The 51,268-nt window shown below is 72.6% G+C and carries 52 protein-coding genes (1 of these 52 cut by a window edge); 22 read left to right on the top strand and 30 right to left on the bottom strand.

Annotated elements, in window-relative coordinates; all coding sequences use genetic code 11:
• Positions 1–155 precede the first annotated feature (155 nt).
• The gene (locus ACFWZ2_RS02960) at positions 156–1,343 is read right to left on the bottom strand and encodes an aminoglycoside phosphotransferase family protein (protein WP_384540878.1); all 1,188 of its coding nucleotides are present in this window, start codon (positions 1,341–1,343) and stop codon (positions 156–158) included.
• 233 nt (positions 1,344–1,576) lie between these two features.
• On the opposite strand from ACFWZ2_RS02960, the gene ACFWZ2_RS02955 reads away from it, so the two are divergent.
• Positions 1,577–3,070 carry a hypothetical protein gene (locus ACFWZ2_RS02955; RefSeq protein WP_384540875.1) on the top strand — a complete coding sequence of 498 codons (1,494 nt, stop codon included), beginning with the start codon at positions 1,577–1,579 and terminating at the stop codon, positions 3,068–3,070.
• Between the two features lie 44 nt (positions 3,071–3,114).
• Here ACFWZ2_RS02955 and ACFWZ2_RS02950 read toward each other — a convergent pair whose 3' ends face one another.
• Positions 3,115–4,533, bottom strand: coding sequence for a PP2C family protein-serine/threonine phosphatase (locus tag ACFWZ2_RS02950; protein WP_384540872.1), 1,419 nt, complete (start codon positions 4,531–4,533; stop codon positions 3,115–3,117).
• Positions 4,534–4,952: 419 nt separating this feature from the next.
• On the opposite strand from ACFWZ2_RS02950, the gene ACFWZ2_RS02945 reads away from it, so the two are divergent.
• The 4 genes from ACFWZ2_RS02945 to ACFWZ2_RS02930 all read left to right on the top strand — a co-directional run bounded on the left by ACFWZ2_RS02945 (position 4,953) and on the right by ACFWZ2_RS02930 (position 10,185).
• Positions 4,953–5,660: a Crp/Fnr family transcriptional regulator gene (locus tag ACFWZ2_RS02945; RefSeq protein ID WP_384540869.1), complete on the top strand. Its 708-nt coding sequence runs from the start codon at positions 4,953–4,955 to the stop codon at positions 5,658–5,660.
• An 85-nt stretch (positions 5,661–5,745) separates the two neighbouring features.
• Positions 5,746–6,591 carry a hypothetical protein gene (locus tag ACFWZ2_RS02940; RefSeq protein WP_384540866.1) on the top strand — a complete coding sequence of 282 codons (846 nt, stop codon included), beginning with the start codon at positions 5,746–5,748 and terminating at the stop codon, positions 6,589–6,591.
• The gene (locus tag ACFWZ2_RS02935; RefSeq protein ID WP_384540863.1) at positions 6,581–9,028 is read left to right on the top strand and encodes a hypothetical protein; all 2,448 of its coding nucleotides are present in this window, start codon (positions 6,581–6,583) and stop codon (positions 9,026–9,028) included. The genes ACFWZ2_RS02940 and ACFWZ2_RS02935 overlap by 11 nt, the downstream gene beginning before the upstream one ends.
• 2 nt (positions 9,029–9,030) lie before the next feature.
• Complete coding sequence (locus ACFWZ2_RS02930; protein WP_384540860.1) at positions 9,031–10,185, top strand: hypothetical protein; 1,155 nt, start codon at positions 9,031–9,033, stop codon at positions 10,183–10,185.
• A gap of 39 nt (positions 10,186–10,224) precedes the next feature.
• Here the strand turns inward: ACFWZ2_RS02930 and ACFWZ2_RS02925 are convergent, their stop codons facing one another.
• The 6 genes from ACFWZ2_RS02925 to hemC all read right to left on the bottom strand — a co-directional run bounded on the left by ACFWZ2_RS02925 (position 10,225) and on the right by hemC (position 15,577).
• Complete coding sequence (locus ACFWZ2_RS02925; RefSeq protein WP_384540857.1) at positions 10,225–10,797, bottom strand: dihydrofolate reductase family protein; 573 nt, start codon at positions 10,795–10,797, stop codon at positions 10,225–10,227.
• Positions 10,798–10,974: 177 nt separating this feature from the next.
• On the bottom strand, positions 10,975–11,619 hold the full coding sequence (locus ACFWZ2_RS02920) for a LuxR C-terminal-related transcriptional regulator (protein WP_384540854.1): 645 nt from the start codon (positions 11,617–11,619) through the stop codon (positions 10,975–10,977).
• A gap of 25 nt (positions 11,620–11,644) precedes the next feature.
• Positions 11,645–12,961 carry a sensor histidine kinase gene (locus ACFWZ2_RS02915; protein ID WP_384540851.1) on the bottom strand — a complete coding sequence of 439 codons (1,317 nt, stop codon included), beginning with the start codon at positions 12,959–12,961 and terminating at the stop codon, positions 11,645–11,647.
• Positions 12,962–12,976: 15 nt separating this feature from the next.
• A complete protein-coding gene (locus ACFWZ2_RS02910) occupies positions 12,977–13,786 on the bottom strand; it encodes an ABC transporter permease subunit (protein ID WP_384540849.1) in 810 nt (269 codons plus the stop codon).
• A complete protein-coding gene (locus ACFWZ2_RS02905) occupies positions 13,783–14,493 on the bottom strand; it encodes an ABC transporter ATP-binding protein (RefSeq protein WP_384540847.1) in 711 nt (236 codons plus the stop codon). The genes ACFWZ2_RS02910 and ACFWZ2_RS02905 overlap by 4 nt, the downstream gene beginning before the upstream one ends.
• 148 nt (positions 14,494–14,641) lie before the next feature.
• Positions 14,642–15,577: a hydroxymethylbilane synthase gene (gene hemC, locus ACFWZ2_RS02900; RefSeq protein WP_384540844.1), complete on the bottom strand. Its 936-nt coding sequence runs from the start codon at positions 15,575–15,577 to the stop codon at positions 14,642–14,644.
• A gap of 331 nt (positions 15,578–15,908) precedes the next feature.
• Between hemC and ACFWZ2_RS02895 the strand changes: the two genes are divergently transcribed.
• The gene (locus ACFWZ2_RS02895; protein WP_384540841.1) at positions 15,909–16,382 is read left to right on the top strand and encodes a GNAT family N-acetyltransferase; all 474 of its coding nucleotides are present in this window, start codon (positions 15,909–15,911) and stop codon (positions 16,380–16,382) included.
• A gap of 107 nt (positions 16,383–16,489) precedes the next feature.
• Here ACFWZ2_RS02895 and ACFWZ2_RS02890 read toward each other — a convergent pair whose 3' ends face one another.
• The 6 genes from ACFWZ2_RS02890 to ACFWZ2_RS02865 form a co-directional block, all read right to left on the bottom strand.
• Positions 16,490–18,025: an MFS transporter gene (locus ACFWZ2_RS02890; RefSeq protein ID WP_384540838.1), complete on the bottom strand. Its 1,536-nt coding sequence runs from the start codon at positions 18,023–18,025 to the stop codon at positions 16,490–16,492.
• Between the two features lie 14 nt (positions 18,026–18,039).
• Positions 18,040–19,560 carry an MFS transporter gene (locus ACFWZ2_RS02885; protein WP_384540836.1) on the bottom strand — a complete coding sequence of 507 codons (1,521 nt, stop codon included), beginning with the start codon at positions 19,558–19,560 and terminating at the stop codon, positions 18,040–18,042.
• 202 nt (positions 19,561–19,762) lie between these two features.
• The gene (locus ACFWZ2_RS02880) at positions 19,763–20,356 is read right to left on the bottom strand and encodes a sigma-70 family RNA polymerase sigma factor (RefSeq protein ID WP_384540834.1); all 594 of its coding nucleotides are present in this window, start codon (positions 20,354–20,356) and stop codon (positions 19,763–19,765) included.
• A 119-nt stretch (positions 20,357–20,475) separates the two neighbouring features.
• Positions 20,476–21,180, bottom strand: a complete 705-nt coding sequence (locus ACFWZ2_RS02875) for a hypothetical protein (RefSeq protein ID WP_384540832.1) — start codon at positions 21,178–21,180, stop codon at positions 20,476–20,478.
• Positions 21,181–21,303: 123 nt separating this feature from the next.
• Complete coding sequence (locus tag ACFWZ2_RS02870) at positions 21,304–22,596, bottom strand: cation:proton antiporter (RefSeq protein ID WP_384540829.1); 1,293 nt, start codon at positions 22,594–22,596, stop codon at positions 21,304–21,306.
• A gap of 4 nt (positions 22,597–22,600) precedes the next feature.
• Positions 22,601–23,086, bottom strand: a complete 486-nt coding sequence (locus ACFWZ2_RS02865; RefSeq protein WP_384540826.1) for a cation:proton antiporter regulatory subunit — start codon at positions 23,084–23,086, stop codon at positions 22,601–22,603.
• A 163-nt stretch (positions 23,087–23,249) separates the two neighbouring features.
• Between ACFWZ2_RS02865 and ACFWZ2_RS02860 the strand changes: the two genes are divergently transcribed.
• The gene (locus tag ACFWZ2_RS02860) at positions 23,250–23,684 is read left to right on the top strand and encodes a nuclear transport factor 2 family protein (RefSeq protein WP_384540824.1); all 435 of its coding nucleotides are present in this window, start codon (positions 23,250–23,252) and stop codon (positions 23,682–23,684) included.
• 82 nt (positions 23,685–23,766) lie between these two features.
• Positions 23,767–24,396 carry a DinB family protein gene (locus tag ACFWZ2_RS02855; RefSeq protein WP_384540822.1) on the top strand — a complete coding sequence of 210 codons (630 nt, stop codon included), beginning with the start codon at positions 23,767–23,769 and terminating at the stop codon, positions 24,394–24,396.
• Here the strand turns inward: ACFWZ2_RS02855 and ACFWZ2_RS02850 are convergent.
• Positions 24,393–26,009: a sigma factor gene (locus ACFWZ2_RS02850; RefSeq protein WP_384540820.1), complete on the bottom strand. Its 1,617-nt coding sequence runs from the start codon at positions 26,007–26,009 to the stop codon at positions 24,393–24,395. The genes ACFWZ2_RS02855 and ACFWZ2_RS02850 overlap by 4 nt on opposite strands.
• Before the next feature lie 215 nt (positions 26,010–26,224).
• On the opposite strand from ACFWZ2_RS02850, the gene ACFWZ2_RS02845 reads away from it, so the two are divergent.
• Positions 26,225–26,638, top strand: a complete 414-nt coding sequence (locus tag ACFWZ2_RS02845; RefSeq protein WP_384540818.1) for an SsgA family sporulation/cell division regulator — start codon at positions 26,225–26,227, stop codon at positions 26,636–26,638.
• Between the two features lie 80 nt (positions 26,639–26,718).
• On the top strand, positions 26,719–27,441 hold the full coding sequence (locus tag ACFWZ2_RS02840; protein WP_384540815.1) for a siderophore-interacting protein: 723 nt from the start codon (positions 26,719–26,721) through the stop codon (positions 27,439–27,441).
• A 19-nt stretch (positions 27,442–27,460) separates the two neighbouring features.
• On the opposite strand, the gene ACFWZ2_RS02835 is transcribed toward ACFWZ2_RS02840, so the two are convergent.
• The 5 genes from ACFWZ2_RS02835 to ACFWZ2_RS02815 form a co-directional block, all read right to left on the bottom strand.
• Entirely contained in the window at positions 27,461–28,474 is a 1,014-nt protein-coding gene (locus ACFWZ2_RS02835) for a Gfo/Idh/MocA family protein (protein ID WP_384540813.1), read from the bottom strand.
• A gap of 44 nt (positions 28,475–28,518) precedes the next feature.
• On the bottom strand, positions 28,519–29,721 hold the full coding sequence (locus ACFWZ2_RS02830) for a D-alanyl-D-alanine carboxypeptidase family protein (protein WP_384540811.1): 1,203 nt from the start codon (positions 29,719–29,721) through the stop codon (positions 28,519–28,521).
• Positions 29,722–29,824: 103 nt separating this feature from the next.
• On the bottom strand, positions 29,825–30,904 hold the full coding sequence (locus ACFWZ2_RS02825) for a DUF998 domain-containing protein (RefSeq protein ID WP_384540808.1): 1,080 nt from the start codon (positions 30,902–30,904) through the stop codon (positions 29,825–29,827).
• Between the two features lie 104 nt (positions 30,905–31,008).
• On the bottom strand, positions 31,009–31,497 hold the full coding sequence (locus ACFWZ2_RS02820; protein WP_384540805.1) for a glutathione peroxidase: 489 nt from the start codon (positions 31,495–31,497) through the stop codon (positions 31,009–31,011).
• Positions 31,498–31,951: 454 nt separating this feature from the next.
• On the bottom strand, positions 31,952–32,755 hold the full coding sequence (locus ACFWZ2_RS02815; protein WP_384540803.1) for an ABC transporter permease: 804 nt from the start codon (positions 32,753–32,755) through the stop codon (positions 31,952–31,954).
• Positions 32,756–32,880: 125 nt separating this feature from the next.
• Here ACFWZ2_RS02815 and ACFWZ2_RS02810 point away from each other — a divergent pair, with 125 nt between their 5' ends.
• The 3 genes from ACFWZ2_RS02810 to ACFWZ2_RS02800 all read left to right on the top strand — a co-directional run bounded on the left by ACFWZ2_RS02810 (position 32,881) and on the right by ACFWZ2_RS02800 (position 35,502).
• The gene (locus ACFWZ2_RS02810) at positions 32,881–33,966 is read left to right on the top strand and encodes an S-(hydroxymethyl)mycothiol dehydrogenase (RefSeq protein WP_384540800.1); all 1,086 of its coding nucleotides are present in this window, start codon (positions 32,881–32,883) and stop codon (positions 33,964–33,966) included.
• The gene (locus ACFWZ2_RS02805; protein ID WP_384540797.1) at positions 33,966–34,622 is read left to right on the top strand and encodes an MBL fold metallo-hydrolase; all 657 of its coding nucleotides are present in this window, start codon (positions 33,966–33,968) and stop codon (positions 34,620–34,622) included. The genes ACFWZ2_RS02810 and ACFWZ2_RS02805 overlap by 1 nt, the downstream gene beginning before the upstream one ends.
• A 169-nt stretch (positions 34,623–34,791) precedes the next feature.
• A complete protein-coding gene (locus ACFWZ2_RS02800; protein WP_384540794.1) occupies positions 34,792–35,502 on the top strand; it encodes a DUF2470 domain-containing protein in 711 nt (236 codons plus the stop codon).
• On the opposite strand, the gene ACFWZ2_RS02795 is transcribed toward ACFWZ2_RS02800, so the two are convergent.
• The gene (locus ACFWZ2_RS02795) at positions 35,467–35,754 is read right to left on the bottom strand and encodes a DUF1232 domain-containing protein (RefSeq protein WP_384540792.1); all 288 of its coding nucleotides are present in this window, start codon (positions 35,752–35,754) and stop codon (positions 35,467–35,469) included. The genes ACFWZ2_RS02800 and ACFWZ2_RS02795 overlap by 36 nt on opposite strands.
• A gap of 71 nt (positions 35,755–35,825) precedes the next feature.
• Positions 35,826–37,052, bottom strand: coding sequence for a lactonase family protein (locus tag ACFWZ2_RS02790; protein ID WP_384540789.1), 1,227 nt, complete (start codon positions 37,050–37,052; stop codon positions 35,826–35,828).
• Positions 37,053–37,250: 198 nt separating this feature from the next.
• Here ACFWZ2_RS02790 and ACFWZ2_RS02785 point away from each other — a divergent pair, with 198 nt between their 5' ends.
• Both ACFWZ2_RS02785 and ACFWZ2_RS02780 read left to right on the top strand, forming a co-directional pair.
• Positions 37,251–38,456: a hypothetical protein gene (locus tag ACFWZ2_RS02785; protein WP_384540786.1), complete on the top strand. Its 1,206-nt coding sequence runs from the start codon at positions 37,251–37,253 to the stop codon at positions 38,454–38,456.
• A 222-nt stretch (positions 38,457–38,678) separates the two neighbouring features.
• Positions 38,679–39,347: a TNT domain-containing protein gene (locus tag ACFWZ2_RS02780; protein WP_384541256.1), complete on the top strand. Its 669-nt coding sequence runs from the start codon at positions 38,679–38,681 to the stop codon at positions 39,345–39,347.
• 63 nt (positions 39,348–39,410) lie between these two features.
• Here ACFWZ2_RS02780 and ACFWZ2_RS02775 read toward each other — a convergent pair whose 3' ends face one another.
• A complete protein-coding gene (locus ACFWZ2_RS02775; protein WP_384540784.1) occupies positions 39,411–40,070 on the bottom strand; it encodes a TetR/AcrR family transcriptional regulator in 660 nt (219 codons plus the stop codon).
• 138 nt (positions 40,071–40,208) lie between these two features.
• Here ACFWZ2_RS02775 and ACFWZ2_RS02770 point away from each other — a divergent pair, with 138 nt between their 5' ends.
• Positions 40,209–41,687 (top strand): DHA2 family efflux MFS transporter permease subunit, encoded by a 1,479-nt coding sequence (locus ACFWZ2_RS02770; protein ID WP_384540782.1) that lies wholly within the window; start codon positions 40,209–40,211, stop codon positions 41,685–41,687.
• Here ACFWZ2_RS02770 and rpmF read toward each other — a convergent pair.
• Both rpmF and ACFWZ2_RS02760 read right to left on the bottom strand, forming a co-directional pair.
• Positions 41,647–41,817 carry a 50S ribosomal protein L32 gene (rpmF, locus tag ACFWZ2_RS02765; protein WP_384540780.1) on the bottom strand — a complete coding sequence of 57 codons (171 nt, stop codon included), beginning with the start codon at positions 41,815–41,817 and terminating at the stop codon, positions 41,647–41,649. The genes ACFWZ2_RS02770 and rpmF overlap by 41 nt on opposite strands.
• A 59-nt stretch (positions 41,818–41,876) precedes the next feature.
• Entirely contained in the window at positions 41,877–42,239 is a 363-nt protein-coding gene (locus ACFWZ2_RS02760; RefSeq protein WP_384540777.1) for a hypothetical protein, read from the bottom strand.
• Between the two features lie 6 nt (positions 42,240–42,245).
• Here ACFWZ2_RS02760 and ACFWZ2_RS02755 point away from each other — a divergent pair, with 6 nt between their 5' ends.
• The 4 genes from ACFWZ2_RS02755 (at position 42,246) to ACFWZ2_RS02740 (ending at position 45,582) form a co-directional block, all read left to right on the top strand.
• Positions 42,246–42,977 (top strand): helix-turn-helix domain-containing protein, encoded by a 732-nt coding sequence (locus tag ACFWZ2_RS02755; RefSeq protein WP_384540775.1) that lies wholly within the window; start codon positions 42,246–42,248, stop codon positions 42,975–42,977.
• 56 nt (positions 42,978–43,033) lie between these two features.
• Entirely contained in the window at positions 43,034–43,921 is an 888-nt protein-coding gene (locus ACFWZ2_RS02750; protein ID WP_384540773.1) for a MerR family transcriptional regulator, read from the top strand.
• Positions 43,918–45,138 carry a glycosyltransferase gene (locus ACFWZ2_RS02745; RefSeq protein WP_384540770.1) on the top strand — a complete coding sequence of 407 codons (1,221 nt, stop codon included), beginning with the start codon at positions 43,918–43,920 and terminating at the stop codon, positions 45,136–45,138. The genes ACFWZ2_RS02750 and ACFWZ2_RS02745 overlap by 4 nt, the downstream gene beginning before the upstream one ends.
• A gap of 189 nt (positions 45,139–45,327) precedes the next feature.
• Entirely contained in the window at positions 45,328–45,582 is a 255-nt protein-coding gene (locus tag ACFWZ2_RS02740) for a hypothetical protein (RefSeq protein ID WP_384540768.1), read from the top strand.
• Here the strand turns inward: ACFWZ2_RS02740 and ACFWZ2_RS02735 are convergent.
• The 3 genes from ACFWZ2_RS02735 to ACFWZ2_RS02725 all read right to left on the bottom strand — a co-directional run bounded on the left by ACFWZ2_RS02735 (position 45,579) and on the right by ACFWZ2_RS02725 (position 48,473).
• A complete protein-coding gene (locus tag ACFWZ2_RS02735) occupies positions 45,579–46,598 on the bottom strand; it encodes a glutathione S-transferase family protein (protein ID WP_384540765.1) in 1,020 nt (339 codons plus the stop codon). The two genes, ACFWZ2_RS02740 and ACFWZ2_RS02735, sit on opposite strands and share 4 nt — an antisense overlap.
• A complete protein-coding gene (locus ACFWZ2_RS02730) occupies positions 46,595–46,894 on the bottom strand; it encodes a hypothetical protein (RefSeq protein WP_384540763.1) in 300 nt (99 codons plus the stop codon). The genes ACFWZ2_RS02735 and ACFWZ2_RS02730 overlap by 4 nt, the downstream gene beginning before the upstream one ends.
• Positions 46,895–46,982: 88 nt before the next feature.
• On the bottom strand, positions 46,983–48,473 hold the full coding sequence (locus tag ACFWZ2_RS02725) for a cytochrome P450 (protein ID WP_384540761.1): 1,491 nt from the start codon (positions 48,471–48,473) through the stop codon (positions 46,983–46,985).
• Between the two features lie 108 nt (positions 48,474–48,581).
• On the opposite strand from ACFWZ2_RS02725, the gene ACFWZ2_RS02720 reads away from it, so the two are divergent.
• Positions 48,582–49,190 (top strand): TetR/AcrR family transcriptional regulator, encoded by a 609-nt coding sequence (locus tag ACFWZ2_RS02720; protein WP_384540758.1) that lies wholly within the window; start codon positions 48,582–48,584, stop codon positions 49,188–49,190.
• Here the strand turns inward: ACFWZ2_RS02720 and ACFWZ2_RS02715 are convergent.
• Positions 49,180–49,815: an HAD family hydrolase gene (locus tag ACFWZ2_RS02715; protein WP_384540755.1), complete on the bottom strand. Its 636-nt coding sequence runs from the start codon at positions 49,813–49,815 to the stop codon at positions 49,180–49,182. The two genes, ACFWZ2_RS02720 and ACFWZ2_RS02715, sit on opposite strands and share 11 nt — an antisense overlap.
• An 11-nt stretch (positions 49,816–49,826) precedes the next feature.
• Positions 49,827–50,585 (bottom strand): DeoR/GlpR family DNA-binding transcription regulator, encoded by a 759-nt coding sequence (locus ACFWZ2_RS02710; protein WP_384540754.1) that lies wholly within the window; start codon positions 50,583–50,585, stop codon positions 49,827–49,829.
• 228 nt (positions 50,586–50,813) lie between these two features.
• Between ACFWZ2_RS02710 and ACFWZ2_RS02705 the strand changes: the two genes are divergently transcribed.
• Positions 50,814–51,268, top strand: partial view of an MFS transporter gene (locus ACFWZ2_RS02705; protein WP_384541254.1) — the 5' end (the start) only. Its footprint extends 667 nt past the window's final position; the window shows 455 of its 1,122 coding nt (coding positions 1–455); it begins with the start codon at positions 50,814–50,816; the stop codon falls past the right edge of the window.

Genomic DNA, 51,268 nt, shown 5'->3' with positions numbered 1-51,268 from the left:
CTCATCGGCAACGTCGGCGAGAACGGCGACCCGACGACGCGCGAGGCGGGGGTGGGCCTCCGCGGGGGCCGCGGCGCCCGCCACCGCGACGAGGGGGGGGGGGTGAGAGCCAAACCCCCCCCCGCCCCCCGCCCCCCCGCGGACCTGCGTCCCCGTCAGCGAGTGCCGACCGCCGCACGCACGGCCCGGCGGGCCAGCTGGCAGTCGTCGTGCAGCCGCCGCAGCAGCAGCCGCTGTTCCTCGCCGGACGGCGCGGCACCGGGATGGGCCGGGCCCGATGCCGTCGGGGCCGATTCGTGCATCGAACGCTGCACGGCCGTTTCGTACGTGCGGATCTCTCGGGTCAGCACGAGCATCAGGTTGACCAGGAAGGCGTCGCGCGCCGCCGGACCCGGGTTCTGCGCCAGCTGACTGATCTCGCGCCGCGCCACCGGGGCGTCACCGAGCACCGTCCACAGCGTCGCCAGGTCGTACCCCGGCAGATACCACCCCGCGTGCTCCCAGTCGACCAGGACGGGCCCGGCGGGCGAGAGCAGCACGTTCGACAGGAGGGCGTCGCCGTGGTTGAACTGCCACATGGATTGATGGCCGTTCACCTGATGCGCCACCGAGTGCGCGATGCCGTGCAGCAGCTTCTGCAGGTCGCCCATGTCCCGGTCGGTGAGCAGGCCCAGCTCATGGAAGCGGGAGATCCGCCTGCCGTACTCCAGCGGCCTGCCGAACATCTCCGCCGGCGGACGCCAGCTGTTCAGCCGGACGACCGACCCGAGCGCCGCCCTGATGTCCGCCCGTGGCGGGGCCTCCAACGGATGCCGCTGCAGTGCCGCCACTCGTCCGGGCATCCGCTCGATCACCAGCGTGCAGTCATCGGGGTCGGCGGCGATGAGCCGCGGCGCCCGGACCGGTGGGCGATGCCGGACGAACGAGCGGTAGGCCGCTATTTCGTGCCGGATCCGCTCGGCCCAGACCGGCGAGTGATCGAGTAAACACTTGGCGACGGCGGTGCTGCGTCCCGCTGTGCCGACAAGGAGCACGGTGCGGCCGCTTCTGCGGAGCACCTGCACCGGATTGAACTCGGGGCAGATGCGATGCACCGAAGCAATCGCGGTGCGCAGTTGCGCCCCCTGCGGGCCGGACAAGTCGACTCTCCCGCTGAGCGGTTGGGTGCCGGGCCCCGGCACGCGGCGCGTCCGGCCGACGCCGAGCTGCGCGGCTCCGGGGCGCGCGGGCTCCAGATACGGGCCGCTTCCCTGGGCGGGAGGCACCTCACGGCCCCGGGGAACCGGGGGGCGCGGGTGCAGCGGCCGAGGCGGGGCGGACACGGAGGACGATGCTGCGTACATGGGCGAACAGATCCCTTCGTGTGCCTGTGAGTTGCGTGCGCCTCCCGGCCCGGCCGCTTCGGGTGCACCCTGGGGAGTGCCTTGCGGCGACCGGGTCGGGGTGGCGCACTCCTACCTGACACCCGCCGTCCCGTGGCACACCATGTGGCGCACCCTGGCGAACCCTGGCGAATAGTCGCCCAGCAACTGACAGAGGGTTACTGTCAACTCAGCCGAGAACCTGGGGGCTTGACGTGAACGGACAACCCAATACTCGCCTTTCGGACCTTTTCGGCCTGGCCGGCTGGTCCAAGGGGGAGCTCGCGAGACTGGTGAACCGGCAGGCGGCGGCCATGGGCCACCCCCAACTGGCCACCGACACCTCGCGGGTGAGGCGGTGGATCGACATGGGAGAGATCCCGCGCGATCCGGTGCCACGGGTACTGGCTGTTCTGTTCACCGAGCGTCTCGGCCGTGTCGTGACCACTGAGGATCTAGGTCTGGTCCGGCACGGGCGCGTTGGGAAGCGGCGTGGCGACGGGAGTGTGGAGCACCCCGACGGCGTGCCGTGGGCGCCCGAGCGGACAGCTGCGGTTCTCACCGAATTCACGGGAATGGACCTCATGCTCAACCGACGCGGCTTGGTGGGCGCGGGCGCTGCGCTTGCCGCAGGCTCCGCACTCAGCAGCGCCATGCACGACTGGCTGCACACCGATCCGGCCTTCGCGGCCGACGCCCCCCGCATCGACGATCCCCTGCACGCCGACCCCGCTGGACTCGACCGTTACGAGGCCGCCCCCATCGGGTCGCAGGAGATCGAGGAACTGGAGCGTTCGGTCGAAGTATTCCGCGCCTGGGACGCGGCCCGCGGAGGCGGGCTGCAGCGCAAGGCCGTGGTGGGCCAGCTCAACGAAGTGGGCGGCATGCTCGCCTACCGACACCCTGAACACCTCCAGCGGCGCCTGTGGGGCGTCGCTGCCAACCTCGCCGTGCTCGCGGGCTGGATGTCGCACGACGTCGGCCTCGAGCCCACGGCACAGAAGTACTTCGTCATCGCGGCGCACGCGGCCCGCGAAGGAGGGGACAGGCCGCGTGCCGGTGAGGCGCTGTCGCGGGCGGCGCGCCAGATGGTGCACCTCGGCAAGCCCGACGACGCCCTGGACCTGATGAAGCTCGCCAAGTCCGGGGCGGGCGAGGAGGCGCTGCCGCGCACCCAGGCCATGCTGTACACCATCGAGGCCTGGGCACAGGCGTCGATGGGGCGCGGCCAGGCGATGCGGCGCACCCTCGGCATGGCCGAGGACCTCTTCGTCTCGGACAAGGGGGACGTGCCGCCGCCGAGCTGGATGCAGATGTTCGACGAGGCGGACCTGCACGGCATGCAGGCCCTGGCGTACCGCACCCTGGCCGACCACGAGGCGTCCGCTGCGACCATCGCCCAGCGGCACGCCAAGCAGGCGATCGAGCTGCGCGCGAAGAACCGGAACCGCTCGCAGATCTTCGACTACATCTCCCTGGCATCGGCGTGCTTCATCGCCGACGACCCCGAACAGGCCGACAGGTACGCGCGGTTGGCGCTGGTGTCGATGCGGGCCAACTCCTCGCACCGCACCTGGGACCGGCTGCGCGAGATGTACCGGCTGACCGCGCAGTACGCCGGATACCCGAAGATCCAGGACCTGCGCGAGGAGATCAAGCTCGCGCTGCCCAAGGGGGCCAAGAGGGCAGGGGGGACGGCCAGGGCCTGACGGGTCGGGTCCGCACGGTCAGATCAGATACGCATACGCGCGGGTCAGATCCGCGCGATCAACAGGCAGGCGTCGTCCTCACGCGGTGCCTCGCCGAATTCCTCGACGACGGTCCGTACGCACTCCTGTGCCGTACGCGCCCCGGTGAAACGGGACGCGAGGGAGAGCAGCAGACCCGTCGCCGCGTCCCTGTCGCGCCGCGGCACCAGGCCGTCGGTGTGCAGCAACAACAGGTCACCGGGCCGCAGTTGCTCATCGGCCTGCCCGTACGTCGCCCCGGACGTGGCTCCCAGGAGCACGCCGTCCGGGGGGGTGAGGGTGCGTCCCGTCCCGTCGCGGAACAGCAGCGGGGCGGGGTGGCCTGCCTGCGCCCAGGTGATCCGGCGCGCGGCCGGGTCGTAGCGGCAGCAGATGGCGCTGCCGAGCGCGGGCTGGGCCGTGGCGTCGAGCAACTGGTTGAGCCAGCCCATGAGTTGGCCCGGCTCGGCCCCGGCGACCGCCATGCCGCGCAGCGCGCCGAGCAGCATCGCCATGCCGGAGGTGACGGTGACGCCGTGCCCGGTGAGGTCGCCGACGCTCAACAGCGCGCGTCCGTCCGGGAGTTGAAGCGCGTCGTACCAGTCGCCGCCGATCAGTGCGCTGCTGGAGGAAGGGAGGTAGTGCGCGGCCAGGTCGAGTGCGCCGGGGCCGCCCTGGGGGAAGCGCAGGGCGCCGCGCCACGGCGGCAGGACCGCCTCCTGCAGCTCGACCGCCAGCCGGTGCTCGGTGTGCGCCCGGTCGCGGTGGCGCTGCAGGGTGTCCCGCGTCTCGCGCACCACGCGCTGACTCCGGCGCAGTTCGCTCACATCGCGCAGCACTGCCCACATGGAGGCGGTGGAGCCGTCGGCGGCGAGCACCGGCTCGCCCATCATGTGCACTTGGCGTACGCCCCCGTCGGGCCGCACGATGCGGAACTCTCCGTCGATCGGCTTTCCGTCGATGAGGCAGTCCGTGACCATCGCGGTCAGTAAGGGCTGGTCGTCGGCGGGCACCAGGGAGGGGAGTTCGTCGAGGGAGAGCGGGGGAGCGGCCGGGTCGCGGCCGAGGATCTGATAGAGCTCGCCGGACCAGCTGGCCTCGTCGTTGAGGAGGTTCCACTCGGCGCTGCCGACCCGGCTCAGGAGCGAGCCGCGCCGGGGCTCGTCGGAGGCGGGCTCGGCGGGCGCGTCCGCCACCGGATCCGGCTGCGCCGGTCCGTCCCGCAGCTGGGCCAAGTGGTCGTCCAGATCGTTGAGTTGATGCACCGCCAGATCGCACAGCGCCCGCTGCCAGCGGCCCGTGGGGTCCCCGTGGTCCGCCACGGCCTCGCGGCGCACGGCGTCGACCTCGCCGCGCAGGCGGCGCGTCTGCGAGATCAGCGCATCGACCGCGCCGCGCTCGGGCGGCTGGGCGGCTGCGTGGTCCGCGAAGACATGGGACGGCATGAGGTGCTCCGTTGAAGATGCGGTGCGACCAGCTTGACGGGTGGTGGACCGCTAATGACTTTCGCACAGCGGCAGGTGGCCTGTAAGGGATTTGGCAACACACGATGCGGTGGTGCTTCTGGCATATGTCTCTGGCGTGCAGATATGCGAAGGCCGGAGCGGAAGTCTACGGCGAAACGGTGAAGAATGCGTAGGGCCCTGGCGCGGAATAGGGGGCTCCAGCGGGGGAGTTGGGAACAGTGGGCGCCGGAGCGTGAACCTCCGGCCGCACGGCGCACGGGAGTTCGGGCGCGCCGCTCCCGAAGGATGAACCCCAGAAACGCACGGCCGCGGTACGGACCGATCCCACGCATTGACGTGCGCTTGCCAGCTCCTTAGCGTGCTGTCGCCAAGTCGGTGCCGGTCCAGGAGCGGTCAGCTTGAGTCTCATCGCACAGGAACAACCCCTGCTCGACGCGTTACGACCGCAGGACCGGGCTGCCCTCCTCGCCCTCGGCGTCGCACGGGACTACGCGGCGGGGGACGTGCTCCTGCCCGAGCGCGCCACCACCTCGTACGTCGTCGCGATCCTCAGCGGCTGGGCAATGGTCTCCGTGGAGACCGAACGCGGCCACCGGCTCATCCTCGCGCTGCGCGGCGCGGGCGAGTTGGTCGGTGAGCTGGCGGCCGTGGACCGCCGGCCGCGCAGCGCCACCGTCGCCGCCCTGGGCGATGTGGGCAGCGTGGTGATCCCCGGCGACCGGTTCCGCGGCTTCCTCGGTGCGAGCCCCGCGGCCAGCGCCCTGGTCCTCAAGCAGCTCAGCTCCCGGCTGCGCAGCTCCGACGGCGAACGCCGGTCGCTGGCATCGGAGAACGTGCTGCAGCGCCTCGCCGCGCGCCTCGTCGAACTGGCCCACCGCACCGGGCGCCGCAACCCCGACGGCAGCGTCACCATCGACCTGCCGCTGCCCCAGCACGACCTCGCCGCCTCCGTCGGATCGACCCGCGAGGCCGTCGCCAAGGCGCTGCGGCTCCTGCGCGAGCAGGGCATCGTCCGCACCGCCACCAGGCGTCTCGTCGTCACCGACGTCGAACCGCTGCGGCTGCTCGCGGGAGACGGCGGCCCGGCCGCCGACCGGGTTGTGTAAACGGCTACATACGCCGGGGCCGTCCGGGGCCATCCTGGGCGGGCCGCACCGTTGTTCAGGGGGTCGCGTTCTCCAGGGGGTCGCAGTGAACAGACAGGAAGCCGTCCACCGGCTCGTGGTGAACGTGGACATCAAGGGGTCGGGACGCCTCGGGCACCAGGCCAAGATCCGGTCCCGCACCGGCATGTACGACATCCTGGAGTCCGCCTTCCGCGCGGTGGGGATCCAGGGCGGCGACCAACTGCACCTGGAGGACCGGGGCGACGGGGTGCTCGCCGCACCGGCTCCCGATGTGCCGCCTTCGGCACTGGTGGGGCTGTGGCTCGAGGAGGTCCACCAAGGGCTGCGCGAGCACAACGCGGGCCTCGCCGAACCGCTGCGCCTGCGGATCGCGATGCACGGCGGACCCGTCAGCGACGACGGCAAAGGCCTGGTCGGCAGGGCCGTCGACCTGACGTGCCGACTGTGCGACAGCGAACCGGCGAAGGGCATCCTCGCGGCGGACGACGGCATCGACCTGGTCTTCGTGGTCTCCGACGTCCTCTACCACTCGGTGGTCGCCGAGGGCGGCAGGTTCGTGGAGCCCGAGCACTACCGCCCCCATCCGGTGCGGGCCAAGGAGACCGACGAAGTGGCGTGGTTCCACGTGCCGCGCCGCACCGAACCACCCCTGCCCGCGCCCGGTCCGGTCCCTGCGGCGCGTCCCACAGGGGTGGACACGCCGGAGGGACCGGACCGGGCCCAGGCGTCGGCCGACGCGAACGGCGGGACCGGGGCGGAGCCCGGCGGGCCGTGGCCGACCAAGTACTGGATCAACGTCAACGGATCGAACCAGATCGTGGACGGCGCGGAGGTGCACGGCGACATCGTCGGCGTCCGCGTCACGCCCGACGACGACAGCGCGGAAGGAGCCGGTCGAGGTGGCTGCTGACGGAGGGGGCCAGGGCGGCTCGCAGGGCGGCGGTGGCGGCGCGGGCAAGGGCCCGCAGGGCGGCGGCAGCGGCGGCAAGGCCGGTGGCGGAGCCAAGGGCGGCGCGGGGGAGAAGGGCGGCGGCGCACCGAAGGGGGCAGGCGGCGACAAGAAGGGCGGCGGCGCAGGTGCCGCCGCATCCGACGAAGGCCGTCGGCACGGCGCCGCGCGGGCCGGCCGGCTCGGCGACCGGACGGCGGTCGGCGCGCACGAGGCCGTACAGCAGGCGCGCGCCAACTTCATCGACGTCAACGGCCGCAACGCCATCCTCGACGGAACCCAGGGCGATGTGCACCTGGGCGACCATCACCACTACGACGGCGGCAGGACCGGCGTGCCCCGCCTGGTGTCCGGCGCCGTGCCCCGCGACGAGCTGCAGCGCCTGCGGCGTGTCTTCGAGGAGCCGCCCGCCTACGGGGAACTGCTCGAACTCCTCAAGCGGCAACGGCTGGTGGCCCTGTGCGGCGACCCGGGCAGCAGTCGCGGCTATGCGGCGCTGTCCCTCCTCGACGAGGTCACGCACGGCTGCATCGAGCGCATGGACCCGCGCACCGAACTGGACAAGATCAGCGAGTCGGACCTGCAAGAGGGCCACGGCTATCTGGTCGAGATCACCGGCGAGGAGACGCTCACCAGAGGGCGGCGCCCGAAGGACGACGACCGGGACAGGGAGGAGAGGGACCGCAGGTGGCCCAGCGAACCCCCCGCGGAACTCCACCTGGACCGCCTCAGCACCCTGCTCGCCCGGCGCGGCGCGTACGCGATCCTCGCCGTCGGCGCGGGCGGATTCGCCGACGAACTGCTGCGCGGGCGCTACGGACAGCTGTTCAGGACCCCGTCGGCCGACGGCATGCTGCGCAAGCACCTCGTGGTGCTCCTCGGCCACGGCGAGCGCGAACTCCTCGAAAAGGCACTGGAGTTGGCGCGCCGCCCCGACGTACTGCAGGCCATCGGGCTCGACCCGCTGCGCCCCCACGAAGTCGAGTCGCTGGCCCGCCTCCTGGTCGGGTGCCTCAAGGAAGAGATCTCCGAGGACGAACTCCGCGCCGAACTGCGCACGTTCGCGCACGCGCAGGCACGCGCGTGGTTCGCCACCACCGGGCGCGCCGAACCGCGCCACCGGGACGCGGTGGCGGCCGTGCTGCGCCAGGCGGCCTTCCGTACGGCGGTGGCCGTCTACAACGGCTCGCGCCTCAGCATGGTCGACGAGGCCGCGGAGCAACTCGCCTGGGAGTTCACCCAGGCCATGGACCCCGAGCAGGAACAGGGGCGGGTGCTGTTCAGCGACCACCGGCAGGCCAGGCTCGCGGCCGCGCGGGCCGAACTGTTCACCGGTGACGTCATGTTCGACGGCCGCCGTCTGGAGACCCGCAAGGTGCGTCTCCAGGGCGGCGCGCTGGCACGGGCCGTCCTGGCGCACGTGTGGGAGGACTACCACAACGCGCGCAGGCCGCTGAGCCTGTGGCTGCGCACCCAGTGTGCCGACGGCAGGGCGGTGGTGATGCTGCCCGCGGCCATCACGGCCGGCGCACTGTGCACCCTCGACCTCGCCTATGCCGCCGAGGAGATCGTGATCCCGATGGCGTCCGGCGACGACATCTCCCAGCGGATGGCGGCCGCCACCGTGTTCGCCCAGGCGGCGGCCCTCAGCGACGCGGTCCGCCCGATCGTGCGGGACGCCGTACGGGAGTGGGCGCGCGGCGAGGACGGGGCGCTGGTCTGCACGGCCGCCCTGGTGCACGGCTTCGGCACCGTGGAGGGGTCGGTCTCCGCCAGCCTCGACGAGCTTGGCCGGCTCGCCGCGAGGGCGGACGGGGACTGGGACCTGCTGACGTACATCTCCCTGAGCGTGCGGCGGCTGATCGCGGGAGCCGAACCGGAGACCGTGCTGCGGCGGCTCGGCGCCTGGATGGGCGACCGGCGCACCAGGCACCGGGACCTGGCGCTGCTCACCGTGGACGGTCTGGTCTGGCAGCACACCTCGCGGCTGTGGGGACTTGAGGGGGAGCAGGTGAGCGAGGACCAGTTGAGCTGGCCGTTCGCCGCCGTACTTCTCGTACGGGCGCCGCAGTACACCCCGATGCTGGCCGACCTGGTGTGGAGCGGCCTCGACACCGCCAGATGGCGGGAGGACCTGGAGATCTCGCTCGCCGACTGGATGCACAGCGGCGAGGACGATCCCGTGTTGCTGGACGTCCTGTGCGACTTCCTGCCCCACCTGGTGAGCGGTGCGAGCGACGCCGAGCGGCTGCGGAACCTGGTGCGCCGCATGGAGCGTGACCCCGACGAAGCCCTGTCGCGCGCCACCGCCCAGCGGCTGCGCGGCGCGATCGACGGGCGGCAGACCATCGCCGTGGAGCCGGCGCCGTCCGGCCCCTCAGCTGAGAAGACGGAGTGAAGATGAGCACCCAGAACCCCCTGCACGTCCCCCCACCCGTCCCCTCCGCACCACCTGGGCCGTCGCCGAGCGGCGCCGGCGCGGGCTCGGGCGGGGTGGAGCGGAAGCCATGGACACCCCTGGAGACCCCGGCGAAGACACCGAAGACCCCGGCCGAACGCCCCGCCGCCGCCCAGGAGTTGCCCGGGCCCTTCCTGCGCGAGTACCGCCCCGACTGGCCCTACCGGCACCGCAGCGCCCAGGTCACGGCCGTGCTCTACTACCGCAGCCGGCCGCCCCGCGCGGTCGGACCCGAGGGCGAGGAGGGGCTGCTGCTGCGCTGGTTCGCCCGCCCCTACACCGCGTTCGAGCTCCAACTGGGGTGGCACACCGTGTCGTTCAAGGTGGAGCTGCCCGCGGAGGAGAGCGGCAGGTCCTTCCCCACCGACGTGCGGGTGCGCTGGCAGGTGAGCGACCCCTACCTCGTGGCACGCAGCCAGGTCACCGATGTCGCCGCGCTGCTCGTCCCGGAACTGGAGCAGCGCCTGCGCGACGTCTCGCGCGGCTACTCCATCAACCGCGCGGAGGAGGTCCGCGACGCCGTCCACGAGGCGCTGCGCGGAGAGGAACTCGGCAGCCAGTACGGCCTGGAGCTCGATGTCTTCGTGACGATCTCCTGGGACAAGCTGATCCGGGACCATGGCACGAGCCTGGGCCGGGTGCTGCACCAGACGGACCTGGAAGAGGTCCACCAGAAGCTGCGCGAACTCAGGGACCAGAACAAGCGGGAACTCATCGGACGCTGGGCCGAGGACTTCCAGGCCGCGGTGGCGCGCGGCGACGACGCGGTGATGGCGCAGATGATGGCGCGCAACCCCAAGGACCTCGGCGAGATCCGGCAGATGTTCCGCAAGGAACAGCGGGAGCAGCGCCAGGACGGCATGGAGCTGATGTCCCGCCTTGTCGACGGCGGACTCCTGGAACGCTGGGAACTCGGCGACCAGGCCATGGTGGTCGTCGAGTTCCTGCGGTCCGGCGCACGGCACGTGATGTCCGACCCGCTGCCGCAGGTGACCACCGCCGGAGAGCCCCGGCGGCGCAACGTCTACTGGCAGAAGGCGGACGACAAGGAGGACGCGGACACCTCGGGGCCGTCGGGCGACGGCCCCGCGTCGTAAGGCCGGACCGGCGGACCGGCGGACCGGCGGACCGGCGGATCAGCGGACCACGTCGAAGACGTTCTTCTGCAGGCCGTTGGCGTACACCTCGTGCTCGACGAGCTTCAGCTTCTGGGTGTCCTTGTCCGTGCTGGAGAAGAGCCGCTTGCCCGCGCCGAGGAGGAGGGGGAAGACGAGCAGGTGGTAGCGGTCGATCAGACCGGCGTCGGACAGGGACCGGTTCAGGGAGGCGCTGCCGTGCATGATGATCGGGCCGCCCTCGGTCTCCTTGAGCGCGGCGACCTCGTCGAGGGAGCGCAGGATCGTCGTCTCGCCCCAGTTCGTCACCAGCTCGCCGTCGGTGAGGCTGGTGGAGACGACGTACTTCGGCATCAGCTTGTAGTCGGCGAAGTCCGCCATGTCGGGCCACACGGGGCTGAACGCCTCGTAGCTGGTGCGGCCGAGCAGCATCGCGGTGGCCTCCTGCTGCTCACGGCCCTTGATCTCGTATGCCTCGGGCAGGAACTCGATGTCCTTGAAGGTCCACCCGGAGTTCCGGTACCCGGGCTCGCCGCCGGGGGCCTCCACCACACCGTCGAGGGAGATGAAGGCGGAGCTGATCAGAGTGCGCATCGAAGTGTCCTCGGTGTCGTGTGTGCGGCGGTCGGGAAGTCCGTGCGCGCGGCGAGCGCCTTCGCGGCCGCCACGCACCTTTCATGATTGATGACCGCACGCCCCGCAGAAACTCATCGGTCGCCGCGCACCGATGCGGATCCTCGGGTCCGGTGCACGGCGCATCCGTGCGGATCCTCAGGACCGCAGATACCGGATGACCGCGAGCACCCGTCGGTTGTGGTCGTGCGAGGACGGCAGGCCGAGCTTGTCGAAGACCGCCGCGACATGCTTCTCGACCGTGCCCGGCGAGACGAACAGGGCCTGGGCGATCGCCGCGTTCGAGCGGCCCTCCGCCATCAGCGAGAGCACCTCGCGCTCCCGGCCCGTCAGCGGCGCCAGTTCGGCGGCACGGCGGCCCGCGCCCGCCAGCTGGGTGACGACCTCCGGGTCGAGCGCGGTGCCGCCCGCCGCCACCCGCTCCAGCGCGTCCGTGAACTCCGCGATGTTCGCCACCCGGTCCTTGAGCAGATAGCCGACGCCCGCGGAACCCTCCGCGAGCAGTCGGGTGGCGTACTTCGTCTCGACGTACTGGGAGAAGAGGAGCACTCCCGTGCCGGGGTGTTCACGGCGGATGTCGATCGCCGCGCGCAGGCCCTCGTCGGTGTGGCTCGGCGGCATCCGGATGTCGACCACCGTGACGTCGGGGCGGTGCGCGGCGACCGCGTCGCGCAGGGCCGCCGCGTCGCCGACGGCGGCACAGATCTCATGCCCGCGCTCGGCGAGCATCTGGGCCAGCAACTCCCGCAGTACGGCGGCATCCTCGGCGATCACGACACGCATGGGCGGCATGCTCTCACGGGCCCCCTCACGCGTGCAGCGGCAGCTCTACGGTGACCTCCGTGGGGCCGCCTTCGGGGCTGTGGACGTCGATGCGCCCGTCGACCGTGCGGACCCGCTGCGCGAGCCCGGTCAGGCCGCTGCCCGCGCCGAGCACGGCCCCGCCCCGCCCGTCGTCGCCGACCTGGAGCAGCAGCAGTTCGTCCCACTGCAGCACGCAGATCGTGGCCCGCTGCGCACCGCTGTGCTTGATGACGTTGGTGAGCAGCTCGGCGGCGCAGAAGTACGCGATGGTCTCGATCGCGGGGGTGGGCCGCACGGGCACGTCCGCCGACAGCTCGACCGGCACCGTGCTGCGCGCGGCGAGGGTGGCGAGCGCGTCCGGCAGGCCGTCGTCGAGGGCGGGCGGATGGATGCCGCGGGCCAGGTCGCGCAGTTCGGTGAGCGCCTCGGTGGCGTTGCGGTGCGCGCCGTCGACGAGTTGGCGGAGGCGTCCCACGTCCGGTGCCTTTCCGTCGTCGAGGCGCTCCTTGATCATGTCGAGGCTCATCGCGACCGCGACGAGGCGGACCTGCGCGCCGTCGTGCAGATCGCGCTCGACCCGGCGAAGCAGCGCCACGGAGTCGTCCACGGCGAGCGCCCGCGTCTCCTCCAGGTCCCTGACGCGGGCGGCGAGGCTCCCTGGCCCGAGCAGCGCCCGGATCAGCCAGCGGTCGCCCGCCACGACGAGCCGGGTCACCCAGGGCGCGCACACGAGTGTGACGACGCCGAGCGCGACCGCGAGGAAGGTGCCCGCGAAGGTGTCCGCGTCCAGCGCGCCGAACGGGAGCGGCGTCAGGATCGGCATGCCCTCCGGGTCGCCCGCCGTGGGCTGCTGCCCGAGCACCGCCCAGCGCAGCGGAGCGGAGAGGTTCACCAGACCCGTGACCCACCACAGCACGGCGTACGCCCCCAGGCAGCCGACCGGCAGCTTCGCCAGGACGTAGGCCACGGACCGCCAGCCGGTGCCGTCCCGCAGCCGCGCGTCGACACGGCCGACGAAGCCGTCGCCGGGCCGGAACGGCGGCGGTGCCGCCGTCCGGTCGCCGAGCAGTGCCGCCGCGAGCCGACGGTGCACCCCGCCGAGCGCGCGGGCGAGCGAGAGCCCGGCGATGAGCAGCAGCGCCCCCACCACCGCGAGCACCAGCGAGACGGTGAACCCGGCGCCCAGGGCCAGGAGCACCGCGAGGACCGCACCGCCCGCGACGCCGAGGGGGAACCCGATGAGGCAGTACGCCGCTTCGGTCCAGGCCCGCCCGGTGAAGGGGGCGCGGGCCACCGGGCGGAGGAATTCCTGCACGTGCATGTCGTCAGTGTCCTGTCACGCGTCCCTGCGGGCCAGCAGACGGCCGCCCACGGCGAGCACCGCGGCCGTGTACAGGCACATCACCGCGAACCCGACCCAGGGCGAGAGCATGTCGGAGACCGGCTTGGCGACGGCGAGGGAATTGGCCGCGATCATGGTGGGGAAGAACTTCGCGACCACGGTGCCGGAGATGCCGCCGAGCACGGCGGGCAGGACGAAGGTGACCCCGACGAGCACGGCGATGGCGCTCGCGGTGTGTCGTGTGATGGCGCCGACACCTATGCCGATGAGCCCGATCATCCCCAGATACGCACCGGACAGGAGCAGCGCCCGCAGCACCCCGGGATCCCCGAGCCCGGGACGCGGCACCCCGTCGCCCAGGGCGGCCCGCCCCGCGAAGAACGTCACGAAGCCGACGACCTCGCCCACCATCAGGGAGATCCCGCCGTACACGGTCGCCTTCGCCGTCAGGACGAGGCGCCGGTCCGGTATGGCCGTGAGCGTGGCGCGGATCGAGCCCGACGCGTACTCGCCGGTGACGACGAGCACGCCGAGCACGCCGATGAGGAGCTGGCCGACGGCCACTCCGGCCAGGACGTTGTTCGTCGGGTCGAAGGTGGCGGCCTTGGCGGCGCTCGGCGCCTTGGTGTTGGCCATGGTGACGACGCCGATGGCGACCATCCCGGCCACCACGAGCAGCAGCGACCAGAACGTCGACCGCAGACTGCGCAGTTTGATCCACTCCATCCGGGCCGCATGCCCGAATCCATAGGCCCCGGCGGGAATGCGCGCGCCGCGCTGCCAGAGGGGTGCTGCCGTGCTCATCGCGAGGCTCCTTGCCGTGCGGTCAGTGCGAAGAACGCCTCTTCCAAGGAGTGTCCCCGGGCGGTGAGTTCGCGGACGGAGGTGTCGGCGAGCAGGCGGCCCTGGCCGATCACCACCAAGTGCTCGGCGGTGAGCGCCATTTCGCTGATCAGGTGACTGGAGAGCAGCACCGTACGACCCTCGGCGGCCAGGGACTTCATCAGCTCCCTGATCCAGCGCACCCCCTCCGGATCCAGGCCGTTGACCGGCTCGTCGAAGAGCAGCACGCCCGGATCGCCGAGGAGGGCCCCGGCGATGCCGAGCCGCTGCGCCATCCCGAGGGAGTACGTCCCTGCGCGCCGCCCCGCGACATGGCCGAGCCCGACGACGTCGAGCACTTCGTCGACCCGGCCGCGCGCGATGCCCCCGGCGGCCGCGAGCGCCGTCAGATGCTGGGCCGCGGTGCGCCCCGGATGGAACGTGCGCGCCTCCAGGAGCGCGCCCACCTCACGGGCGGGCCAGCGCAGCTCCCCGTACGGAACGCCATGGATTCTGGCCTCTCCGGCGTCGGGCCGGTCGAGGCCCATGATCATGCGCATCGTCGTCGACTTGCCCGACCCGTTCGGGCCGAGGAACCCGGTCACGGATCCCGGCAGCACATCGAAGCTCAGCGCTTCGACGGCGGTAGTGGGTCCGAACCGTTTGGTCAGACCCTGGGCCTCGATCATCACAACTCCCTGCCGCATACCTGGCGTGGTCACTGCACATCACGTTAGGTACGCGGCACCCCGGCCGGAACGCTGCTTTCCTCCGTCCGAACTGGGGGTTTTCCCCCAGACCCACGACGGGGCGGGCCGCTGCCGGGCGGCGCGGGCGTCAGTGCGGGATGCCGTCGATCAGCTCGCGGGCGCCCTGGCGCAGCAGCGCGACGGCCACGGACATGCCGAGGGTGGTGGGGTCGAGCGGGCCCGCCCACTCCTGCGCGTTCAGGACCGTCTTGCCGTCCGGGGTGAACACACAGACGCGCAGCGACAGATCGCCGCCCCGCTCGGAGCGCGCGTACCCGGCGATCGGCGAATTGCAGTGCCCCTGCAGCACATGCAGGAACATCCGCTCGGCCGTCGCCTCCCGCCAGGCGTCCTGGTCGCCGAGACCCGACACCGCGTCGATGGTGGTCGTGTCCTCCTCGCGGCACTGCAGGGCGAGGATCCCCGCGCCGATCGGCGGGCACATCGTCTCCACCGACAGGATCTCGCTCGCCAGGTCGGGACGGCCGATGCGGTCGAGGCCCGACTGGGCGAGCAGCAGCGCGTCGGCGTCGCCCGCGGCGAGCTTCGCGAGCCTGCGGCCCGCGTTCCCGCGCATCGGCACGCACTCCAACTCCGGGTGCGACGCGGCGAGTTGGGCCACGCGCCGGACCGACGACGTGCCGATGCGGGTCCCCGCGGGCAGCTCGTCCAGGGTGCGGCCCTCGGGGTCGATGAGCGCGTCGCGGATGTCGTCCCGCTTGAGGAACGCGGCGAACGTGGTGCCCGCGGGCAGCGGCCGGTCCGCGGGCACGTCCTTCACGCAGTGCACCGCGAGATCCGCCGCACCGGCGAGCAGCGCGGCGTCGACCTCCTTGGTGAAGGCGCCCTTGCCGCCGAGCCGCGCCAGATCGCCCATCCAGCGGTCCCCGGAGGTCGTGACCGGCACGACCTCGGTGCGGATGCCGGGGTGCAGCGCGGCGAGTTCGGTGCGGACGCGCTCCACCTGGGCGAGTGCCATGGGGGAGGAGCGGGAGACGATGCGGATCAGTTCCGGAGCGGGCATCGCTCCACCATAAGGGCTGCGGAGGGGGAGCCCGCCCCGGGGTGATGATCAACGGGCGGCGGTGGCAAGGGAGTTGCGCGCCGAGCGCCCTCCGGCGGCGTACGGCACCGCATTGACCAGGCCGTACGATGCCGCCTCGACCGGGCGTACGACACCGCCTCGACCAGCTCGTACGCCACCGAGCCCCCCCCGCCGATCCGTACCGATCCCCTGCCGATCCGCACCGAGTCCCGCCGACCCCGCTCCGGCGTGCGCCACCCGCCGCCGACTCATAGCGTGAAGGACACCCGAGGCGCGGCCGAGCGCCGCGCCCGCTTCCCGGGAGGCCCCCATGTCCACCCCCGCCGCGCCCCAGCACCCGGCGATCGGTCTCGAACCGATGGCGGCCACCCATCTGGCCGATGTCCTCGCCCTGGGCCGCGAGGTCTACGACACGCGTGTGAAGCCCTACACGTCCTGGTCGCTCTCGGCGATCGCCGGGCACATGGACGGCGAGGCGTCCGCCTGCTGGGTGGCGCTCGACGGGGACCGCCTCGCCGGTTTCGTGCTCGGCTCGATGGGCTTCGACCAGCGCGCCGACTGGGGCAACCTGGAGTGGATCGCGAGCGCCCCCGCGTACCAGGGCCAGGGCATCGCGAGCCGCCTGGTGAAGGCCTGTTGCGCCTCGCTCACGGAGGCGGGCGCGAGGGCCGTCGTGACGGACGTCGAGTCCCGCAACACGGCGTCGGCCGCGCTGATGCGGCGCAACGGCTTCGAGGCGAGCGTGTCGGTCACCCTTTTCGTACGGGACGTACAAGCTCCCTGACCTGACCTGACCTGACCTGACCTGACCTGACCTGACCTGACCTGCCTCGACCCGGCCCGACCCGACTCGATTCGGCTCACCCCGACCCGGCCTCACCGCACGACCGCTCACTCACCGCCGCGCGCGCCCGGTTCCAGCGGCGGCGCGTTCACGCCAAGGCACGTCTTGCACTGCGGTGCGTTGCCCCGCTCGTCGTGCCAGGTCGCGGGGCTCGGCCTGACGAACACCGCGGCGGCGGCCGCCGCCAGGACGAAGAGGCCCGCGCAGCCCACCGCGGCCTTGCCGAAGGCGGTGTCGAGCGCGTCGGGATCGGCGTACGCGGTGCCGGACAGGCCCACCGCGAGCGGGAGTCCGGCGACGACGAGCAGCTGCGCGATGCGTGCCGCCGTGTTGTTGACGCCGGACGCGAGCCCCGCGTGGCTCGCGTCCACCGAGGCGAGCACGGTCGCCGTGAGCGGCGCCACGAACAGGCTCATGCCGAGGCCGAGCACGACCACCGCGGGCAGCACCTCGGTGACGTACGAGGCACCGGGCCCGATCCGCAGCATCAGCAGGACCCCGGCCGCCGCCACCAACGGCCCGACGACCAGCGGCAGGCGCGGGCCGAGACGCCGGGCCAGGTCTCCGGAGTACGCGGAGAGCAGCAGCATCAGGACGGTGATCGGCAGGGTCGCGGTGCCCGCCTGCAGCGCGTCGTAGCCGAGCGTCGTCTGCAGCTGGACCGGCAGCATGAACAGGATCCCGCCGATCGCCGCGTACAGGCAGAGCGTCATCACGTTGGCGGCGGTGAACAGGCGTGAGCGGAACAGGTCGAGGGGCAGCATCGGATCGCGCCTGCGGTGCTCCACGACGACGAAGACGACGCCCGCCGCGAGACCGAGCACACCGGGCAGGACCGCACCGGCCGACGACGAGTCACCGGACGCGCCGATCAGGGAGAAGCTGACCCCGGCGAGGAACAGTGCGGCCAGGCACGCGCCCGGTACGTCGAACGGCCGCGCCGACGCCCCCTCGTCGCGGCTCTCCGGCACATGCCGCACCGCGAACAGGACAAGGGCGGCCAGCGGCACATTGATGAGGAAGATCCACCGCCAGCCGGGACCGTCGATCAGCCAGCCGCCGAGGAAGGGGCCGATCGCGCCCGCCACACCGCCGAGCCCCGACCAGGCGCCGACCGCGCGTGCCTGGTCGTCGGGGCGGTACGAGGAGCGCACGAGCGCCAGCGAACCGGGCGTCAGAAGTGCGCCCCCGACGCCTTGGAGGGCCCGGGCCGCGATCAGCGTCCCGGCGTTCGGCGCGAGCCCGCACAGCGCGGACGCCAGCGCGAACCACACCACTCCCACGATCAGCGTGCGGCGCCGCCCGACGCGGTCGCCGAGGGCGCCACCGAGCAGCAGCAGCGCGGAGAGCGTGAGCATGTAGGCGTTGACCACCCACTGCAGGGCGGAGATCGAGGCGTCCAGATCCCTGCCGAGCGTCGGCAGGGCGACGTTCACGACCGTCCCGTCGAGCATCGCCATGCCCGAGGCGAGCACCGCGCACGCCAGGACCCAGCGGCCGCGCGCCGAGGCGAGCGCGACCCCGCCCCCGCCCTCGCCCTCGCCTGAGGAGGCCGCGGAGGCCGATGGGGGGTCCGATGCCATGAGTCACCCCCGCCCTACATGTGCACCGCGCCGCCGCCCGCGTCCGTCGGGACCGGCGCCCCTCTGCGGTACAGGACGACCGTAACGACGAGGCCGATCGCGAAGAAGAGGGCCGACCACCAGTACGCCGTCGAGTACGACTGCATCGCGGCCTGCGCCTGCACCTCGGGCGTCGGCCGCTTGCCGACCAGGTAGTTGGAGGCGGCGGTGGTGGCGAGCGTGTTGAGCAGCGCCGTACCGATCGAACCGCCCACCTGCTGGCTGGTGTTGACCATCGCGGAGGCCACACCGGCGTCGTGCGCGGCGACCCCTGCCGTGGCCATGCTCATCGCCGGGGCGAAGATCAGCCCGAGGCCGAGACCTGCGACCAGCAGGGGCGGCAGCACGTGCGCGGCATAGCTGCTGGTCACGTCGAGCGCGGTCAGCCAGGCCATGCCCGCCGCCGAGAGCCCCATGCCCAGCGGCACGATCGGCTTGGCCCCCATCTTCGGCAGCAGGTTGTTGGTGGTCACCACCGAGGCCACGACCATCACCGCGACCATCGGCAGGAAGGCGAGACCGGTCTTGACCGGCGTGTACTCGAGAATCTGCTGGAGGTAGTACGTCAGGAACAGGAAGACGCCGAACATACCGGCACCCGAGATGAACATGGCGAGGAACGAGGCCCCGCGGTCCCGGTCGAGCACCACCCGCAGCGGCAGCAGCGGATGCGTCGCCCGCGTCTGCCACCACGCGAACGCGACCAGCAGCACGGCTCCCACGACCAGGAAGCCCCAGGTCTGGGCGTCGCCCCACTCATGGGTCTCGGCGTTCGAGAAGCCGTAGACGATGCAGAACAGCCCCGCGGAGACCAGCAGCGTGCCGGGCACGTCGAGCTTGGGCCGGTCCGGGGGCGCGCCCGCGTGCAGCAGGCGGGCGCCGCCGACCATCGCGACGACGGCGAAGGCGAGGTTCACGTACAGGCACCAGCGCCAGTCCAGATACTCGGTGAGCACGCCGCCGAGCAGCAGGCCCACCGCGCCGCCCGCCCCCGCGATGGCGCCGTAGATGCCGAAGGCCTTGGCCCGCTCCCGCGGATCCGTGAACGTCGTCGTGAGCAGCGAGAGCGCGGCGGGCGCGAGCAGCGCGCCGAACACGCCCTGCAGCGCGCGGGCCGCCACCAGCATGGAGAAGCTGGTCGCCGCGCCGCCGAGCGCGGACGCGAGCGCGAACCCGGCGAGCCCGGCCAGGAACACGATCTTGCGCCCCACCAGGTCCGCAATGCGCCCGCCGAGCAGCAGCAGACTGCCGAAGGCCAGCGCGTACGCGGTGACGATCCACTGGCGGTTGCCGTCGGTGAATCCGAGGTCCTTCTGGGCCGAGGGGAGTGCGATGTTCACGATCGTCGCGTCGAGCACCACCATGAGCTGGGCGATGCCGATCACCGCGAGGATCAGCCACCGGTGCTCGTGGCGACCGCCTCCCATGTACGGCACGGAATCCGATGCTCCGCCCTCACGTACGGGCTCCGACGCGGGTATGGACGAGCGGTCCATGGTGACCTCCAAACACCCCCGCACCACGCTAAGCGCACTGCTCGGAGGCCGCGACCGGGGCCTCCGAGCAGTGCGCGGCGGCCTGCTAGGCGGCCTTGTGGAAGTCCGGTGCGGGGTTCGGGTGCGCCCCGAAGGGGCGCGGGGAACTGCGCGACCAGCCACGACGCACCCGCAGATGTGGACCGTACTTCCCGCGGAGCGCTTAGGCGGCCTCGTCGGCGGCGAGCAGCAGTGCGCTCACCCGCTCTCTGGCGCGCGCCACGCGGGAGCGCACGGTGCCCACCGGGCAGCCGACGGCGGCTGCCGCGTCGGCGTACGGCAGCCCGGCGAGCTGGGTCAGCACGAACGCCTCGCGGCGCGGCGCGTCGAGCGCGGCGAGCAGGTCGAGCAGGGCCACGCCCTCCTCGAACCCGGGAAGCCCGCGCGGCTGCGCACGCTCGGCGGCCGCCTGCCAGTCACCGGTGTCGGCGATCCGCGGCCGGGCCGCAGCGCGCCGGAAGCGGTCGGCGACCGTGCGGCGCGCGATGGCGAGCAGCCAGGTGCGGGCGCAGGAACGCGCCGCGTAGCCGGGCAGCGAGGTCAGGGCCCGCAGATACGTCTCCTGGGTCAGGTCGTCCGCGCCGTGCAGGTCGCCGCTGAGGTGGGCCACGAAGCGCCAGACGTCGCGCCGGGTGGCGAGCACGAACCGTTCGAACGCCTCGGCGTCGCCGTCGCGGGCCGCAAGCGCCCACCGGGTGATCAGGTCGTCACGGGCCAGGTCCCCGCTGGGCGGGGTGCGCAAAAGGGCAGGAGTCATCGCAAAAGGTCCTTCGGTGAAGGGAGTTCGGAGGCGGCGCTGCCACACCTGCGAGGACTGCTGCCCCGGTGTGCGCGGACGCCGAAAATCCGCCCGGCACACCAGGGGTGCGGGCGGTATCAGGAACTGACCGGAAGGACCGGTGGACCTCTGCGCGAGACGACGTACTGAAGGAGGACCCCGCGCAGCCGTGGCACGGGCACGAGCGCGCCGACGCGCGGCGGGGCCGGGGGCAGGGCCGCGACGAGGACCCGCAGAACGAGGCGCAGCGGCACGAAGACGGCCGCGGCGAGCGCCCGTCCCGTACGGAACGCGGCGGCCTCGCCGCGCCACAGCCACAGGGCGCAGATCAGGGCGGCGACGACGTGGGCGAGGAGCATGCCGAGGGCGCTGTGGCCGAAGAGCGACATGATCCATTCGCCCGCGCCCGATCCGCCCATGCCGGACGACGGCGTCATCTCCCCGGAGCCGGGCATGGGCATCGCATGGTTCATGTGGTCCATGCCGTCGCCGCCCGCTGCGCCCCCGCCACCGTGCACGGACCCGGCGCCCGCACCGGGCGGCGCGCTCATCCGCTGTGCGAGGCCGAACAGTTCGTGCAGGGCCAGCTGCGCCACGACCGTGGCGGAGGTGACCGTGACCGCCCCGCGCTCGCGCCCGGTCAGCCACCACGCGGCGGCGGCCGTGGCCGTGAACGCGTATCCGACCGCCCACCAGGGCAGCGGGGCACCGGACATGAGCGCGTGCCCCAGGGCCGTCGTCACCACGCACACGGCCGCGAACACGGCGGCTCGTGCGAGGCGGAACGCGGGCCCTGAGGTCATGGGGAGCATCGTGCCAGCAGGGCGGGCGGCGCCGGGCGGCGAGTCCCGCGGTTGCCCGGTGTGTACCGAGCTGCACCGCCCGGCGCGGGGCCTCGGGGCAGGTTCCCCGTGGACCGACGTGACCTACGAGCGGTCGCCCGCGTCCTGCCCGTCGAGGGATTCGAGGGCCTCTCGGGGCCCGGGCACCGGCGCGGCGGCGGCTTCGGCGGCTTCGGCGGCTTCGGCGGCGACACCGGCGACGGCGGGCCCGCGCCGCTTCGCGAGGCGGCCGCCGACGAAGACCGCGATCGGCTCCGTGTAGCGGGCGGTGAGCGGGCCGACGATCACCAGGATCAGGACGTACGCGGTGGCCAGCGGTCCGAGCGACGGCTCGATGCCGGCGGCGACCGCGAGCCCCGCGATGACGATGGAGAACTCGCCGCGCGCCACCAGCGCGCCGCCCGCCCGCCACCGGCCCTTGACGGACACCTGCGCACGGCGGGCCGCCCAGTATCCGCTGGCGATCTTCGTGAGCGCCGTGACGACGGCCAGCGCGAGCGCGGGCAGCAGCACGGGCGGAATGCTCGCCGGATCGGTGTGCAGCCCGAAGAAGACGAAGAACACCGCGGCGAACAGGTCCCGCAGCGGTGCGAGCAGCGAGTGCGCGCCCTCGGCGACCTCACCGGACAGCGCGATGCCGACCAGGAACGCGCCGACGGCGGCGGACACCTGGAGCTGCTGGGCGATGCCCGCGACGAGGATGGTCAGACCAAGTACCACCAGGAGCAGCTTCTCGGGGTCGTCACTGGAGACGAACCGGGAGATGAGCCGTCCGTAGCGCACCGCGAGAAAGAGGACGAGGCCCGCGGCGCCGAGCGCGATGGCGAGCGTGAGGCTGCCCGCGGCCCAACCGACACCGGCGAGGAGCGCGGTGATGATCGGCAGATAGATCGCCATCGCCAGGTCTTCGAGTACGAGGATGCTGAGGATGACCGGCGTCTCGCGATTGCCGACCCGCCCGAGGTCGTTGAGGACCTTGGCGATGACGCCCGACGACGAGATCCAGGTGACGCCCGCGAGGACGACGGCGGCGACCGGACCCCAGCCCATGAGCAGCGCGGCGATCGCGCCGGGCAGGGCGTTGAAGGCGCAGTCGACCAGACCGGCCGGGTACTGCGTCTTGAGATTGCTGACGAGGTCGTTGGCCGTGTATTCGAGGCCGAGCATCAACAGCAGCAGGATGACGCCGATCTCGGCGCCGATGGCGACGAACTCCTCGCTCGCGCCGAGCGGAAGGAGCCCGCCCTCGCCGAACGCGAGCCCGGCCAGCAGATACAGCGGTATGGGGGAGAACTGGAAGCGCCCCGCGAACCGGCCGAGCAGACCGAGCGCCAGGATGATCGCACCGAACTCGATCAGGAAGACAGCGGAATGCACGCGATCACTCCCGCCCGAGGATCGTCGCCGCCGTCTCCACGCCTTCGCGGGTGCCGATGACGATCAGGGTGTCACCACCCGCCAGGCGGAAGTCGGGAGTCGGCGAAGGGATGGCCTCGGCCCTGCGCAGCACGGCCACGATCGAGACGCCGGTCTCGGTGCGCATCTTGGTCTCGCCGAGGAGCCGCCCGTTCCAGTACGAGGTGCCGGAGAGCAGCACACGCTCGGCGACCAGGCCCAGGTCGGTGGTGTGCAGCAGGTTCGGGCTGTGGTGCGAGGGCATCAGGGCGTCGATCAGCGCGTCCGCCTCTCCCGAACTCAGCCGCAGGGACAGCGCGCACGCGTCCGGGTCGTCGGACCGGTAGGCGCTCAGCGTGCGGGCCCCGTCCCGGTGGGCGACCACGGACAGACGGCGTTGTTCACGGGTCGTCAGGTCGTACCGTATGCCGATCCCTGGGAGCGGCGTACGACTGAGTCGTGATGCGGGCACAGCTTTCCCCTTGTGCGATAGGTGATCATCTCGGGGTGTCACCCTATCGGGGCCAAGTGTTGGCAAAATAACGCAGACGCGACGCATCGTGTGCTGTGGCACCGGGATGCTGTGGTCCGCCATGTCGCCGTGGTCCGCCACGTCCGCGCCCCAGGAGGCCGTCGTGTCCCGAACGCCCCAGCAGATCTTCGAGAGTTACGTCTACGCAGGTTCCCTGTCCCACGACGCCGACGCCCTCGCCGAGTCCTTCACCGAGGACGGCATCTTCGAGGCACCGCTCGTACCCGCCGACGCGGCCTTCCCCCGGCGCCTGGTGGGGCGCGACCAGATCCGCGCCGCCATGGCGGCGTACTACGAGCGCCAGGCGTCCACCGACGGCACACGCGCGCCGAACCTCGAGAAGTCCGGCTACGTCCTCCACACCACCGCGAGCCCTGACGTGTTCATCGCCGAGATCGACACGGTCTTCGACGGGGTGGCGGGGGAGGGGAACGGGGACGGGGAGGACGTGACCGTCTCCCTGGTGCAGATCTTCCGCATCCGCGACGGCAAGATCGCGCGACTGCGTGACTACTTCGCGCCGGACCTGGTGAGTTGAGGACGTCACGCCCGCCGGCCGGGCGGCAGCACCCGGCCGTAAACGCGTGGAGCGAAGCGTGCGCGACCGGCAGACTGCGCCCATGAGTGGATCAGGGGCAGGAACGGGATCGGGGACGGGGACGGGGACGGACGCCAAGGCGGACCTGCGTATCTATCTGCAGGACGCACGCGACGTGCTGCTCTGGAAGCTCGAAGGGCTCCCGGAGTACGACATCCGTCGCCCGATGACGCCGACGGGCACCAACCTGCTGGGTCTCGTCAAGCACATGACCGGTGCCGAGGCACTGTACTTCGGCACGGTCTTCGGGCGGCCCTTCGCCGGAACACCCCTCTGGTTCACGGGCGACGCCGAGCCGAACGCGGACCTGTGGGCGACCGCCGACGAGACCCGCGAGCAGATCGTCGACGGGTACCGCGCGGCATGGGCCCACGCGGACGCGACGATCGAGGCGCTGCCCCTGGACGCGGTCGGCCGCCTGCCGGGCGGCGACCGGAAGGAGCTGACGCTGCACCGGATCCTCGTCCACATGATCGCCGAGACCGACCGGCACGCCGGGCACGCCGACATCCTCAGGGAACTCGCCGACGGCTCCGTGGGCCAGCGCGTCGACGGCGACAACATGGCACCCGGCGACGCGGCGTGGTGGGAGAACCACCGCAGCCGCCTGGAGCGCGCGGCCGAGGACGCCGCGGCGCGGGTGCGCCCCTAGGAGCTGTGGCAGATGTAGATCGGCCCGAACAAGGGCTCGCAGACCGGCGGTTCGGGGGTGGGGTCGACTGGAGTGGGCTCAACGGGGGTGGGCTCAACGGGGGTGGGGTCTCCGGGAGTTGGGTCCACCGGGGTGGGGTCTACAGGTGTCGGGTCCACGGGCGTCGGCTCAACAGGCGTGGGGTCCACCGGTGTCGGGTCGACGGGAGTCGGCTCCACCGGCGCCGGAGTCGTGGGCGTGGGGGTAGGGGTAGGGGTGGCTGTAGGCGTCGGTGTCGGCGTCGGCGGAGTGGGCGACGGCGTCTCGGCCGGGGGAGCGGTCGCCGGAGCCTGCGTCGCCGGGGGAGCGGCAGGGGCATCCGGGGCTTCCGGCGCGGGTGCCGCGTCGTCGGCCGGTGCCGGTGCCGGAGGCGCGGGCTGCCGCGGCTTCTCGGCCGGAGGCGTCGGCTGCGCGGGCACCTGCCCGGGCTCAGCGGTGTCGGGCCGCTCGGGGGACTTCTGCCACGGCGGCGCCGACGGCCGCGGCACCCCGCTCTCCGCCGTGGCGATCCGCTGCTGCGGCACGGCGGGCTGTTCGGATCCCGCGAGGGCGAGCCCCGCGGCGACCGCGGCCCCGGCCACGGTTACGCCGACCGCACCGGCCGCGGCGGCGGACAGCTTGCCGCCGCCGGTCAGGACGTGTCGTACGCCGTGGAGGAGGCCGCCACCGCCGTGGCCCGCCGCGGCACCCGCGGCCGAGCCCGCGGCGAGCGGGAGGAGGAACTTGCCCGAGCCGCCCAGGACGAAGATGAGGAGGGCGGGCCCGGCCAGCGCGGGCAGTCGGCTGTTGGCGCGGGTCAGCAGCGCGAGCCGGGTGCGGCAGTCCGCGCAGTCGTCGAGGTGGGCGAGCAGCCGCTCCGACTGCCGGGGCGACGCCTCGCCGCGGATGTGGCCGGGCATGCGGTCCCAGTGCGTCTCGCACGCGGGGTTCTCGGGCGTGCCGGGGTGCGCGCGCAGGAACGCCTGCCGCATGCCCTCGCGGGCCCGGTGCAGCAGCACCGCCGTGGCGCCGCGCCCGGCGCCGATGCGCCGCCCGATCGTTTCGAGGGGCTGCCCCTCGGCCTCGGCCAGCCACAGTGCCTTGACCCACCGCTCGGGCAGCTGGCCGAGCACGCGCGTCAGGAGGTCGACGGAGGAGACGCGTGCGGCGGGATCCTGCTCCGCGCCGCCCGCCCCGAACGGGGAGTCCGTGGCGCCCGTGATCCCGACGGTCTCGGGGGCCTGCGGGTCGCGCGGTGTCTCCCGCGCCGCGGCACCCCGCCCCACCGTGGCGGCGAGGTGCCGCACGGTCGTCATCAGATACGCCGGTACGTTCTCGATCTCGTGCCCGGCGGACAGCCGCCGCCACACCCGGAAGTGCGCCTCGGCGACGAGGTCGTCGGCGACCCAGGCGTTTCCGGTGAGCGAGCGTGCGTACGCGACGAGACGAGGCTGCTGTTCCTCGAAGACGCGTGTGTACTCCGCTGTGGCGGGCACCCGCACGGGCGCGACGGCCTGATCGACCGGAGCGGCCGCCGCGTCGGCGGCCGGTTCGGCGGATATGCCGGAGGGGGCGTCGGCAGGGACGTCGGTCATGGCAGGACACTCTCCCGTTCCCACTGCGGGGGGTTCGGACGAGTTCGAAACTCTAGGCGACAAATGTCGGACTTATGCGGGGTGAGTGGCGCAGGTCACATGGATCTCTTGGCGAGTTGCCGTAATGGACCCCCTGGCCGGGGGGTCTTCAGGGCACGTGGATCCCGGCCGGTGCGGGGATCCCGGAACCGGAACCGCAGAAGTGGAGCCCGATCATGGCCGTCACCCTCGAACAGCCCGCCCGCGCCCGCCTCATCACCCCCGAAGGCCGCGAGCGCGCCCTGCCCGTGACCCTGCGCTACTCGGCGGCGGACCCGCTCGCCGTCCAGATGACGTTCCCCTCGCAGGCGGCGCTCGACGGCGTGGAGGTCACCTGGATCTTCGCGCGCCAGCTCCTGGAGGACGGCCTCGCGGCCCCCGCGGGCGGCGGTGACGTGCACATCTGGCCGTGCGGCAGGGCCCGTACGGTCCTGGAGTTCCACGCGCCGCAGGGTCTTGCGCTGGTGCAGTTCGACAAGCTCGCGCTGCGGCGTTTCCTGATGCGGTCGTACGCCGTGGTGCCCGCGGGCGGCGAGGTGGCGGACCTGGATCTCGACCTGGGGCTCTCGCGGCTGCTCGGGGGTGTCTGAGCCGACTTTATTAGGTTAGGCTCCCCTAAGAAAATCACCTGGGACATTGCCAGGGGACGCACTCAGGGGAGGGGTGTCCGGTGGGGCATGGCTGGGAGGGCGTGGTCCTCAAGCTGTTCCGCGGCAAGGACTTCGAGTTCACCGTGACGGGGACCGAGGAGGTCACCGAGCACTACCGCCGCGTGCACGTCACCGACGGCGGCATGCTCGCCCTGACCGGCGTGCACCCCACGATGTGGGTGCGCCTCTGGTTCGACCACGCGGGCAAACCGCACCAGCGCGCGTACACCCTCGTCGACCCCGACCCGCGGGCGGGCACCTTCACCCTGGAGTTCGCGCTGCACGACGGCGCCGCCAGCGAGTGGGCGCGCAAGGCGGCGCCCGGTGACACGATCGACGCGACGGTCCAGGGCACCGGCTTCGAGACGCCGGACCCGCTGCCCTCGCGGCTCTTCGTCATCGGCGACCCGGCGTCGCTCCCGGCCGTCAAGTCCCTGCTGGCCGCGTTGCCGAAGACCCCCGCGACGATCTGGTTCGAGACGCAGCACGACTCCGACCACGACCTGGACCTGCACCTCGACGCGGACCTGCACGAGCTGCGCACCGTCGAACGCCGCACCTCCGGCGGGCAGCTCGTCCAAGAGGTGAGGGCCGCGCTCCCCGGTCTGCTCGGCGACCCGGCGGACGCCTATGTGTGGATCACCTGCGACACGACGACGACGCGCGCCCTCGCGTCGTACGTCCGCAAGGAGCTGTCCGTGCCGAAGCACCGCGTGCACGCCCTCGGCTACTGGCGCCCCTGACGCGCGAGTTCGTGTCGCCTCAGCCGTACAGTCCGGGCCGCTCGGCCAGTTCCACCGTGGCGCGCGTCCCCTCGCGCAGCGCGCGCACCCCGGCCTCGGCGACGGCGGCCGCCGCGTAGCCGTCCCAGGCGCTCGGCCCCGTGGCCCGCCCGGTCCCGGCCGCGGCGACCCAGGCGCGCACCTCACGGTCGTACGCGTCGGCGAACCGCACCACATAGTCCTGGTCCACGTCCTGCCGCGCGTGGCCCGCCGACCGGACGAGCATCGCGCGGTCGTCCCCCACCTGGGCGCTGCCGCGCTCGCAGACCGCCTCGCACCGCACCTCGTACCCGAAGCCGCAGTTGACGAAGACCTCCACGTCGACCAGGGCCCCGCCGGACGTCTCGAAGAGCACCAGCTGAGGGTCGAGCAGCCCCTGCGGGGCGTCGCCGGACGGGGACGGCCGCAGCACGGTCACCGCGGTGATCTCCTGGCCGAGCAGCCAGCGCGCCGCGTCGATCTCGTGCGACACGGAACTGCTGATGAGCATCTCCGAGGTGAAGTGCGGGGGAGAGGCGACGTTGCGGTGCCGGCAGTGCAGCATCAGAGGGCGGCCCAGGCTCCCCGATTCGAGGAGCGACCTCAGCGCGCGGTAGTCGGCGTCGTACCGGCGCATGAACCCCACCTGGATCAGCCTGCGCCCCAGGCGTGCCTCCGCCTCGACGACCCGGAGCGCGGAGGCGGCGTCGGGGGTGAGGGGCTTCTCGCAGAGCACCGGAAGCCCGCGCGCGCAGGCTTCGAGCAGCGCCTCCTCGTGCGCGGCCTCCGGCGAGGCCACCAGGACCGCGTCCACCCCGGGCGCGGCCAGCGCGGCGAGCGCCTCGTGGTGCACGGACACCCCGGCGCGGCCCGCCACAGCGGCCTCCGCCCGCGCCGTGTCCGGATCGGCGACCGCCACGACGCGGGCCCCGCCCACCGTCGTACCGATCCGCCGCACATGGTCGGCGCCCATGTGCCCCGCGCCGAGCACGGCCACCCCCAGCAGATCGCTCACTCCAGGCACTCCCTGTCATCGCCGGGGCGTCGCCCGGCCGCCACTCACTCGACGAACTCCCCGCCCGCGTCCGGGCGTCGGGCCACCGTAGCCCGTCGCCGCACGGCCAGCACGATGCCCCCGAGCACGGCGAGCGCCCCGGCGCCGACCAGCAGCACCGCAGGCCAGTCGGAGTCCTCGTCGGCCGCGGTCAGCTCGGTCTGTACGGCGGCGTGCGCGGGACCGGGGGCCGTGCGCGGGGACTTCGGCGGCGGAAGGAGCGACCCCACGGGCCGCACGTGCCCGGCCGCGGCGAAGCCCCAGTCGAGCAGCGACCTGGCCTCCTCGTACACGGCCTGCCCGCCGCCCGATTGCGGGTTCATCACCGTCACGACGAGGGTGCGCCCAGCGCGCCGGGCCGCGCTGATCAGGGTGGAGCCCGCATGGCTGGTGTAGCCGTTCTTCACGCCGAGCAGGCCGGGGTAGGGCGCCACGCCGTCGGCGCCCGTCAGGAGGCGGTTGGTGTTCTGGATGGGGTACGACCAGCCGCCCGCGGGGAATTGGGCCACGCGGGTCGAGCAGTAGCGGGCGAACTCCGGGTCGGCGAGCCCCGCCCTGCCGAAGACCGCCAGGTCGTACGCCGATGAGACCTGCCCGGCCGAGTCGTAGCCGTCGGGCGACACCACGTGGGTGTCGTTCGCGCCGAGTTCACGGGCCTTGGCGCGCATCTGCTTGATGGTCTTGGGCAAGCCGCCGTTGAGCCCGGCGAGGACGTGCACGGCGTCGTTGCCCGAGCTGAGGAAGACGCCCCGCCACAGATCGGCGACCCGGTAGCGGCGCCCCGGCGCCACCCCCACCATGCTGCTGCCCTCGCCGACCCGGTCCAGCTCGTGCTCGGTGACCACGTGCCGGGCGTCCGCGTCGAGCCGGGGGAGCGCCGTGAGGGCGAACAGGGACTTGAGGGTGGAGGCGGGCGGCAGCGGGCGGTGCGCGTCCCGCGCGGCGAGGACTTCCCCCGTACGGGCGTCGGCCACCAGCCACGACAGCGCGGAGACGTCCCCGGGCAGCGCGGGGGCGCCGGGCCCCGGCCGGACCTGGGTGCCGGCCTTGTCGAGGAGCGCGGAGGAGTACGCGGGAAGCGGCCGCGGCGGCGCCGGTTCGGCGGGCACCTCGGCCGCCGTCGCCGGTGCGGTCAGGAGGACCAGGGCCCCGATCGCGAGGGCCGCGGTGCGTACGGAGGAGGAGCGCGGAAGGTACCTGATGGCCATTCAGCCACCGTAGGAGCGCGGCCCGGACTCCGCAGATCGGCTTGGCCCGCCTGGAGGTATGTCCGGAGACCCGCCCGGAGGTGTGCCTGGAGATGCCGCCCCGTCACCTGGCTTGGCGCGCGGGCCGGATGGGGCGGGGGCCATCGAGCCCATCGAGCCCATCGGGCCCGTCGAGGTCGTGGTGGTCACGCCGGTGGTCACGCCGGTCGTCACCCCTGACCGTGACCGCCGCATAGGCCCGCAGCAGGACGGCCAGCGCGATGGCCGCGCACACCGCGTTGCTCACCAGGTCGACCGCCGTCGAACCGCCGCTCTCGGGCCGCTCAGGGAACGCGGTCCACATGTAGGTCAGCAGCGCCCCCGCGGCGAGCGCGAAGACATGGCGCTGACCCCACCCCCGCAGGCGCGACCAGCGCAGAACCGTCCGCACGCCGACCACCGCCACCACGCACCACACCGCGACGCCGACCCATTCGTACGCGTCGGAGGTGACAAGGACCGAAGGCCCCCAGTACAGGCTCGTCCCGACGAGGGCCGTGGCGCCCGCCACCCACGGTGCGGGCGCGGACCCGGCGAGCGGGCGCGGCCGCCACGACCTGACGCGGAACGGGAGGACGACGAGCGCGACGATGACGGCGCCCGCGAGGGCCAGTTGGGCGGGGGACGCGAGGAAGTGCTCCTCCGCGTAGTTCCCCCAGAAGACGAGCCCGGCACCCAGCACGTACGCCACACCGGTCACCGCGAAGCCGGTGCGGCCCAGCCACGGAGTGGTCCTGCGCCCCCTGGCACAGCACTCCACGAGCGCGATCGGCACCAGGATGCTCCACACCGTGTGCAGCGCGAGGATCGCCTGCGTCAGCTCGACGCTCACCCCGAGACCCGGCAGGAACGAAGGGCCGTGCAGCAGGTCCTGACCCGCGTACGAGTCGTTCCACAGCAGCTGGTCGACGGGGCCTTCCTCGATCAGCGCGTACGCCGCGGCGAGCAGCGCCATCATCGGCCAGCCGCCCCCGTACCGCCGGGCGGTCTCCCGCACGAGCAGCGCGCCGCAGCCGTACAGCGGCGCGAGCACGATCCCGAGCCCGAACTCGGCCACCGTCAGATTGCCGAGCAGAAACTCGCCGACGAACGGCGCCAGTAGGAACAACGCAAGAACGGGGCCGAACCGCCCAGTGGAAGCCATGCTTCGACGCTAGGCAGTCCGGCCCCGTCCAGGGATCACCCAAAAGTCGAGACCAACCGAACCAAAGTCGCTCCGCCCGGTCCCGGCTCAGCCCTGCGCCGCGGTCAGGCCGGAAGCACCTTCTCGATCGCGGCAACGACCTCGGCGGCATCCGGCTCGATACGCGGACCGAACCGGGCGACGACCGCGCCGGAGCCGTCCACGAGGAACTTCTCGAAGTTCCAGCGCACATCGCCCGAGTGCCCCTCCGCATCCGCCGTGTCGACGAGACGCCGGTACAGCGGGTGCCTGCCTTCCCCATTGACGTCGACCTTCTCCGTCATCGGGAAGGTCACGCCATACGTCGCCGAGCAGAACTCGGCAATCTCCTCGGACGTCCCGGGCTCCTGCCCCATGAACTGGTTGCACGGCACCCCGAGCACACTGAACCCCCGCGCCGCGTACTGCTCATGCAGCCGCTCCAGGCCCGCGTACTGCGGGGTGAGGCCGCACTTGGAGGCGACGTTGACGACGAGGACGGCCTTGCCGTCGAACTGACGCAGGTCGGCGGAGCCGCCCTGCAGGGCACCGATCTCTTCTTCGTAGACAGACATGCGGGCGAGCCTACGCTCCGCCTGCCGCGCGCAGGGCTACTGCCCACGTCGCTGCCACTCTCCGGCCTCGGGGACCCAGGAACGGCAGTCGCGGCCCCCACGATCACCGCCGCATCGTTCAGATCGATGGCCGCCGGGTCCGGGCCGCGAGGATCACGGACGCTCTCTCGCGTCGTACTTTCCTGCCGCAGTGCCTGACGCTTCCTCAGCTCGGCAGCCATCGCACCGCGCGAAAATCCAGGTGCCGCCGCAGAGTGCCGCTCGCTACGGTGAGGGCGTCCAGGTGCGAAGGAGCGGGTTACTTCGTTTGGGGAACGGGTGGTCGCGGGTTCGAGTCCCGTCGTCGGCTTCGGGTCGGCGTAGCTCAGCGGCAGAGCGCCATGTCACCTGCACCGACTCTGATCTCTGGACACCTGACGCGAGCCGTCTGCCCACCGCGGACATGGAGCCGAGCCTAAGCCCGCACCCCCGTCACCCCCTCGCGCCCCTCGCGATGCAGATGCCCCCGGGCGATCAGTTCCACCGTGAGGGCGACGGAGAGCGCTTGGACGGACAGCAGGGCGATGAGGACGAAGAGCTGGACGGCGCCGGCGAGCAGGGGGGAGGCGCCGCCTAGGAGCATGCCGACGAAGGCGCCGGGGAGGGTGACGAGGCCGACGGTGCGGGTCTGGTCGAGGCCGGGGAGGAGAGCGTCGGAGGCGGTGGGGCGGATGACCTCGGTGCGAGCGTCGTGGGCGGGGAGGCCGAGGGCGAGGCCGGCCTCGAACTCGCCGTGGCGGGTGCGGAGTTCGTCGAGGGCGCGGCGGCCCGCGAGGACCGTCGCGGTGAGTGCGCCGCCGATCAGGATGCCGGTGACGGGGATCATGGCGATGCCGCGTACGGGCAGCAGTCCCGCCAGGGTCAGACCGGTCACCACGGGCACGACGGGTCCGGCGATGGGCAGCGCGGTCCACCACCAGGTGCCGTTCGGGGTGACGCGGCGCCCCGCGGTGCGGGTGGCCACGGCGAACATGAGCAGCAGGAAGGCGTAGAGGGCCGCCGTGTGGTGCACCACCCAGCCGATCACCAGGGAGACGGCCGCCAGTTGGGCCGTCGCGCGTACCCCGGCGACGAGGATCTCACGGGCCCGGCCGCGCGAGCCGTCGGGGGAGAGCCGGAACACGGCGGCCGCCGTCGCGGCGGCGAGCAGCAGGACGAGCAGGGCCACGGCGAGTGCCGTATTGACCGGGAGCAGGGCCTGGGCAGCGAGATCACGCACGCGCTCACCCTAGGGCGCGCCGGGTGGGCGCGGGTTGCGGCGCCGCCGGGGACACCTGCCGCGCGACCTGTAACGATGGGACGCGAAATGCGTGGAGAGCGCGGAGAGAGAGAAGGGCTGAAGTCATGGCGCAGCAGGTGCAGGGCGTGATCGCACGCGCGAAGGGCGAGCCGGTACGGATCGAGACGATCACGGTGCCGGACCCGGGCCCGGGGGAAGCCGTGGTGAAGGTCCAGGCGTGCGGGGTGTGTCACACCGATCTGCACTACCGGGAGGGCGGGATCAACGACGAGTTCCCGTTCCTGCTCGGGCACGAGGCGGCGGGTGTCGTCGAGTCGGTGGGCGAGGGCGTCACCGAGGTCGCCCCCGGTGACTATGTGATCCTCAACTGGCGTGCGGTGTGCGGCCAGTGCCGTGCGTGTCTGCGCGGCCGCCCCCAGTACTGCTTCGACACGCACAACGCCAAGCAGAAGATGACCCTGGCCGACGGCACCGAGCTCTCGCCCGCGCTCGGCATCGGCGCCTTCGCGGAGAAGACGCTCGTCGCCGCCGGGCAGTGCACGAAGGTCGACCCGGCCGCCTCGCCCGCCGCGGCCGGGCTCCTCGGCTGCGGTGTGATGGCGGGCATCGGCGCCGCCATCAACACCGGGAACGTCGGCCGCGGCGACTCGGTCGCGGTCATCGGCTGCGGCGGCGTCGGCAACGCCGCCGTCGTGGGCGCCCGCCTGGCCGGTGCCGCGCGGATCATCGCCGTGGACATCGACGACAAGAAGCTGGAGACGGCGAAGGGCCTCGGCGCCACGCACACCGTCAACTCCCGCTCCACCGATCCCGTCGAGGCGATCCGCGAGCTGACCGGCGGTCACGGCGCCGATGTCGTCATCGAGGCGGTCGGCCGCCCGGAAACGTACGAACAGGCCTTCTACGCCCGTGACCTGGCGGGCACGGTCGTCCTGGTCGGCGTGCCCACCCCGGAGATGAAGATCGAGCTGCCGCTCCTGGACGTCTTCGGGCGTGGCGGCGCGCTCAAGTCGAGCTGGTACGGCGACTGCCTGCCGTCCCGCGACTTCCCGATGCTCATCGACCTCTACCAGCAGGGGCGGCTGGACCTGGACGCGTTCGTCACGGAGACCATCGCCCTGGAGGACGTGGAGAAGGCCTTCGAGCGGATGCACCACGGCGACGTCCTGCGTTCGGTGGTGATCTTCTGATGGCGGCCGACGCTGCAGCGGGCGCGTCCGGCGCGCGGATCGACCACCTCGTCACGTCCGGGACCTTCTCCCTGGACGGCGGCACCTGGGAGGTCGACAACAACGTATGGATCGTGGGCGACGACAGCGAGGCGATCGTGATCGACGCCGCGCACGACGCGGACGCCATCGCGGCGGCGGTGGGGGAGCGCCGTCTCGTCGCGATCGTCTGCACGCACGCGCACGACGACCACATCGACGCGGCCCCCGCGCTCGCCGCCCGCACCGGTGCGCCGATCCTCCTGCACCCGGCCGACGCGGAGCTGTGGAAGCAGACCCACCCCGACCGCGCCCCGGACGGTGAGCTCGCCGACGGGCAGGAACTGACCGTCGCGGGCACGGCCTTGAAGGTGCTGCACACGCCGGGCCACTGCCACGGCGCGGTGAGCCTGCACGCGCCCGCCCTCGGCACCGTCTTCACCGGTGACACGCTCTTCGCCGGCGGTCCCGGTGCGACGGGCCGCTCCTTCAGTGACTTCCCGACGATCGTGGAGTCCATCAAGGAGCGGCTTCTGACGCTGCCGCCCGAGACGGTGGTGCGGACGGGGCACGGCGACAGCACGACGATCGGTTCGGAGGCGCCGCACCTGGAGGAGTGGATCGCCCGAGGTCACTGATCCCGCCGACGGACGCGGGCCGGGCCGACGCAGGGCGGACGGCCGCGGATCGCGTCAACTGACGTATGTGCCATGGCCCCGCGCGGTTCGCCGCGCGGGGCTTTCGCGTACTGGCAGTGCCGCACGATCTCCGATAAGTTAGGCAAGGCTTACCTAATGGAGGTTGAGGATGGGTGTCCGTCACAGCGGCACGACCGAGCCCACAGCGGCAGCACGCGCGCGTTCCATGCTGGCCACCGCATGGTCCTGTGCCGTGACCACGGAGATCGGCAAGGACGAACTCGTGGGCGCGCACACCGTCACCGACGACGGCAAACTGCGGCTGCGCCCGCCCGAGGACAGCGCGCTCGCCGCCGCCCTCATCTGCGCACCGCACGGCGAGCCGTCCACGCTGATCGAATTCGCCGACGTCGCCCCGGTGCCGGTCAGGGACCGGATCAGGGCCCGGCTGTGGCTGTCCGGCTCGCTGGTGCAGCGGCGGGACCAGCTGATCTTCGACCCGGTGTGCGCCGTCCTGCACGACTCCACGGGACGCCTCGGCGTCGAACTGGACGAACTCGCCCTGACCGTGCCCGACCCGCTCGCCGAGGCGGAGTCGCGCCTGCTCACCCATCTCGCCGACGCCCACCCGGACGCCGTCGAACAGCTCACCCGCCTCATCAGCCCCGACAGCCTCCAGGGCGTCGTCCGGGTGCGCCCGCTCGCCATCGACCGGCACGGCATCACCCTGCGCCTCGAACGCGCCCGCAGCCAGGCCGATGTGCGCCTCGCGTTCCACCAGACCGTGGACGACGTCAGCCAGGTCACCGAGTGCATGCACGCCCTGCTGATGCGCGCCCGCCTCTCAACGACCCGGCGCGGACGGCCCGTCGGCGGCTGACCGCAGGGACCGCAGCGCGAGCAGCAGCACCCCGATGTCGTCCAGATAGACGGGGTCGGGCAGCAGATCCGCAGGCAGTACGAGATAGGCGACCGCGCCCCAGAAGACCCACTGCCGCGTGACGGGAAGCCCGGCGTCGCGCAGGGTGCGACGGGTGCGGACGAGCCGCACGAGCAGCACCACGGCGACCACGAGCGTCGCGGCCACGACGAGGCCCGCGACAACCAGCAGAGCCGTCATCTCCGTACTCATGGGTCCTGCCTCGGTCCAGGTCCGGGGCGTGCGTCCGCCGGACTCGCCGACACGCGGTGACCCGGCCGAGGCTACAGCGGCAGCACGCACACCGCGATCGGCGCGGCGAACGGCTCGCCCGTGCGGTGCAGGGCGCCGCTGCGCCCGTCGACCTGGAACACGCTCACCGAACCCGATTTCTGGTTCGCGGCGAACAGCAGCCGCTCGGACGGGGAGAAGGCGAGCTGCCGGGGAAAGTCGCCGCCGACCGCCACCGTGTCCAGGAGCCGCAGCCGCGCCCCGCCGTCCTCGATCGCGTACCGCGTGACGCTGTTGTGCCCGCGATTGGCGAGGAAGGCGAAGCGGCCCTCACGTGTGACCAGGATCTGCGCCGGATACGAGGTGCCGTCGCCGGTGCCGGTCGGCTGCGGCCTGCCCGGTGCGAGACGGCCGGTGGCGGGGTCGTACGCGCAGACGACGACCGTGTTGTCCAGTTCGTCGGCGAGGTAGGCGAAGCGCCCGCCGGGATGGAACGTGAGGTGACGCGGCCCCGCGCCGGGGTGCACGCGTGCGGCGGAAACCTGGTGCAGCCTGCCGTACTTCGGGTCGAGCCGATAGGTGTAGACGGTGTCGTTGCCGAGGTCGACGGCGAGGATGTGGCGGCCGTCCGGTGCCGTGATGATCTGGTGGGCGTGCGGACCATCCTGGCCGGGACCCGGCTCGGGGGTGGAGTGCGTGACGTGGTCGGTGCGTTCGCCGAGCGCGCCGGACCGCTCGACGGGGTGCACGCTCACGCTACCGGAGAGATAGTTCGCGCTGAGCAGCCAGCGGCCGTCGGGGTGTACGGAGAGGTGACAGGGGCCCGCGCCGCCGGTGGCACGGGAGTTGAGGATCCGGGGCGGGCCCTCGCCGTCCGCCGCGAGGGCGACGGCCGTGACGCGCCCCTTCTCCTGTTCGTCGACGGCGTAGAGCGTCCGACCTGAGGGGTGCAGGGCCAGATAGGAGGGGTCGGGCACGCCGGTCAGCGTTCCGGTGCCGGTGATCCGCCCCGTCGTGTCGTCGTACGTGGCAAGGCCGATGCCTTTCCCGCCGCCCTCCTGGGAGGTGTACGTCCCGAGGAACAACGGCCGTGCGCGGCGCGGCCGGTGACGGAGCGAGGCGCTCGCGGCCCGGCGCTCCCGGTCCGGCGCCGCACCGGCCGCGCAGGCGGTGGCCGAGGTCGTCGCCGCCGTCGCGGCCACCGCGCCGAGCGTCCCGATGAACCGCCGCCGCCCCCAACCGCTCCCGGAATTCCCGGCCGACCCTGCTCCGCTGCTCATGCCTGCACCTCGTGCGTCGGTGGTGACGGATGTGGCAGCCACAGTGCCCCGAGCGCGCCCGGGCGGACAAGTGCCGCAACGCGCGGTGCGGGAGATGCCACGCAATGGCCCACGCGCCATCCCGCGGGGGAGGGGGCCCGCCGGACGACCCCCGGTGTCCGGGGTCCACCGCGTGGGGGAGGCGGCCGGTCCCGGGGAGTGACGCGGGCGCGGCCGCCGGCGGCGAACCTCGTGGTGTCGGCGATCTTCGGACACCTGGAGGACCTGGTGACGCTCCCCACGCACACACCCCAACTCGGCCGCACGGGCGGGTTGTTCGAAGGCCCGCCCGCATCATGGGGCCGCCGCTGGCCCGTGTGGGCACCCTTCGCCGTACGCGTGTGGGGTGTGCTGTACGCCGCGATCCTTGTCACCTGGGCCGCGACCGGAACCGGCGTCCCCCTGACGCCGCACGTGTACCAGCCGGTGGCCCTGCAACTGGCCCAGGCGGTGCTCGCCGTCCTCGCGGTCGCGGTCTGCGCGGCCACGGCCAAGGAGCGCGCGAGACCGGGCAGGATCGTGCTGGGGACGTCGCTCGCACTCCTCGTCCCGGCGTTCGGATGGGGCGCGGTCGGGCTGCCGATGCACCTGGTGACGCTGGTGTCGGGCGCGGGTGTGGAGAGTGCGACGGGGCTCGTCCAGCTCCTCCTGAACACCTGCGGGGCGGTGCTCGTCGCGATGGTCGCCGTGGCGTACCGGCGTCGCCTGCGCGGCCGTTGTGCCCGCTGCGGCGTGCGGCACGAGGGTCCGGAGGAAGGGCCGCTGCACCACCCGCCGGCCTCCGTCGCGTCGGTGCGGACCCGGGTGGCGGCGTACGTCCTCGTGTGCGGTCTGCTGCCGTGGTCCCTGGTCAAGACGGTCTGGCTGTTCGGCGGCGACGCGATCAGCGTGAGCGGTGAGGCGTGGCAGGCGGACGTCGAGTCCAGTGCCACGGGGGCCGCGCGGCCGCTCGCGCAGATCGGCGTCGATGTCACCGTCCTCGCCTCGCTGCCCGGCATCTTCCTGCTGGTCGGCCTGTTGTACCGCTGGGGGCAGGTGTTCCCGCGCTGGACGCTGTTCCTGTCCGGGCGGCGTGTCCCGCGCCTGTTGCCGCTGGTCCCGGCCTGGCTGGTCGGCGGCGCCCTGTCGGCGTACGGAATCGGTCTTCTCTGCTACGCCCTGCTGAGCGCGCTCGGCGCGGTGCAACGGATGGAGCCGACCGGCGTGTTCACCACCGGCACCGGGATGACCTGGATGGTGACGTTCGGCGGACTGTCCTTCGGGGGCCTTGGCACAGGCCTCCTCGTGGCGGCCCGCTCCTACGCGGCCCGCACCCGGCAGGTCTGCGCCACCGCGCTGAACGCCGCCGACGCACCCGGCCATTGACGTGGGGTTCGTCCCGGCCGGGCGACCGGAATCGGCCAACGCGGGGGCGCCGCAAGGCGAGTCGGCCACGCAGCGCCACTACTCCTATACGGTGTGCGAGCGATTCTCATTGACCGCACAGAAGTGACCGCACAGAAGTGACCGCACAGAAGTGACCGCACAGAAGTGACCGCACAGATCCGTACGAGGAGTTGCCGAGTGGACCACAGCCGTGTGATCCGAATGCGTACCGTCCTGGCCGCGCTCGGGGTGGCGACCGTCATGGCGGCCGCCCCCGCCGCGAGCGCCGCTACCGCCGCACCCGCGCCCCCGGCGTCGAGCGGCGCGGCGCACGAGCCGTGCACGGGCGAGTTCCACGGAGACGCCCGTCTCGGCCCGGCCTGGCTGCCCAAGAAGTGGGAGCGCCCCGTCGGCCCGCTCCTGAAGAACTGGAAGCGGACGGGCAAGCTGTCGCCGACGTCCTTCCTGAAGAAGTACTGGGAGGGCCCCGCGGGCACCGGGAGCTGGAAGTACCCGCCGAACGACGGCTTCGACACGGTCAACGGCCAGATCGACAAGCACCCCGAGCGCCTGGACGAGGGCGAGCGGCTCGACCGGTTCGGGTCGGAGTACGGCTCGTTCCTCGCGCCCGCGGGCGACTCCTACGCGGAGCGCGCGCTGCCCCCGCAGAACCTCAACACCCGTGACGCCGCGTTCTCCTGCGACTACCGCGTCTACGAGGTCAACAAGCCGTTCTACGTCTGGCAGGGCAGCATCGCCCCCTGGTTCGAACAGCCCGGCGGCGGCCAGCAGATCAAGCTCGACCCGATCTTCCTCAACCCCGGCGAAGGACAGCGCCTCAACGTGAAGTGGCTCATCGAGCACGACTACCTGGAGCCGGTCGGCAACTGACGGCACCGGCCCCCGCGTCACCTCGACCCCGCGCGCCTGCGCGGGGTCGAGCCGTCGGGGGCCTCACTCGCGCGGCGCGGCGAAGGCCCGGGTGAAGGTCTCGACGGCCGCGGCGACCGTGGCCCGCACCTCGTCGTCGGGGACCGTGCGGGTGCCGAGGACGGAGCGTCCCTCGATCGGCCCGGTGAGCAGTGCGACGAACTGCTCGGCGGCGCGCACCGGATCGTCGAGGCGCAGCCTCCCCGCGAGCGCGAGCCGGGCGAGGCGGTCGGCGAGCGCCTCGGTGAGCTGGTGCGGGCCGCTGCCCCAGACCTTCTCGAACAGGTCGGGGAACCGGGAGATCTCCGCGTGCAGCAGACGCCGCAGGGCCCAGGCGTCGTCGCTCGTGTAGCAGAGCAGCAGTCCGTGCCCGACGTCCCGCAGTGCCTGCGGCAGGTCGTCCACGTCACCGCCGAGGCGCGTCAGCACGGCGAGGCTCTTGGCGGCGGCCCGCTCGGCGGTCGCGGTCATGGCTTCCTTGAAGAGCCCTTCCTTGCCGCCGAAGTGGTTGTAGACCGTCGGCTTGGCGACCCCTGCCTCACCGGCGATCGCGTCCACGCCCGCCTTGCCGTACCCCTCCTTCGCGAACACGACGAAGGCCGCGTCCAGGATCGCCTCCCGCTTGTCGATGCGTCCGCGCGAGGTCCGGCGGCTGTCCGTGGTGGAGAGATGGGGTCCGGTCACCGCGTCATGCTACCGCCCAACCCATCTGATTGAACTGGGTAGTTCAAGAATTCTTCCGTGATGGTTGTCTCCTACTGAACTGAACATTAGATTGAACCAGCCAGTTCAATCTGACTCGATGTCACCGGAGGACGACCCATGACGGAGATACGCGGCCGCGGCGACCGCCTCGACCCGGCGCTGTTACGGCTGATCGCCGTGCTGCTGATGGGCGGGCTCATGGGCCTGCTCGACGGCACGATCGTGAATGTCGGAATCGGCACCCTGGGCGACCACTTCGACAGTTCCCTCGGCACGGTCGGCTGGGTCGCGACCGGCTACCTCCTCGCGGTCACGCTCGCCATCCCCTTCACCGGCTGGGCCGTCGACCGCTTCGGCAGCAGGCGGATGTGGCTGACCGGCCTCGCCCTCTTCGTCGTCGGCTCACTGGCCTCGGGCCTCGCCTGGAACGTGGAGAGCCTCATCGCCTTCCGGGTGGTCCAGGGCTTCGGCGGCGGCATGCTCGACCCGATCATGCTCACCCTGCTCGCACGTGTCGCGGGCCCCGAGCGGGTGGGCCGGGTCATGGGCCTGATGGGGATCGTCATCCCGCTCGGCCCCGTACTCGGCCCCATCCTGGGCGGCCTCATCATCGAAGGGCTCGACTGGCGCTGGATGTTCCTGGTGAACATCCCGATCGGCGTCCTGGCCTTCGCACTGTCCCTGCGCGTCGTGCCGGCCGACCTGCCCAAGAGCGAGCGCACGGCCGCACCGCTCGACGTGCTCGGTCTCGCGCTGCTCGGTCCGGCGTTCGCTGTCCTCACCTTCGCGCTCTCGCGGGCGGGCGAGGACTCCGGCTTCGGCGCCGCGCCGGTGATCGTCGCGCTCGCGCTCGGCGCCCTGCTGCTCATCGGCTACGGCGTGCACGCCGTGCGGGTGGGATCCAGGGCGCTGATCGGCCTCGGCCTGTTCCGCAGCCGCGGCTTCTCCGCCAGCGTCGCGGTCATGGGGCTCACCGGCGTCATGCTCTTCTCGATGCTGTTCCTCGTGCCCCTCTATCAGCAGGAGGTGCGCGGCCACGGCGTCCTCGCGGCGGGGCTGCTGCTCGCCCCGCTCGGCGTCGGCTCGTTCCTCGCCATGCCCGTGGCCGGGCGGCTGAGCGACAAGGTCGGGGCCAGGCGACTCGCCCCGCTCGGCGCGCTCGTCATCGCCCTCGGCTCCCTGGTCCACGTCCGGGCGGGCGTCTCGACCAGTGAAGTCCTGCTGGGTGCCTGCGCGTTCACCACCGGCGTGGGCCTCGGCCTCATCGGCGCGCCCACCATGGGTTCTCTCTACCGGACGCTGCCCGGCGAGTCCGTCGCGCAGGGCACGTCGGTGCTCTACATCGTCAACCAGCTCGGCGCGTCGCTCGGCATCGCCGTCGTCGCCCTGCTGCTCCAGCGGCAGGCCGACGGCGGCCACGCCGCGGTGGAGTCCTTCCAGGCCGCTTCCTGGTGGGTGTTCGGGGCGGCGGTGGCCGTGCTGGTCGCGGGCGGCTTCCTGCCGGGGAAGCAGGAAACCGCCGCGGCCGGGGCGAAGGGCGGATCGGCGGGGAGCGTCAGCCCTCCGGTGTCAGCAGGCCCCGCTCGTACGCCTTGACCAGGCGCTGCGGAACCAGGTGCCGGGTGCCGTCGACGGTGACCGGGACCAGGTGCGGGGTGCTGGCCTTCCACTGGGCGCGGCGGTGGCGGGTGTTGCTGCGGGACATCTTGCGCTTGGGCACGGCCATGGGGACTCCTGATGGGGGACGGGGGAGGTGTTCCGCACACTATATGAAAATGGATCCCATTAACAAGTGGCGACTCCGACGGCCCAGGCGAGATACCCGGCGTTCACGCCGAGCCGTGCCGCCACACCCCATACGGTGTCGAGCGGCCGGGTGGCGGAACGGGTGTGCCGGGCGGCGTCCAGATGGGACAGCTGGAAGGCGGCGATCAGGGCGGTCGCGGCCCAGCCGCCGGCCGTCCGCGTCGCCGGGGCGAACAGCAGCCCCGCCGTGGCCAGTTCCGCGACCCCGGTCACGGCGACGATGATGGCGGGGGCGGGCAGCCAGCCGGGGATCAGAGTGCGGAAGTACGCGGGGAACACGAAGTGGGCGAGAGCCGTGCAGGACAGGAAGAGCGCGAGGGCCGGGGCGGCGAAGGTGGGCATGCGGCGATGATCGGACGCCGCCCCGGGGTGCGTATTGAACAGAACGCTGATCCTCGGGAGACGCCAGGACCGTCGTCGTTCGTCGACCTCGGCGAGATCACCGTCTTCGCCGAATCCCGTGCGTACGAGGTCTCCCCGCATCGGCATCCCGCGTGGAAACTCGTCCTCCCCGTCGGCGGGCACGCCGTCCTGGGGGCCTCCACGGGGGCGGGTGTCCTCGTGCCGCCGCAGTACGCGCACGCCTGCGCCACCTCGTCCGCGTTCGTCGCCGTCTTCCTCGAACCCTGGTGCCTGCGGGCCGACACCGCGGCGCCGACCTGGCTGGACGCGCCGACCGTGCGGCGGCTGCTCGACGCGGCGCACGACGGCCAGGGTCTGGACGCGGAGGCACTGCGGGCCGGGCTGACCGGGCTCATGGGGGCGCCCGACGTCGATCCGCGCATTCCGCACGCCGTACGGGCGGCCGCGGGCGCCACCCGGATCGACGCCGTCGCCGCCGAGCTCGGGCTCTCCCCGGCCGGGCTGCGCGCCCTGGTCGGGGCGCGGGTCGGCATCCCGCTCAGCACGATGCGCCAGTGGCGGCGGCTGCGCGCTGCGGTCGGCCCGCTGGTGGCCGCGGGCGGCGCGCGGGGCATCGCCGACGCCGCGGCCGCGGCGGGATTCGCCGACCAGGCGCACCTCACCCGCGCCGCGCGCAGGTTCGTCGGACGGACCCCCGGATCGCTGCGCCGCCGCTGACTTGACCCTTACGTCGCGTCAGGCTTCACGCTGTACGACGACGAAGGGCGAGAACCATGAGTTACACCGTCGGCCAGGTCGCCGGCTTCGCGGGGGTCACTGTGCGCACCCTGCACCACTACGACCGCACCGGACTGCTCACCCCCGGCGAGCGCAGCGCGGGCGGCTACCGCCGCTACAGCGACACCGACCTGGCCAGGCTGCAGCAGATCCTCTTCTACCGCGAACTGGGCTTCGCGCTCGACGAGATCGCCGAGATCCTGGCCGATCCGGGGGCCTGCGCCCTCGACCAGCTGAAGGCCAGACGGCAGGCGCTGCGCGAGCAGATCGGCAAGCTGGAGCGTCTGGTGGAGGTCGCCGAGCGGGCCATGGAGGTGCAGCAGACCGGGGTGCGGCTCAGCCCCCGGGAACGGTTCGAGGTCTTCGGCGAGATCACCTTCGATCTGAGTTACGCCACCGAGGCCGAGCTGAAGTGGCAGGACAGCGCGGGGCACCGGGCGGCGATGCAGAACGCCGCCGCGCACTCCAAGGAGGACTGGGCGCGGCTCATGGCCGAGGCCGCTGACTGGCGCGACGAACTGCTCGCGGCCTTCGACGACGACGAGCCCGCCGCGGGGGAGCGGGCACGGGACATCGCCGAGGCGCACCGGCTGCACATCACCCGCTGGTTCACGGACTGCCCGCCCGACATGCATCTGCGCATCGCGGACGACTTCGTCGACGACCCGCGCGCCTTCGCGCTCGTCGTGCCGCCTTCGCAGCAGCGTCCGGGGCTCGCGGACTATCTGCGTACGGCGGTCCGGGCCAATGCGGAGGCACAAGTGGAACCTCACATTCAGCGCGAGATCCGAGGCAAGTCTCACCCTAAACGTGAGGGTGATGGTTGGGTCGGCGATGCATCCGTCACCGCTCCCGAAGCGGAAGGAACCGGAGAAGGCAGATGACGAGAATCCTGATCACCGCCGCCGGTTCGTACGGCGACGTCGCGCCCTACACCGGCCTCGGCGCCCGGCTGCGCGAGGCCGGGCACGACGTCGCGCTCGCCACCCACGACTCCTTCGCGCCACTGGTCGCGGCCGCGGGCCTGGAGTTCCGTCCGCTGCCCGCGGGCCCCGAGAGCCAGGGGCGCGGGACGGGACAGGGCGGCAGGGAACTCATGCGGACCGCCACCGCCTTCGTGCGGAAGCTGGGCGACGGACTCGCCGACGCGGCCGAGCGGGGCACCGACCTCCTGGTGCTCTCCACCACCACCGCGCCGCTCGGCCGGCAGCTGGCCGAGGCCATGGGCCTACCGGCCCTGGGGGCGTATCTCCAACCGGCACATCCCACGCGGGAGTTCCCGCCCGTCGTCGGCGGCACCCGGTCGCTCGGCGGCTTCGGGAACCGGCTCCTCGGCCGCTTCTCGCAGCGCATGGTCAACCGCGTGTACGCCGACGCCGTGCGCGACCTGCGGGCCCGCCTCGCGCTGCCCGCCGAACGGCCGGGCACGGTCCTGGCCCGCCAGGAGCGGGAGCACCCTGCGGTCCTGCACGGCTTCAGCCCCGCCGTGGTGCCCCGGCCCGCCGACTGGCGCGAGGGCCTCGACGTCGTCGGCAACTGGTGGCCGCACCACGACCGGGCGCAGCCGCTGCCGCCGGAACTCGACGCCTTCCTGCGGGCCGGGCCGCCGCCGGTGTTCATCGGCTTCGGGAGCATGGCCGCGGGGGAGGGCGAGCGGCTGAGCGAGCTCGCGGTGGCGGCCCTGCGCGGGGCGGGACTGCGCGGAGTGCTGCAGTCCGGCCGCGCGGGGCTCGCCGCGTCCGGCGACGACGTCCTCACCGTCGGCGAGGTGCCGCACGCCCTGCTCTTCCCCTGGGTCGAGGCGGTGGTCCACCACGCGGGCGCGGGCACCACGGCGGCCGCCCTGCGCGCGGGAGTTCCCGCGGTGCCGGTGCCGGTCATGGCCGATCAGCCCTTCTGGGCCGCCCGCGTCGCGGCCCTCGGAGCGGCGACCGACCCCATTCCCTTCAAGGACCTCACCGCGCCACGCCTCGCGGACGCGCTCGGCCGTGCGGTCCGCGAGGCCGCCCACGCGGGTGCCGCGTCGGACCTCGCCGCCAGGATGGCCGCGGAGGACGGCGCGGGCCACGTGCTCAAGGCGATCGAGCGGATCAGCGGCTGAGGGGTGGTGTCGGCGGCCTTGTCCGTGGTCGGCGAACCCTGGTCGCTCCTCGGGGCGTTCGCGTACGCCGATCCCGTCGTGCGGCCATGCGGCCGTGCGGCGCGCCCGCCTCCTGCGGGCCGCGCGGGAGTAGCCCGAGCGGCCGACTGGCGAGGCGGCACCCTCGGATGCCGTGGAAGAGTTCCAGGCATGACCGAAAGCGCGTACCTGTACATGGCGAACCCCCGGATCACGGTCCTCGGCGTTCAGCCCGGCAGCCCGCCGTTCCGCATCGTGGAGATCGACGGGGAGGTGGTCGGCAAGGCGAAGACCGTCACGGACGTCCTGGACGCGGCAGTCATGGCGGGCATCACCGTGCACGACCTGGACGACCCGGACTCCGTGCGGTGGGTGGGCGGCGACAAGTTCACCTGGCAGCTGGGCCAGGGGGCGGACAGGCCCTAGGGAGCCGGCACCTCCTCGCCCGCGGGCACCGGCCCCGGTGGTGTGCCGTCGCCGAACGGGCGGCCGCCGAGGTGTTCCCGGTGATGAGGTGTCAGCCAGCCGGTCAGGTCGGGGCCGAGCGGCACGATCCGGGTCGGGTTGATGCCCGAGTGCACCTGGTAGTAGTGCCGCTTGATGTGGTCGAAGTCGATGGTGTCGCCGAAGCCGGGGGTCTGGAACAGGTCCCTGGCGTACGCCCAGAGCACCGGGTCCTCCGTGAGCTTCCAGCGGTTGCACTTGAAGTGGCCGTGGTAGACGGCGTCGAACCGCACCAGGGTGCTGAACAGCCGGATGTCCGCCTCGGTGATCGTGTCCCCGACGAGATAGCGACGGCCCGCGAGGCGCTCCGAGGTCAGTTCGAGACGGTGGAACACGTCCCGGCACGCGGCGTCGTACACGCTCTGCTCCGGTGCGAAACCGGCGCGGTACACGCCGTTGTTCACGTCGCGGTAGATGCCCTCCATGACCGTGTCGATCTCGTCGCGCAGCGGCTCGGGGTACAGGTCGGGCGCGCCCTCGCGGTGCAGTGCCGTCCACTCGGTGGCGAGGTCGAGGGTGATCTGCTGGAAGTCGTTGGTGACCAGCTTGCCGCTCGGCACGTCCACGATCGCGGGCACGCTGACACCGCCCGGATAGCCGCTCTCGCGCGCTTCGTACGCCTCGCTCAGGAAGCGGATGCCGAGGACGGGGTCGCGGTCGTCGGGATCGAGCGTGAACCGCCAGCTCCGGTCGTCCTGGAGGGGATCGGTGACGGCCAGCGAGAGGGCGCTCTCCAGGCCGAGCAGCCGCCGGGCGACGAGCGCACGGCCCGCCCAGGGGCAGGCCCGGCTCACCACGAGGCGGTAGCGGCCCGCCTCGACCGGCCAGCCGTCCCGCCCGTCGGCGGTGATGCGGTCCGCGAAGTGGCTCTTGGAGCGCTTGAACTCCTTGTGGCCGTACGAGTCGTTGCCCTCCGGCTCGGCGGTCCGCGCGCTCATGACGCACTGCCCTCGCGCGCACAGGACCGGGTCGCGGGGGATGGCTCGACGCGGGGCAGGGCGACGGCTCGCGGGGGCGGCGCGAGGTCGTAGATCCGGTCGATGAGCACCGCCTCGTTCCCCGCGAGGCCCGCGCGGCGCAGTGCGTCGTCGGCCTCCGCGATCGGCCCCGCGAGCAGCGAGGCGGCCGCGGCGGGGGAGACCGCTCCGGGGTCGGACAGCGTGGCGCGCGCGGTGTGCAGCAGGCGCAAGCACGCCTGGGCGGCGAGCAGTTCCTCGGACGTCGTGCCGGTCATGTCGAGTGACTCCTCTGCGCTGGGTGGCACGGACGGCATCGCACCGATGCCACCTCCACTCTCGCGCACGGGTCTGACAATGGCGCCCCTACGCGGCCCGGGCGCGGCGTCCGAGCCGCAGCGTGAGGCCGTCCGGCATGAGCGTGAGGCGTTCGGCGACCCGCAGCCGGTACCCGGGATCGGCGTGCAGGTCGTAGCGGCGGAGCAGCAGACCGAGCACCAAGGTGGCCTCGTGCAGCGCGAACTGGCGGCCGATGCAGGCCCGCGCGCCGGTGCCGAACGGCTTGAAGACGTGCGCGGGCCTGGCCCGTACCGCCGAGGGGGCGAACCGGTCGGGGTCGAACTCCGCCGCGTTCTCGCCCCATGCCTCGGGATCGCGGTGCAGCATCGTCGCGAGGACCAGCGCCCACGCGCCCCTGCGCATCGGGTGGACGCCGCCGAGCGTGGTGTCCTCGCGGGCCTCGCGCGCGAAGCCCGGCGCGGTCGGCCACAGCCGCAGGGATTCGTCGAGCACCCGGCGTACGTAACGGAGTTTGGCCACCTGTTCGTAGGCGGGCTCCTCGTCGGCGCCCCAGATCTCGTCGACCTCGGCCCGCGCGCGGGCGAGCACGTCGGGGTGCCGCGACAAGTAGTGCAGCGCGAACGACAGCGCGCCGGACGTCGTTTCGTGCCCGGCGACCAGGAACGTGATGACCTGGCGGCGGATGTTCTCGGCGGAGAGCCGCTCCCCGGTGTCGGGGTGGGCGACCTCCAGCATCCGGTCCAGCAGGTCGCCCTGACCGCCGCCGGTGCCCGCGGCGGCGCGGCGGGCCGCGACCACCTCGTCGACGGTGCGGTTGAGGTAGGCCATGTCGGCTTCGTTGCGCCGGTCGGCGCCGCGCAGCAGGAGCGGGCCGAGCAGCGGCGGCACCACGTTGCGGCGCTGGGCGAAGGAGAGCGTGCCGACCATGGCCGTCACGAAGGGGTGCGGCGTGGCCCGCTCGAAGGAGCCGAAGTCATGGCCGAAACCGGTGCGGGCGATCGTCTCCAGCGTCAGTTTCGTCATGTCGCCGGGCACGTCCACGGCGTCGCCCGCCGCCTCCCGCTCGTCCCACCGGGCGGTCAACTGTCGTGCGACGTCCAGCATCAGCGGGTGGTAGCCCGCCATCGCGTCCCTGCTGAACCCGGGGGCGAGGATGTCGTGCGCCAGTTGCCAGTTGGGCTCGTGGTTGTACGCGGTGAAGAGCCCGTCGCCCGCGACGGGGCGCAGGTTGGCGACGCCGAGGCCCACGTGCTTGGCGAACCGTGACTCGTCGGCGATGTCGGCGGCGAGCGCGGTCCCCCACACGAAGACGAACTCCTTGCCGAAGGCCTTCCGCCGGAAGATCGGCCCCAGCTGCTCGGCTATCCGCATCGAATCCTGCAGCGGGGTGCGGAGGTTGACACCCAGGACGTCGCCGAGCAGCGGCAGACGGCGCGGCGGGTGCGGGATGCGGTGCAGTGCGGGCCAGCCGTGCTCCGCGCTGCGGAAACCCTTGGCGAGTCCGGTCGGGCCGGTGGGGCCCGCGTTCCCCGTCGCGGGCCGCGTCGTCTGCGCCATGTGCCCATCTCCCTTGTCCGACGGGCCCGTTGGGCCTGTTGTACGTGGATTCAATAGGAGCTTCCAGTCTGGTCCCGTTGTTGAATTCGAGTCAAGTAAGGTGCCTGCATGGCCGCGGAACCGCAGCAGCGCACGCGTCGCAGACTGAGCACCGAGGAGCGCCGTGAGCAGCTTCTTTCGGTGGGATCACGGCTGTTCGCACAGAAGCCGTACGACGATGTGTGGATCGAGTCGGTCGCGGAGATCGCCGGGGTGTCGCGCGGTCTCCTGTACCACTACTTCCCGACCAAAAGGGACTTCTTCGCCGCGGTCGTGCAGCGGGAGAGCGAGCGGATGCTGCGCCTGACGGCGGCCGTGCCCGGGGTGCCGGTGCGGGAGCAGATCACCACAGGACTCGACACGTTCCTCGGCTACGTGGAGACCCACGCGCACGGCTTCCGCGCCTTCCACCGGGCCGAGGCGGCGGGCGATCCGCTGGTGCGCGAGGCCTACCGCGAGGGGCTCGCCGCACAGGAGCGGCAGATCCTCGCGGCCCTCGCCGCGGACCCGGGCGCGGGCGGGACCACCCAGGATCCGCCCGCGCTCCGGCTCGCCGTACGGGGCTGGCTCGCCTTCATGGTGGCGGTCTGCCTGGAGTGGCTGGAGGAGCCGGGCCTGACGCGGGAACAGGTGCGCGACCTGTGCGCGAAGGCCCTGCTCGGCGCGATCACACGCTGAGGCCGATGGCTTCCCTCAGGCGCGCGGGGGAGGTGAAGAGATGCCCGCGCATGCCGACCGCCTCGGCGGCCCGGATGTTCTCCTCGCGGTCGTCTACGAAGAGGACGCTTTCCGGCGCCGCGTCCAGGGCGTCGAGGCACCAGAGGTAGGCGCCAGGCTCGGGCTTGGCGTGCCCGATGCGGCAGGAGAAGGCGCGCACCCTGAAGTGCTTCAGCCAGAAATGCCGCTCTTCGTAGTGGGCGGTCAGCTCCTCGGGGATGTTGGACAGCAGCGCGATCGGCCTGCCCGCCGCCGCGAGTTCCGCGATCAGCGCGACCATGGTGTCGTCGACGGCGCTCCAACTGGCGATGTCGGCCTCGACGAGCCGCGCGATCCGCTCCTCGTCGAAACGGGTGCCGAGCGCGTCGGCCACGCTCCGCCAGTACGCGGGGCCGGTCACGTCCCCGCGGTCGTACGGCTGGCGCACCCCCCAATAGGCGTCCCAGAAGGCGGCTTCGGGCGCACCCGCGACCCGGGCCAGACGGTCCTTGCCGTCCTGGGACTGGTGGCGCGCGATGACGCCGAACATGTCGAAGAGCAGCGTGTGCGCGGTGCCGGTCGTGGTGTCGGTGCCGGTGGTGTTCATGGGGGTTCGGGTCAGACCTTTCGTACGGTGACGCCTGCCGTGGCCAGTGCGTCGGTCTCCGCGTCGCCCGCCGTGCCGTCCGTGACGACGGCGTGCAGGGCGGCGGCGGGTGCGACGAAGGCCAGGGCGGTACGGGAGAGCTTGGTGGCCTCCGCGACGGCGATGACCCGCCGGGCCGAGCCGATCGCGGCGCGTTTGACGGCGGCGTCGTCCAGGTCGTAGGCGGTCAGGCCGTCCGTGGCGGTGAGCCCGCAGCAGCCGATGACGGCGGTGTCGAAGCGCAGGGCCGCCAGTGACGCCGCGGTCAGCGGCCCCGTCAGCGCCAGTTCGCCGGGACGCGGCCGGCCCCCGGGCACGAGCAGGGTCACCTGCGGCGCCCCGGTCAGCGCGTTCACCGCGTGCAGGGACAGCGGCATGACGGTCAGCCGGCGGTGCGCGAGGGCGCGGGCCACCTCCAGGCAGGTCGTGCCGCTGTCGACGACGACGGACTCGCCGTCGGCGATCAGCCCGGCCACCTCGGCGGCGATGCGGCGCTTGGTCTCGATGCCGTCCTGTTCCCGCAGGGCGAAGGGCGGTTCCTCGCCGCGCAGCAGCAGGCTGCGTGCGCCGCCGCGATAGCGCTCCAGGACGCCCTGGTCGGCGAGCGTCTCCAGGTCGCGCCGGATGGTCATCTCCGAGGCGCCGGTGAGTCCGGCGAGCTCCGCGACGCCGATCCGGCCCGCCTCGCGCACCGCGTCGGTGATCTGTCGAAGTCGATCTGTGCTGGCCACCCTCACATCAAACATCAAGGATGTTCGGAAATCAAACTTCCGAACATTGACTCTGTTCGTTATGTTCGATCGGGTAGTCGGGTGGAGAGAGCGGAGAACGACGTGAAGAGCAGCGACGTGGTGACCGGCAAGGCGGGGAGCGGCGCCCTGGAGACAGGCGCCACACGGCGGACACTGCGGGCCGGGCGGCGGGCCACCTTCGCCTGCTTCGCCCTGAACGGCTTCCTCATGGGGGCGTGGATCGTCCACATCCCCGCCGTCGAGGACCGCGCCGGGATCAGTCACGCCGTGCTCGGCTGGCTCCTGCTGCTGCTCGGTGCGGGCGCCTTCGTGGGCATGCAGATCGTCGGCCCGCTCACGGACCGCGTCGGCGCCCGCACCGTCGTACCGGTGAGCGCCGCGCTGTGCAGCGCCGCCCTGGTGCTGCCGGGGCTCGCCACGAACGTCTGGGCGCTCGGGGCGGCGCTCCTGGTGCTCGGCTTCGGCAACGGCTGCCTGGACGTCAGCATGAACGCCCACGCCGTCCAGGTCGAACACGGCTACCGACGGCCCGTCATGTCCGCCTTCCACGCCACGTTCTCCATCGGCGGAGTCCTCGCGGCGCTCGTCGGCGCCCGCACGCTCAGCTGGGGCCTGAGCCCGGCGGCGACCCTCGGCGCGATCGCCGTGGCGGGGCTCGTGGC

The sequence above is a fragment of the Streptomyces sp. NPDC059002 genome (genome assembly GCF_042740435.1).
In the GTDB taxonomy this organism is placed as follows: Bacteria; Actinomycetota; Actinomycetes; order Streptomycetales; family Streptomycetaceae; genus Streptomyces.
The sequence above is the reverse complement of the archived record's forward strand: the minus strand, read 5'-3'. Positions and strand labels throughout refer to the sequence as shown.

Excerpts from the sequence above, each read along its gene's own strand:
- ACFWZ2_RS02960 (WP_384540878.1), bottom strand. The coding sequence starts at position 1,343 with ATGTACGCAGCATCGTCCTCCGTGTCCGCCCCGCCTCGGCCGCTGCAC.
- ACFWZ2_RS02950 (WP_384540872.1), bottom strand. The coding sequence starts at position 4,533 with ATGCCGTCCCATGTCTTCGCGGACCACGCAGCCGCCCAGCCGCCCGAG.
- ACFWZ2_RS02930 (WP_384540860.1), top strand. The coding sequence starts at position 9,031 with ATGAGCACCCAGAACCCCCTGCACGTCCCCCCACCCGTCCCCTCCGCA.
- ACFWZ2_RS02925 (WP_384540857.1), bottom strand. The coding sequence starts at position 10,797 with ATGCGCACTCTGATCAGCTCCGCCTTCATCTCCCTCGACGGTGTGGTG.
- ACFWZ2_RS02920 (WP_384540854.1), bottom strand. The coding sequence starts at position 11,619 with ATGCGTGTCGTGATCGCCGAGGATGCCGCCGTACTGCGGGAGTTGCTG.
- ACFWZ2_RS02915 (WP_384540851.1), bottom strand. The coding sequence starts at position 12,961 with ATGCACGTGCAGGAATTCCTCCGCCCGGTGGCCCGCGCCCCCTTCACC.
- ACFWZ2_RS02910 (WP_384540849.1), bottom strand. The coding sequence starts at position 13,786 with ATGAGCACGGCAGCACCCCTCTGGCAGCGCGGCGCGCGCATTCCCGCC.
- ACFWZ2_RS02905 (WP_384540847.1), bottom strand. The coding sequence starts at position 14,493 with ATGATCGAGGCCCAGGGTCTGACCAAACGGTTCGGACCCACTACCGCC.
- hemC (WP_384540844.1), bottom strand. The coding sequence starts at position 15,577 with ATGCCCGCTCCGGAACTGATCCGCATCGTCTCCCGCTCCTCCCCCATG.
- ACFWZ2_RS02895 (WP_384540841.1), top strand. The coding sequence starts at position 15,909 with ATGTCCACCCCCGCCGCGCCCCAGCACCCGGCGATCGGTCTCGAACCG.
- ACFWZ2_RS02890 (WP_384540838.1), bottom strand. The coding sequence starts at position 18,025 with ATGGCATCGGACCCCCCATCGGCCTCCGCGGCCTCCTCAGGCGAGGGC.
- ACFWZ2_RS02885 (WP_384540836.1), bottom strand. The coding sequence starts at position 19,560 with ATGGACCGCTCGTCCATACCCGCGTCGGAGCCCGTACGTGAGGGCGGA.
- ACFWZ2_RS02880 (WP_384540834.1), bottom strand. The coding sequence starts at position 20,356 with ATGACTCCTGCCCTTTTGCGCACCCCGCCCAGCGGGGACCTGGCCCGT.
- ACFWZ2_RS02875 (WP_384540832.1), bottom strand. The coding sequence starts at position 21,180 with ATGACCTCAGGGCCCGCGTTCCGCCTCGCACGAGCCGCCGTGTTCGCG.
- ACFWZ2_RS02855 (WP_384540822.1), top strand. The coding sequence starts at position 23,767 with ATGAGTGGATCAGGGGCAGGAACGGGATCGGGGACGGGGACGGGGACG.
- ACFWZ2_RS02850 (WP_384540820.1), bottom strand. The coding sequence starts at position 26,009 with ATGACCGACGTCCCTGCCGACGCCCCCTCCGGCATATCCGCCGAACCG.
- ACFWZ2_RS02845 (WP_384540818.1), top strand. The coding sequence starts at position 26,225 with ATGGCCGTCACCCTCGAACAGCCCGCCCGCGCCCGCCTCATCACCCCC.
- ACFWZ2_RS02830 (WP_384540811.1), bottom strand. The coding sequence starts at position 29,721 with ATGGCCATCAGGTACCTTCCGCGCTCCTCCTCCGTACGCACCGCGGCC.
- ACFWZ2_RS02825 (WP_384540808.1), bottom strand. The coding sequence starts at position 30,904 with ATGGCTTCCACTGGGCGGTTCGGCCCCGTTCTTGCGTTGTTCCTACTG.
- ACFWZ2_RS02820 (WP_384540805.1), bottom strand. The coding sequence starts at position 31,497 with ATGTCTGTCTACGAAGAAGAGATCGGTGCCCTGCAGGGCGGCTCCGCC.
- ACFWZ2_RS02810 (WP_384540800.1), top strand. The coding sequence starts at position 32,881 with ATGGCGCAGCAGGTGCAGGGCGTGATCGCACGCGCGAAGGGCGAGCCG.
- ACFWZ2_RS02805 (WP_384540797.1), top strand. The coding sequence starts at position 33,966 with ATGGCGGCCGACGCTGCAGCGGGCGCGTCCGGCGCGCGGATCGACCAC.
- ACFWZ2_RS02800 (WP_384540794.1), top strand. The coding sequence starts at position 34,792 with ATGGGTGTCCGTCACAGCGGCACGACCGAGCCCACAGCGGCAGCACGC.
- ACFWZ2_RS02795 (WP_384540792.1), bottom strand. The coding sequence starts at position 35,754 with ATGAGTACGGAGATGACGGCTCTGCTGGTTGTCGCGGGCCTCGTCGTG.
- ACFWZ2_RS02790 (WP_384540789.1), bottom strand. The coding sequence starts at position 37,052 with ATGAGCAGCGGAGCAGGGTCGGCCGGGAATTCCGGGAGCGGTTGGGGG.
- ACFWZ2_RS02780 (WP_384541256.1), top strand. The coding sequence starts at position 38,679 with ATGCGTACCGTCCTGGCCGCGCTCGGGGTGGCGACCGTCATGGCGGCC.
- ACFWZ2_RS02770 (WP_384540782.1), top strand. The coding sequence starts at position 40,209 with ATGACGGAGATACGCGGCCGCGGCGACCGCCTCGACCCGGCGCTGTTA.
- rpmF (WP_384540780.1), bottom strand. The coding sequence starts at position 41,817 with ATGGCCGTGCCCAAGCGCAAGATGTCCCGCAGCAACACCCGCCACCGC.
- ACFWZ2_RS02760 (WP_384540777.1), bottom strand. The coding sequence starts at position 42,239 with ATGCCCACCTTCGCCGCCCCGGCCCTCGCGCTCTTCCTGTCCTGCACG.
- ACFWZ2_RS02755 (WP_384540775.1), top strand. The coding sequence starts at position 42,246 with ATGATCGGACGCCGCCCCGGGGTGCGTATTGAACAGAACGCTGATCCT.
- ACFWZ2_RS02750 (WP_384540773.1), top strand. The coding sequence starts at position 43,034 with ATGAGTTACACCGTCGGCCAGGTCGCCGGCTTCGCGGGGGTCACTGTG.
- ACFWZ2_RS02745 (WP_384540770.1), top strand. The coding sequence starts at position 43,918 with ATGACGAGAATCCTGATCACCGCCGCCGGTTCGTACGGCGACGTCGCG.
- ACFWZ2_RS02740 (WP_384540768.1), top strand. The coding sequence starts at position 45,328 with ATGACCGAAAGCGCGTACCTGTACATGGCGAACCCCCGGATCACGGTC.
- ACFWZ2_RS02735 (WP_384540765.1), bottom strand. The coding sequence starts at position 46,598 with ATGAGCGCGCGGACCGCCGAGCCGGAGGGCAACGACTCGTACGGCCAC.
- ACFWZ2_RS02730 (WP_384540763.1), bottom strand. The coding sequence starts at position 46,894 with ATGACCGGCACGACGTCCGAGGAACTGCTCGCCGCCCAGGCGTGCTTG.
- ACFWZ2_RS02725 (WP_384540761.1), bottom strand. The coding sequence starts at position 48,473 with ATGGCGCAGACGACGCGGCCCGCGACGGGGAACGCGGGCCCCACCGGC.
- ACFWZ2_RS02720 (WP_384540758.1), top strand. The coding sequence starts at position 48,582 with ATGGCCGCGGAACCGCAGCAGCGCACGCGTCGCAGACTGAGCACCGAG.
- ACFWZ2_RS02715 (WP_384540755.1), bottom strand. The coding sequence starts at position 49,815 with ATGAACACCACCGGCACCGACACCACGACCGGCACCGCGCACACGCTG.